General features: G+C 64.4%; 51 protein-coding genes and 3 pseudogenes (1 of these 54 cut by a window edge). 16 read left to right on the top strand and 38 right to left on the bottom strand.

Annotation, left to right across the window (positions count from 1 at the left end; all coding sequences use genetic code 11):
- Positions 1-233: 233 nt before the first annotated feature.
- The 7 genes from H8A92_RS09755 to H8A92_RS09785 all read right to left on the bottom strand — a co-directional run bounded on the left by H8A92_RS09755 (position 234) and on the right by H8A92_RS09785 (position 7129).
- Positions 234-1172, bottom strand: coding sequence for a YVTN family beta-propeller repeat protein (locus H8A92_RS09755; RefSeq protein WP_229195613.1), 939 nt, complete (start codon positions 1170-1172; stop codon positions 234-236).
- A 2-nt stretch (positions 1173-1174) separates the two neighbouring features.
- Positions 1175-1714, bottom strand: a complete 540-nt coding sequence (locus H8A92_RS09760; RefSeq protein WP_229195614.1) for an SRPBCC family protein — start codon at positions 1712-1714, stop codon at positions 1175-1177.
- Between the two features lie 154 nt (positions 1715-1868).
- Positions 1869-2633, bottom strand: a complete 765-nt coding sequence (locus tag H8A92_RS09765; protein WP_229195615.1) for an AAA family ATPase — start codon at positions 2631-2633, stop codon at positions 1869-1871.
- A 235-nt stretch (positions 2634-2868) separates the two neighbouring features.
- Positions 2869-3744, bottom strand: coding sequence for a PCC domain-containing protein (locus H8A92_RS09770; RefSeq protein ID WP_229195616.1), 876 nt, complete (start codon positions 3742-3744; stop codon positions 2869-2871).
- Between the two features lie 4 nt (positions 3745-3748).
- Entirely contained in the window at positions 3749-5389 is a 1641-nt protein-coding gene (locus tag H8A92_RS09775) for an acyl-CoA synthetase (RefSeq protein WP_229195617.1), read from the bottom strand.
- 210 nt (positions 5390-5599) lie between these two features.
- Entirely contained in the window at positions 5600-6001 is a 402-nt protein-coding gene (locus H8A92_RS09780; protein ID WP_229195618.1) for an SPW repeat protein, read from the bottom strand.
- A gap of 183 nt (positions 6002-6184) precedes the next feature.
- Entirely contained in the window at positions 6185-7129 is a 945-nt protein-coding gene (locus tag H8A92_RS09785; protein WP_229195619.1) for a tetratricopeptide repeat protein, read from the bottom strand.
- 100 nt (positions 7130-7229) lie between these two features.
- On the opposite strand from H8A92_RS09785, the gene H8A92_RS09790 reads away from it, so the two are divergent.
- Complete coding sequence (locus H8A92_RS09790; protein ID WP_229195620.1) at positions 7230-7502, top strand: GNAT family N-acetyltransferase; 273 nt, start codon at positions 7230-7232, stop codon at positions 7500-7502.
- An 11-nt stretch (positions 7503-7513) separates the two neighbouring features.
- Here the strand turns inward: H8A92_RS09790 and H8A92_RS09795 are convergent, their stop codons facing one another.
- Together H8A92_RS09795 and H8A92_RS09800 are read right to left on the bottom strand one after the other, a co-directional pair.
- Positions 7514-8305, bottom strand: coding sequence for a fumarylacetoacetate hydrolase family protein (locus tag H8A92_RS09795; protein ID WP_229195676.1), 792 nt, complete (start codon positions 8303-8305; stop codon positions 7514-7516).
- Between the two features lie 113 nt (positions 8306-8418).
- Positions 8419-8832, bottom strand: a complete 414-nt coding sequence (locus tag H8A92_RS09800; protein WP_229195621.1) for a DUF3597 domain-containing protein — start codon at positions 8830-8832, stop codon at positions 8419-8421.
- Positions 8833-9120: 288 nt separating this feature from the next.
- Between H8A92_RS09800 and H8A92_RS09805 the strand changes: the two genes are divergently transcribed.
- Together H8A92_RS09805 and H8A92_RS09810 are read left to right on the top strand one after the other, a co-directional pair.
- A complete protein-coding gene (locus tag H8A92_RS09805) occupies positions 9121-10032 on the top strand; it encodes a DUF2189 domain-containing protein (RefSeq protein ID WP_229195622.1) in 912 nt (303 codons plus the stop codon).
- 232 nt (positions 10033-10264) lie between these two features.
- Positions 10265-11080 carry a lytic murein transglycosylase gene (locus H8A92_RS09810; RefSeq protein ID WP_229195623.1) on the top strand — a complete coding sequence of 272 codons (816 nt, stop codon included), beginning with the start codon at positions 10265-10267 and terminating at the stop codon, positions 11078-11080.
- Between the two features lie 90 nt (positions 11081-11170).
- Here H8A92_RS09810 and H8A92_RS09815 read toward each other — a convergent pair whose 3' ends face one another.
- Positions 11171-11596, bottom strand: a complete 426-nt coding sequence (locus tag H8A92_RS09815) for a DUF3574 domain-containing protein (protein ID WP_229195624.1) — start codon at positions 11594-11596, stop codon at positions 11171-11173.
- A 517-nt stretch (positions 11597-12113) separates the two neighbouring features.
- Between H8A92_RS09815 and H8A92_RS09820 the strand changes: the two genes are divergently transcribed.
- Positions 12114-13175 (top strand): AraC family transcriptional regulator, encoded by a 1062-nt coding sequence (locus tag H8A92_RS09820; protein WP_229195625.1) that lies wholly within the window; start codon positions 12114-12116, stop codon positions 13173-13175.
- A 291-nt stretch (positions 13176-13466) separates the two neighbouring features.
- Here H8A92_RS09820 and H8A92_RS09825 read toward each other — a convergent pair whose 3' ends face one another.
- Entirely contained in the window at positions 13467-13751 is a 285-nt protein-coding gene (locus H8A92_RS09825) for a hypothetical protein (protein WP_229195626.1), read from the bottom strand.
- A 732-nt stretch (positions 13752-14483) separates the two neighbouring features.
- On the opposite strand from H8A92_RS09825, the gene H8A92_RS09830 reads away from it, so the two are divergent.
- The 4 genes from H8A92_RS09830 to H8A92_RS09845 all read left to right on the top strand — a co-directional run bounded on the left by H8A92_RS09830 (position 14484) and on the right by H8A92_RS09845 (position 17779).
- Positions 14484-14636: a DUF1127 domain-containing protein gene (locus H8A92_RS09830; RefSeq protein ID WP_016846063.1), complete on the top strand. Its 153-nt coding sequence runs from the start codon at positions 14484-14486 to the stop codon at positions 14634-14636.
- A gap of 109 nt (positions 14637-14745) precedes the next feature.
- A complete protein-coding gene (gene trmFO, locus H8A92_RS09835; RefSeq protein WP_229195627.1) occupies positions 14746-16179 on the top strand; it encodes a methylenetetrahydrofolate--tRNA-(uracil(54)-C(5))-methyltransferase (FADH(2)-oxidizing) TrmFO in 1434 nt (477 codons plus the stop codon).
- A 5-nt stretch (positions 16180-16184) separates the two neighbouring features.
- Positions 16185-17288: a serine/threonine protein kinase gene (locus H8A92_RS09840; RefSeq protein ID WP_229195628.1), complete on the top strand. Its 1104-nt coding sequence runs from the start codon at positions 16185-16187 to the stop codon at positions 17286-17288.
- 212 nt (positions 17289-17500) lie between these two features.
- Complete coding sequence (locus H8A92_RS09845; protein ID WP_274613317.1) at positions 17501-17779, top strand: DUF1488 family protein; 279 nt, start codon at positions 17501-17503, stop codon at positions 17777-17779.
- Positions 17780-17972: 193 nt separating this feature from the next.
- Here the strand turns inward: H8A92_RS09845 and H8A92_RS09850 are convergent, their stop codons facing one another.
- From H8A92_RS09850 to yajC, 5 genes and pseudogenes are all read right to left on the bottom strand, one after another.
- A complete protein-coding gene (locus H8A92_RS09850) occupies positions 17973-18836 on the bottom strand; it encodes a phytoene/squalene synthase family protein (protein WP_229195630.1) in 864 nt (287 codons plus the stop codon).
- Positions 18833-19216 carry an Mth938-like domain-containing protein gene (locus tag H8A92_RS09855; protein ID WP_229195631.1) on the bottom strand — a complete coding sequence of 128 codons (384 nt, stop codon included), beginning with the start codon at positions 19214-19216 and terminating at the stop codon, positions 18833-18835. Before H8A92_RS09855 ends, H8A92_RS09850 begins: the two co-directional genes overlap by 4 nt.
- A 5-nt stretch (positions 19217-19221) precedes the next feature.
- Positions 19222-20255, bottom strand: a pseudogene (gene secF, locus H8A92_RS09860) (protein translocase subunit SecF).
- 10 nt (positions 20256-20265) lie between these two features.
- Positions 20266-21861 (bottom strand): protein translocase subunit SecD, encoded by a 1596-nt coding sequence (secD, locus tag H8A92_RS09865; RefSeq protein ID WP_163158280.1) that lies wholly within the window; start codon positions 21859-21861, stop codon positions 20266-20268.
- A 40-nt stretch (positions 21862-21901) separates the two neighbouring features.
- A complete protein-coding gene (gene yajC, locus H8A92_RS09870) occupies positions 21902-22258 on the bottom strand; it encodes a preprotein translocase subunit YajC (protein ID WP_021081225.1) in 357 nt (118 codons plus the stop codon).
- 190 nt (positions 22259-22448) lie between these two features.
- On the opposite strand from yajC, the gene H8A92_RS09875 reads away from it, so the two are divergent.
- The 3 genes from H8A92_RS09875 to H8A92_RS09885 all read left to right on the top strand — a co-directional run bounded on the left by H8A92_RS09875 (position 22449) and on the right by H8A92_RS09885 (position 25959).
- Positions 22449-23432, top strand: coding sequence for an ATP-binding protein (locus H8A92_RS09875; RefSeq protein ID WP_229195632.1), 984 nt, complete (start codon positions 22449-22451; stop codon positions 23430-23432).
- Positions 23433-23498: 66 nt separating this feature from the next.
- Entirely contained in the window at positions 23499-23972 is a 474-nt protein-coding gene (locus H8A92_RS09880; protein ID WP_229195633.1) for a hypothetical protein, read from the top strand.
- A 457-nt stretch (positions 23973-24429) separates the two neighbouring features.
- On the top strand, positions 24430-25959 hold the full coding sequence (locus H8A92_RS09885) for a porin (RefSeq protein WP_229195634.1): 1530 nt from the start codon (positions 24430-24432) through the stop codon (positions 25957-25959).
- Positions 25960-26058: 99 nt separating this feature from the next.
- On the opposite strand, the pseudogene H8A92_RS09890 reads toward H8A92_RS09885, so the two are convergent.
- Both H8A92_RS09890 and H8A92_RS09895 read right to left on the bottom strand, forming a co-directional pair.
- Positions 26059-27439: pseudogene (locus H8A92_RS09890) on the bottom strand (peptidoglycan DD-metalloendopeptidase family protein).
- 110 nt (positions 27440-27549) lie between these two features.
- On the bottom strand, positions 27550-28200 hold the full coding sequence (locus H8A92_RS09895) for a protein-L-isoaspartate(D-aspartate) O-methyltransferase (RefSeq protein ID WP_229195635.1): 651 nt from the start codon (positions 28198-28200) through the stop codon (positions 27550-27552).
- 379 nt (positions 28201-28579) lie between these two features.
- On the opposite strand from H8A92_RS09895, the gene H8A92_RS09900 reads away from it, so the two are divergent.
- Positions 28580-28957 carry a response regulator gene (locus H8A92_RS09900; protein ID WP_163158269.1) on the top strand — a complete coding sequence of 126 codons (378 nt, stop codon included), beginning with the start codon at positions 28580-28582 and terminating at the stop codon, positions 28955-28957.
- Positions 28958-28974: 17 nt separating this feature from the next.
- Here the strand turns inward: H8A92_RS09900 and surE are convergent, their stop codons facing one another.
- The 12 genes and pseudogenes from surE to H8A92_RS09960 form a co-directional block, all read right to left on the bottom strand.
- Positions 28975-29742 (bottom strand): 5'/3'-nucleotidase SurE, encoded by a 768-nt coding sequence (surE, locus tag H8A92_RS09905; RefSeq protein WP_229195636.1) that lies wholly within the window; start codon positions 29740-29742, stop codon positions 28975-28977.
- A gap of 77 nt (positions 29743-29819) precedes the next feature.
- The gene (locus H8A92_RS09910; protein WP_229195637.1) at positions 29820-30812 is read right to left on the bottom strand and encodes a hypothetical protein; all 993 of its coding nucleotides are present in this window, start codon (positions 30810-30812) and stop codon (positions 29820-29822) included.
- Positions 30813-30828: 16 nt separating this feature from the next.
- The gene (serS, locus tag H8A92_RS09915; RefSeq protein WP_229195638.1) at positions 30829-32160 is read right to left on the bottom strand and encodes a serine--tRNA ligase; all 1332 of its coding nucleotides are present in this window, start codon (positions 32158-32160) and stop codon (positions 30829-30831) included.
- A 202-nt stretch (positions 32161-32362) separates the two neighbouring features.
- Positions 32363-33163: a twin-arginine translocase subunit TatC gene (tatC, locus tag H8A92_RS09920; protein ID WP_229195639.1), complete on the bottom strand. Its 801-nt coding sequence runs from the start codon at positions 33161-33163 to the stop codon at positions 32363-32365.
- A complete protein-coding gene (tatB, locus tag H8A92_RS09925; protein ID WP_229195640.1) occupies positions 33160-33660 on the bottom strand; it encodes a Sec-independent protein translocase protein TatB in 501 nt (166 codons plus the stop codon). The genes tatC and tatB overlap by 4 nt, the downstream gene beginning before the upstream one ends.
- Before the next feature lie 161 nt (positions 33661-33821).
- On the bottom strand, positions 33822-34055 hold the full coding sequence (locus tag H8A92_RS09930; protein ID WP_163161112.1) for a twin-arginine translocase TatA/TatE family subunit: 234 nt from the start codon (positions 34053-34055) through the stop codon (positions 33822-33824).
- 160 nt (positions 34056-34215) lie between these two features.
- Positions 34216-35118 (bottom strand): annotated as a pseudogene (gene scpB, locus H8A92_RS09935) (SMC-Scp complex subunit ScpB); the annotation flags it as partial.
- 22 nt (positions 35119-35140) lie between these two features.
- Positions 35141-35962, bottom strand: a complete 822-nt coding sequence (locus H8A92_RS09940; RefSeq protein WP_097672191.1) for a segregation and condensation protein A — start codon at positions 35960-35962, stop codon at positions 35141-35143.
- Complete coding sequence (gene nagZ / locus H8A92_RS09945; protein ID WP_229195642.1) at positions 35959-36981, bottom strand: beta-N-acetylhexosaminidase; 1023 nt, start codon at positions 36979-36981, stop codon at positions 35959-35961. Before nagZ ends, H8A92_RS09940 begins: the two co-directional genes overlap by 4 nt.
- A gap of 46 nt (positions 36982-37027) precedes the next feature.
- Positions 37028-38509: an SPOR domain-containing protein gene (locus H8A92_RS09950; RefSeq protein WP_229195643.1), complete on the bottom strand. Its 1482-nt coding sequence runs from the start codon at positions 38507-38509 to the stop codon at positions 37028-37030.
- Positions 38510-38627: 118 nt separating this feature from the next.
- The gene (gene argS, locus H8A92_RS09955; protein ID WP_229195644.1) at positions 38628-40424 is read right to left on the bottom strand and encodes an arginine--tRNA ligase; all 1797 of its coding nucleotides are present in this window, start codon (positions 40422-40424) and stop codon (positions 38628-38630) included.
- 9 nt (positions 40425-40433) lie between these two features.
- Complete coding sequence (locus tag H8A92_RS09960; protein ID WP_229195645.1) at positions 40434-41642, bottom strand: deoxyguanosinetriphosphate triphosphohydrolase; 1209 nt, start codon at positions 41640-41642, stop codon at positions 40434-40436.
- Positions 41643-41779: 137 nt separating this feature from the next.
- Between H8A92_RS09960 and erpA the strand changes: the two genes are divergently transcribed.
- Positions 41780-42109, top strand: coding sequence for an iron-sulfur cluster insertion protein ErpA (erpA, locus tag H8A92_RS09965; RefSeq protein ID WP_092113974.1), 330 nt, complete (start codon positions 41780-41782; stop codon positions 42107-42109).
- Between the two features lie 50 nt (positions 42110-42159).
- On the opposite strand, the gene H8A92_RS09970 is transcribed toward erpA, so the two are convergent.
- Together H8A92_RS09970 and H8A92_RS09975 are read right to left on the bottom strand one after the other, a co-directional pair.
- On the bottom strand, positions 42160-45282 hold the full coding sequence (locus H8A92_RS09970; RefSeq protein WP_229195646.1) for an efflux RND transporter permease subunit: 3123 nt from the start codon (positions 45280-45282) through the stop codon (positions 42160-42162).
- Between the two features lie 3 nt (positions 45283-45285).
- A complete protein-coding gene (locus H8A92_RS09975; protein ID WP_229195647.1) occupies positions 45286-46419 on the bottom strand; it encodes an efflux RND transporter periplasmic adaptor subunit in 1134 nt (377 codons plus the stop codon).
- 225 nt (positions 46420-46644) lie between these two features.
- Between H8A92_RS09975 and H8A92_RS09980 the strand changes: the two genes are divergently transcribed.
- Together H8A92_RS09980 and xth are read left to right on the top strand one after the other, a co-directional pair.
- Positions 46645-47103: a GNAT family N-acetyltransferase gene (locus H8A92_RS09980; protein ID WP_229195648.1), complete on the top strand. Its 459-nt coding sequence runs from the start codon at positions 46645-46647 to the stop codon at positions 47101-47103.
- 10 nt (positions 47104-47113) lie between these two features.
- Entirely contained in the window at positions 47114-47911 is a 798-nt protein-coding gene (gene xth, locus H8A92_RS09985; protein WP_229195649.1) for an exodeoxyribonuclease III, read from the top strand.
- A gap of 152 nt (positions 47912-48063) precedes the next feature.
- Here xth and H8A92_RS09990 read toward each other — a convergent pair whose 3' ends face one another.
- Together H8A92_RS09990 and ilvD are read right to left on the bottom strand one after the other, a co-directional pair.
- Positions 48064-48900, bottom strand: a complete 837-nt coding sequence (locus H8A92_RS09990) for a tetratricopeptide repeat protein (RefSeq protein WP_163162191.1) — start codon at positions 48898-48900, stop codon at positions 48064-48066.
- Positions 48887-50611 carry a dihydroxy-acid dehydratase gene (ilvD, locus tag H8A92_RS09995; protein WP_229195650.1) on the bottom strand — a complete coding sequence of 575 codons (1725 nt, stop codon included), beginning with the start codon at positions 50609-50611 and terminating at the stop codon, positions 48887-48889. Before ilvD ends, H8A92_RS09990 begins: the two co-directional genes overlap by 14 nt.
- 623 nt (positions 50612-51234) lie before the next feature.
- Between ilvD and H8A92_RS10000 the strand changes: the two genes are divergently transcribed.
- Positions 51235-51417 (top strand): hypothetical protein, encoded by a 183-nt coding sequence (locus H8A92_RS10000; RefSeq protein WP_229184160.1) that lies wholly within the window; start codon positions 51235-51237, stop codon positions 51415-51417.
- A gap of 284 nt (positions 51418-51701) precedes the next feature.
- Here H8A92_RS10000 and H8A92_RS10005 read toward each other — a convergent pair whose 3' ends face one another.
- From H8A92_RS10005 to H8A92_RS10020, 4 genes are all read right to left on the bottom strand, one after another.
- Positions 51702-52616 carry a hydroxymethylglutaryl-CoA lyase gene (locus tag H8A92_RS10005; RefSeq protein WP_229195651.1) on the bottom strand — a complete coding sequence of 305 codons (915 nt, stop codon included), beginning with the start codon at positions 52614-52616 and terminating at the stop codon, positions 51702-51704.
- Complete coding sequence (locus H8A92_RS10010) at positions 52613-54622, bottom strand: acetyl/propionyl/methylcrotonyl-CoA carboxylase subunit alpha (protein ID WP_229195652.1); 2010 nt, start codon at positions 54620-54622, stop codon at positions 52613-52615. The genes H8A92_RS10005 and H8A92_RS10010 overlap by 4 nt, the downstream gene beginning before the upstream one ends.
- Positions 54623-54636: 14 nt before the next feature.
- Positions 54637-56241 (bottom strand): carboxyl transferase domain-containing protein, encoded by a 1605-nt coding sequence (locus H8A92_RS10015; RefSeq protein ID WP_163159755.1) that lies wholly within the window; start codon positions 56239-56241, stop codon positions 54637-54639.
- A 128-nt stretch (positions 56242-56369) separates the two neighbouring features.
- Positions 56370-56599 carry the final stretch of an isovaleryl-CoA dehydrogenase gene (locus H8A92_RS10020; protein WP_229195653.1) on the bottom strand. The gene runs 943 nt beyond the window's last position, so only the last 230 of its 1173 coding nucleotides appear in the window; the start codon falls outside the window, past its right edge; its stop codon occupies positions 56370-56372.

Raw genomic sequence — 56599 nt, forward strand, 5'->3', positions numbered from 1 at the left:
AAATCCGACCTCTCCCCACCGGGGAGAGGTGAAACGAGGACCGGCACCCGATTCAACCAAAACCCATCCCGCTCTAGTCGATCGGACGGATCGATTTGATAGCGCACCATTTCGGAATAATAGAAACGTATCACTGATTTGCCCGACGCGTCAAGCCGGTTTTCCGACTGCCGGCGGCAACCTGCTCCTTTGCATGGGGTTGTTTTCGATATTTTGGGACGTGGACCTTCCGCCTACTCCGTCCGCCTGAGAAACGCCCCGAATGCGCGCGGTCCGTCGCCGACCTTGACCTCGCCGGTGACCTTCATCTCGGCGGCATCAATCATGGTCAGCGTGTTGCTCTCCCAGTTCGCGACCACGATGCGCCGGCCGTCTGCCGTCGCCTCGATGCCTTCGGGATAGTCGCCGACCGTGATCCGCTTCAGCGGCTGCAAGGTCTCGAGGTCGAACACGCTGACCTTGCCGTCATACTGGTCGGTGACGAAGCCGCGGCCCTGCGCCAGCGCCACCGCGTAGGGGCGCAGGCCGACGTGGACGCGGCCAAGCTCCCGGGCGGTGGCGATGTCGATCACGGAGACGTCGTTGGAGCCGACATTGGCGGTGTAGGCGCGCTTGCCGTCGACATCGATGGTGATGCCGAACGGACGGGTGCCGACCTTCACGTTCCCTCTCCGCTCATGCGTTGATGTGTCGATGATGGAGACGCTGTCGTCGTCGCGGTCGGCCGAGAGCAGCAGGCGCCCGTCCGGCGTCACGGCGAGCCCGGACGGCGAGGCGCCGACCGCGATGCTGGCGGCAACCCGCTGCTCCTTCGCGTCGATGACGCGCACCGCGGCGGCATACCAGTCGGCGACATAGATCGTCGCGCCGTCGGGTGCCACCGCGATGCCGAGCGGACCGCCGCCGACATCGACCCGGCCGACCACCTTCCGCGCGGCCGCGTCGACCACGGTGAGCGCCTTGGCATCCGGGCTGGTCACATAGGCGAAGCGGCCGTCATTGCTGACGGCGACGCCTGCGGGCTTGCCGCCGATTGCAATCGTCGCGACCGGCTTCGAGGTCGCGAGATCGACCACTGTGAGATCGTCGCTGAGCTGGTTGGTGACGAACGCCTCCTCGGCATGCGCGGCGCCGAAGCAAGCAAACAGCGCAGCCAGAACTACCGCCCGCACGCTCAGGTGCCGCTCTCGATCTTCTTCTTCAGCGCTTCGAGTCCGGCCTTGTACATCCCGCTCACCGCCTTGATCGCGGCCTCGTCGTTCAGCTCCGGCGGCGGATCGTTGTTGGGAAAGCCGCGGTAGAACGCGCCGGCCCATTCCAGCTTCGTCTTGCCCTCGGGCGCCGGCGACACCGTCAGCGTCGAGGAATAATTGGTGACCGGCAGCACCTTCACGTCGACCGCCGTGATCCGGTACGAATAGCTCATCATCTCGGGCTCGTATTTGTAGAGCTCCTCGTCGACGGTGGCGCCGGGCGCCAGCGTCAGCCGCCTTGTGGCGCCGATCTCGTTGCCCTTCTCGCCTTCGGTCTTGGTGACGCCGGCGAGCCAGCTCATGTCCTGGAAATTGCCGATCATCGCCCACACCTTGGCCTGCGGCGCGTCGATCTCGATGGACTCCCGCACCTTCTGGCGGGTCGGCCCATGGGCCCAGGCGGCCCCTAACACAGCCAATGCCGCCACCACGACGCCAGCACGCGCGATCGTACGCCTCATCCTTGTTCTCTCCCGGTTTTTCGGTCTGCGCCGTGACGGGCGCGCCGAAGCTTATGGTTCGAGATTCTAGACTAGATCGGGGATCGGCTTCTTGCACCAGAGCGAAGTTCGCGGCCGCCGGGTTCGCCGGGAGGCAAGCCGCGGATCAGCGGTCTCACTCCTCGATCGCGGCCTCGACGAACCCCTTCGGGTCGTCATAGAACTCGCGCATCAGCCGGTAGTGATCGGTCTCCCGCAGGCTTACCGGCTCGAGCCCGTATTTGGTCAGCCGCAGCAGCGTCGCGTTCGGATAGGCCATCAACACCGGCGCATGCGTCGCCATGATCACCTGGCAGTGGCCGGTGCCGTGCATCCGGTGCAGCAGCTTGAGGAATTCGATCTGGCGCGACGGCGACAGCGCGGATTCCGGCTCGTCGAAGATGAAGATGCCCTGCCGCTGGCAGCGCTCCTCGAAGAAGCGCAGAAAACCTTCGCCGTGGGAATAGGACAAGAAGTTCGGCGGTATGTCTCCGACGTCCAGCGCGGCCTCGTCGACATAGCGCGCCACCGAGAAGAAGCTCTCTGCGCGGAAGAACCAGCCGTTGGTGATCTTGGGCAGCCAGCTTGCACGCAGCGCCACCGCAAGCGAGCCGCCCATCTTCTCCACTGCACGACCATGGTCGACCGCGCGATAGCCCTTGCCGCCGCCGGCGTCGTCATAGCCGGCCATCACGGCGATACCTTCCAGCAACGTCGACTTGCCGGTGCCGTTCTCGCCGACGATGATGGTGATCGCCTTGTCGAAGCCGAGTTCAAATTCGTCGCGCAGCAGCGGCAGCACGAACGGGTAGGCCTGGCGGTTGGGAATGCGGGTCGGATCGAGCCAGATCCGCCGGAGATACGGCGCGGGCATATTGATCGGACGCTGTCGTCTTGCCACCGGCCGCCCTCGCCTCCACGCACCAGTCCGAACCATCCCAGATGCGCCGGACGGCGTCAAGAACATATCAGGAACGATACACGACGGACCGGCGCGCAACTCGACATCAATGTCCATGTGCGCAAGCGGCGGTGATCCCCCTGCCGCTGATTGCTGACTCTGCAACACACTCAGCGTCGTCCCGGCGAAGGGGGCGGCGCGAGACCTCCAGGGACGACCCGTGGAGAGGATGTGCCTACGGCTGCTCCGCCTCCTCCAGCACCTCGAGCACGAGCTCCATCGTCATCAGCACCGGATTGTCTCCGCGCACCAGACGTCCCTCGGCGATGCCGCCGAGATAGTCGACCAGCGCGACGTCGAGGCTGGCCCGCAGACGGCGATTGGCATCGGGCGCGATCTGCCCGGCGGTCACCGCAAGCTCGGTCGCGAACGGCACCACGGTGTGGCCATCGGCCAAGACCGCGCCGATGGTCGAGCCGACGCCGCCATGCAGCCGCGCGCGCAAAATGCCGTGCTGGCGGCAAAACCCTTCCAGCGTGCAGGCGAAATCCTGGTTCGGCCGCAGCCGCAGTGCGAAGGCATGGCTTGTGGCCTTCGCCCCGCGCGGTTCGGTTGCGACCGGCCCGAACAGCTTGAAATTGGTCTCGCTGTCGGGCTCGGCCAGGAACGTCGCGCCGTCGATCCCGAAAGCGCTGACCTCGAACGGCTCGGCGACGATGGTCTCATCCGGCAGCATGTGTCCGCCGTTGAAGCGGCCGTCGGCCTCGGTCCACAGGCCGTGGCAATGAAAGAACGGCGCGCCATCGCGCTCGCCAAAGGTCAGCGCCGCGAGCTTGAGCCGCGTCACGCCGTCGGGACGAAACGTGTCGCTGTAAAAGGCGGCGTTGTCGCCGTCCCTCGACAGCGCCGGCATGACATAGGCGAACGGGCCCAGCGCTCCGCCCTTGGTGCTCAACACGCCACCGGCAAAACCCTCCGCCTCAAAGCCGCGGCGCACGGCTTCGAGCAACGGAATGCCGGCCTCGAGCACGAATGAAAAGCCGCGGCCGCGCGCGGCGACCCACTGGATGCGCTCGGTTATGGGAGAGCCAGGCTGGGCGATGCTGCGCATCGCCTCACGCGCCCGTCGATTTGGCGATCACCTCGAGCAGCCCGCGCGCCTCGAGCTCGTCGCGGATCAGCCGCTTCGGCACCTTGCCGTAGCCGGACTTCGGCAGCGCTTCCCAGAAAAAGAAGCGCTTCGGCATCTTGTAGCGCGGCACCTTCGGCGCGAGATAGGCGGCAAGCTCCGCCTCCGCGACCGCGTCGGTGCCCTCCCGCGCGACACAGACGGCGACGCCGACCTCGCCCCAGAAGGGATCGGGCACGCCGAGCACCGCGACCTCGCCGACCGCGGGATGCGTCAACAGCTTCTCCTCGATCTCGCGCGGATAGATGTTGGAGCCGCCGGAGATGTACATGTCGGAGGCGCGGCCGGTGATGTAGACAAAGCCCTCCTCGTCGATGTGGCCGAGATCGCCGGTGCGGAACCAGCCGTCGCGAAACGCCTTCGCATTGGCCTCGGGATTGTCGTAATAGCCGGCGAACACGCCGGGACCGATCACGCAGATCTCGCCGGTCTCGTACGGCTTCAGCTCACGTCCGTCGTCGGCCTGGATCGAGACCTGCATGCCGGTGCGCTCGAACCCGCAGGTCCCGATCCGCGCATGCGGGCCGTCCTCGGGATCGTGCAGGCCGGGCGGCAGCACCGTGATGTTGCCGGTGACCTCGCCGAGGCCGAAATACTGCACCAGCACGCCGCCGAGCTTGTGCAGTGCCGCCTTCTGGTCCTCGCGATACATCGGCGCGCCGGCATAGATGATGTAGCGCAGCGAGGAATGGTCGTGCTGGTCGGCGGCGGGATGCTCGACCATCATCTTCAGGATGGTCGGCACCGTGAACATGTTGCTGACGCGATGCTTCGCGATCAGGCGGAACGCCTCCGCGATGTCGAACTTCTCCGACGGCAGCAGGATGGTCGGCACGCCGCGCGCGGTCTGCACCAGCTGATGCACGCCGGCGCCATGCGACAGCGGCGCCACCACCAGCGAGGCGTCCTGCTCGGTGGTGTCGGGCATCAGGTCGGCAAGATGATTGGTGATCACGAAGGCCATCTGGCCGTGGGTCAGGACCGCCGCCTTGGAGCGGCCGGTGGTGCCGGAGGTGAAGAAGAACCAGCAGGGATCGTCGTACTCGACCGCCGTGTTCTCGACCGCGGCGCCGGCGTGTTTGGCGATGACGTCACCGACGGTCGCTTCGCCGAAGGTGCCCTCCTCACCGATCCGCCAGACGAATTCGAGCGCGGGATTGGCGGCCGCCTTGGCATGCTCGGGGAAATCGGCGTGGCAGAGAAACGCCTTGGCACCGGAGGCTGCGGCGAGATAGGCGACCTCGTCCGGCATCAGGCGGAAATTGGTCGGCACCCAGACCGCGCCGAGCCGGAAGGCTGCGAACATCGACCAGAACATCTCGTCGCAGTTCTTGGAATGCACCAGGATGCGGTCGCCCTTGACGATCCCGCGCGCGGCCAGCGCCGCCGCAAGCGCCGAGACATTCTGGTCGATATGGCGCCACGACCACGCCTTCTCGTTCCAGATGAAGCCGGGGCGATCGCCATGGCGGCGGGCGTTCTGGGTCAGGATGTAGGCGAGGTTCATCACCCGGCGCGACACCCGCGCGATCCCGCCGCGCGGCGCGGCAGCAGCCGTCCCGCTCATTGCCGCCCCGCCGAAACGCACAACAGACAGGGCATTGTCAGGACAGTCATCGGGTGTTTCCTCGGTCAGAACCGGGCGTCTTCAAGCGCCGCAAAGGGTTGGTACCACCCGATTTATCGCCAAGCCGCCACCTTCGGCAAGGCCTGCCGGGCGCAGCGCCATGATACCGCGCGCGGGCGGCGGCGAGCCCATTGCTGCCGGTACGGACCGCTACTGCGGATGCTTGGCCAGTTCCTGCTCGCTCAGGTTCCAGTCCTGCCAAAGCTGCAACGCGCCGATCATGGCGACCAGCGCGCCGAGCAGGATGTGCCAGAGCTGCAGCGCCCGGTCGTCCGAATAGCCGAAGATGGCAGGCGACACGATCAGCCAGAGGCCGAGCAGAATGCTCGCCACCTCCTCCCAGCGATGCAGCGCGACATATTCGAGCTGGGCGAGACCCAGCACCAGCATGCCGACCACGAAGCTGTTGAGCACCAGATGGCTGCGTTCGACATCGACGACGTCGCTGACCTGCATCGGGAACCAGGGCGAGACCATGATCAGCACGCCAAGCGCCATGCCGAGCCAGTCCTCCCAGGTGTGGTGTGTACCAAAGAAACGATTGTCCGACATGACGAACCTCCTTGCGACAAGGGGCATACGTCAGCGGCCGGTCCCACGACTCCGTACCAAACGACCATCGGGCCGCATCAGGGGCGTATGTCTGCCATCAAGCCTAATCGAATTGCATCGCACCGCAAGGCCCGATCAGCGTGTGTGCGATGCGGCAGGAGCGACAGCTGCCGGCGTCGCGCGTCACCGCACCTCGCCGAGGCGCGCCAGCCCCGCCTTGGCGGTCTTCAGGTCGGGTTGCAGCTCGAGCGCCTTGCGGAAGTCGGCCGCCGCACCCTTCTTGTCGCCGAGCCGCAGCTTGGCCTGGCCGCGGTTGTTCCAGGAATTGACGTCGGCGGGATCGTATTGCAACGCCTTGTCGTAATCCGCGAGCCCGCCCTTGTTGTCGCCCTGGAACAGCCGGACCAGGCCGCGGTTGCGCCAGCCGCGCGCATCGGTCGGCGCAATCTTGGTCACCTCACCGTAGTCGGCGGCGGCGCGGTCGAGCTGCTCGGCGTCGCGATAGACATTGCCGCGGTTGATGTAGGCGAGCACGTTGGGCTCGAGCCTGATCTCGGTGGTGAAGTCGGCAATCGCATGTGCCGCGTCGTGCTTGCGGTAGTAGACGAAGCCGCGATTGCCGTAGGCCGTCGAGAGCTCTGGATTGTATTTGATGGCGAGGCTGAGGTCGGCCAATGCGCGGTCGAGATCGCCCTTGTTGAGCCAGGCATCGCCGCGATTGTTGTAGGCCAACGCAAAGCCCGGATCGATGCGGATCGCCTCGTCGTAGTCGGCGATTGCATGATCGAGATCCTGCCTGAAGGCGTAGACGCGGCCGCGATTGGTGTAGGCGCAGGCAAAGGCGGGATCGAGCTTGATGGCCTCGTTGAGGTCGGCGAGCGCGGCATCGAGCTCGCGCTTCTCGGTCAGACCATGGCCGCGGTTACAATAGGCTCCCGCAAGCCGCCTGCCGGTCTCGGTCTTGCCGTCGATGACCGTTGTGCAGGAGGCCACGCGGTCGCCTGGGGCCGTCGTGGCGCCGATGCAGGTCTGCCAGCTCGGATCGTCGGCGGCCGCCGCTTGCGGAGGTTTTGGCAGGGTCAGGGCGACGCCGAGCAATGCGGCGGCCAGGCAGGGTAAAATGCGCATATCGTCAATCCACAAATGCCAATTTGCGGGTTGGTCGCGGCTTTGCACCGACGGGTTCACGCGTTTAGATCAAGGCCTGTGAATCAACCAGGATTTTGCGATGGCTGCCGTCCGCGACAACAAGGCCGAGAGGCGCTTCGAGCTCGATACCGAGGGCGGCACAGCCTTTGCCAGTTACCGGCAGACGCCCTCGGCCGTCATCATCACCCATACCGAGACACCGCGCGCCCTGCGCGGCCGCGGCATCGCGTCGGAGCTGGTCAAGGGCGCGCTGGAGCTGATCCGTGCCGACGGCCACAAGGTGATCGCCGGCTGCGGCTTCGTGGTGGATTATCTCGACAAACATCCGGAATACGCGGATCTTGCCGGCTAGCGCCGGGCTCGTCAGACGATCTTGATCGACATGTCGGGCAGGCCCTCGAGCTTGCAGAGCAGCACGTCGCCCTTGACGACCGGGCCGACATTCTCCGGCGTGCCGGAATAGATGATGTCGCCGGCCTTCAGCTCGAAGGCTTCGGAGAGCTTGGCGATCTGCTCGGCGACGCTCCAGATCATGTTTTTCAAATCCGAGCTCTGCCGCACCGTGCCGTTGACCGCGAGCGAGATCGCCCCCTTCGTGAAGTGACCGGTCTTGTCAGCCGGGTGGATCGGTCCGAGCACCGCGGCGTGGTCAAAGCTCTTGCCGATCTCCCACGGCTTCTTCTCCGCCGCCATGCCGTTCTGCAAATCGCGCCGCGTCATGTCGAGCCCGAGCGCGTAGCCATAGACATGGTCGAGCGCCTTGTCGGCAGGAATGTTGGTGCCACCGGATTTCAGCGCCGCGACCAGCTCCACCTCATGGTGATAGTTCTTGGTCAGCGACGGATAGGGATGATCGGCGACCGCGCCGATCGCGACATTCTGGATCGCATCGGTCGGCTTCTGGAAGAAGAACGGCGGCTCGCGGGTCGGATCGGAGCCGCGCTCGAGCGCATGCGCCGCGTAGTTCCGACCGATGCAGTAGATGCGACGAACCTGGAAGACCTCGGTGGCGCCGACGATCGGGATCGTCACGGCCGGTACCGGAAACATCGCCTTCGGCGCGGTTTCGGCATGGACCGGCGCGGATTGTGCGGCGGCGCCGGCCAGAGCGAGGGCGCCGGTCGCGAGCATCGTCCGGCGATCGAGATCAGTCATCGGAGTTTTCATGGGAGTTCTCCTTCTTGTTCGCCGATCTATAGATGTTCGCTGTCCCATAAAAAGGGCCCGCGCTGGCGCGGGCCCTGGCCGTCTGCGGGAAGATGATCCCGTCAGTGCTTGATATCCGGGGGCAGCTTGCCGCCATTGGCCGCGAGCTTGGTCATCACCTGCTTGTGCAGCCAGATGTTCATGCTGGCGGAATCGTTGGTGTCGCCGGTGTAGCCGAGCTCCTTGGCAAGCTCCTTGCGCGCCGTCAGGCTGGAGTCGATGTCGAGCGCCTTCATCAGGTCGACGATCGAGGTCCGCCATTCGAGCTTCTCGCCCTTCGCTGCCACCGCCTTGTCGAGGATAGGGGCAACGTCAACGGACTGCGTGGGCGCAGCACCCGCAGGCACTGCAGCAGGAGACGACGATGCGCTGCCGGATCCACCGGCCGGAGCTGCGCTTGTGGCCGTTCCGCCGGCGGGCGCGGCACTGGCGCTGTGGCCGAAGATCGCGCCCATGATTTTTCCGAAAATGCTCATCGTTCGCTCCCAAGAGAGTTGAGATGTGAAGGTCACACGGCAATGCGCCGGCTGACCGCGGTCGCAGTTCAAGTCTACCGTCCCCTCCATAGCTTGCCAATGCGACATTCACTTAAGCGTGAGTGCTTTTGCCGCGGTTTGGGAGTACCCTTGCTGCACAGTTCGCGACACGGCCAGTTCCCTGCTTTGTCTTTCGCGTCTGGCTTGCTCGTGATCGCTTCGTGAGGCGGTACGTTTGTGCCCGCGTGCCGGGCGCGAAATGCGACCGTCCAGAGGGAGACAACGACCATGGCCACTCCATACCAAGGCAATGTCACATCGATGACGCAGAGCGGACAAGGTGCCGCATCTGCGCCTGTCATTCGCACCATCGGCCTGTCCGATTTGCATCATGCGCTCCGTCTCGGCTGGGAAGACTTCAAGGCTGTGCCAAGCCACGCCATCATCCTGTGTCTGATCTATCCGGTGCTCGGTCTTGTGCTTGCGCGCACCGTGCACGGCTATTCCGTGCTGCCCCTGCTGTTTCCAATGGCCGCGGGCTTCGCCCTGCTCGGCCCGTTTGCCGCCATCGGCCTCTACGAGATGAGCCGCCGCCGCGAGGATGGCGAGGAAGCATCCGCATGGGACGCCATTCAGGTATTCCGCTCGCCGTCGTTCGGCGCGATGCTCGGAGTCGGAACACTGCTGTTCGCGCTGTTCGTGACCTGGATCGCGACCGCGCAGGCGATCTACACGGCGGTGTTCGGCTATGCGATCGCGGCGGACATTCCCGATTTTGCCGAGCGCGTGCTGACCACCCGGCAAGGCTGGTGGCTGATTGTGGTCGGCTGCAGCGTCGGCTTCCTGTTCGCGCTGATCGCGCTTTGCATCAGCGTGGTCGCCTTCCCCATGATGCTGGACCGCCAGGCAAGCGCCGGCGAAGCCATGGTGACGTCGATGCGCGCCGTCGCACAGAACCCGGTGCCGATGGCGGCCTGGGGCCTGATCGTCGCGGCGCTGCTGGTGCTGGGTACGATCCCGTTCTTCCTCGGGCTTGCGGTGGTGATCCCGCTGCTCGGTCACGCCACCTGGCATCTCTACCGCGAGGTCATCGTCAAGGATCCGAATGCGCGGCCGATCATCCCCGAACCGCGCGAGCGCAAGCCCGCCGCGGACTTCCCGGCCAATCTGTTTCCATGGCGGCGCAGCGATCGCGGCTAAGCGCCGGCCGAAACTGAACGCGTAAACGTGAAAGCAACCGCCGGCCGATATATTCGGCCGGCGGTTTGTCGTTCCGGATCGTCAAATGGGTGTGAAATTGGCGTGGCATTTGCAGCGCTCGCTGAGACAAAAGGCTCAATTGCGAGCCTTGTTTTGGCCGCGGTTGCCGCGAACATACCCGCCGGGTTTGGCGACCAATCGATGACATCGCAGACTCCGGAGTAAATTGCCTATGACTTCTCGTATTCCCCTTCGCGCCCTCGCCGTTGGCGCGTGGCTATTGACCACGACCGCGTCGGCGCTGGCCGCCCAATGCGGCACGGGCACGTTCGAGTCCTGGCTCGACGATTTCAAGAAGGAGGCGGCGGCCAAAGGCATCTCGCAGAACGCGATCCAGGCCGGATTGAACGGCGTCACGCAAGACAAGGCGATCCTGGCGCGCGACCATTCGCAGCAGGTGTTCAGCCAGACGTTCGAGCAGTTCTCGGGCCGTATGGTGCCGCCCCGCCTCAACCGCGGCTCCGACATGATGAAGCGCTACGGCTCCGTGCTGTCGCGGATCGAGGAGGCCTATGGCGTGCCGGGTGAAATCCTGGTCGCGATCTGGGGGCTGGAGACCGATTTCGGCGTCAACACCGGCAAGTTTCCGACCCTGCGTTCGCTGGCGACGCTGGCCTATGATTGCCGCCGCTCCGACATGTTCAAGGCCGAACTGATGGATGGGTTGCGCATCGTCGAGCGCGGCGACCTTGCGCCGCAGGAGATGCGCGGCGCCTGGGCCGGCGAGCTCGGCCAGACTCAATTCATGCCGTCGTCCTACATCAAATTCGCGGTCGACTTCGACGGCAACGGCAAGCGCGACCTGCTGCACAATGTACCCGACGTGCTGGCATCGACGGCGAACTTCCTGAAGAGTTATGGCTGGAAGAACGGCAAAGGCTGGGAGCCCGGCAGCGAGAACTTTGCCGTGATCCAGCAGTGGAACAAGAGCGAGGTGTACGCCAAGACGATCGGCTACTTCGCAACCCAACTCGCCAAAGCGCCATAAGCTACGTCGCCACAAGGTACGTCAAAGGGCCGCTGCCCCGGGCAAGCGGCCTTGGTCGCCTTGACCAAGGAAACGTATCGCAGCGCGTGGTCAGAACGATGCGCAAGTGGTCGAGAGCGTGAGGCCAACCGACTGTTGATGAAAGCGCTGCCTGTATGCGGCGCCGATCTGCGTCAAGCGTGCCAAGGTCTCCGGCGCCTCGGCAGCGATGATGCGCACGACAAAGGACGGCTCGCGTGTGATCTGCCCCGTGTTCGGGTCGCGCCACTGGCCGAAGGCCCTGAGCACGGTCAATCCATCTGGAAAGCGCGGTGTCACCTCCCGCACAAGGAAGTCGGTCCACTGGGCGTCCGATACGCGGCCATGTCCGGCGATACGACGCCCAAAGAGCAGTTCGGCCTGCATCATCGCCTTGCCATTGATCAGCCGGCAGGAAGTTGCCGCGCCTTCGGCGAAAGTCGTGTTACTTCCCGCAACGAGGACCAGCCACACCGCGGCTTGGATCAGTGGGCGCATGAAGTTCGAGCTGTGAGCTTTGCCACTCCGGCCGGCGACATCTTGGGGGCTGCGGTCCGGTACACCATCCAGGCAAACAGTAACGTTCCGAGGAACACGGCCAGTACGCCGATGATGCCCACGGCAGGCGTGACGTCGCCGAGCGCGACTTGAGCATGCAAAAGTAGCGCTGGAATCATCTAATATCTTTCCGCGAGCAAGTCGGTTTTGCGCTAGAGGTTTAGCGGCTGGTCCGCCCGCCCGGCTTGGACAGGCGCGACAACGCCTTGGACGAAAGCGACCTGGCAGGTCGGCATTTCAATCTGTATGCGTTTCGGCCAATGGGACGTGCGGTTCCACCTCGGACTGCACCTGCCGGCAGGGGCGAACCGCGGATGGAGCATACGCTGGGTGCTTTGACACCGCAGGGTCGTTGGCTAGAAGCACTGCGTCGCGTGCGATTGTTACCGCCGGGTCGCCTTGGTGAACGAGATGCGGCAATTCGGCGACACCTGTTGAGACAACCTGAGTTTCCCCGATGACCTCGACAGCCAACGACGTTGCACTTTCCCGGTTTTCCTTGGAAGATTTTGCCGAGCAGGACCGTATGGCCGCATGGCGTGATCTGTACGGCCGGCTGGTGCTGAGGGCCGACCTCGCGCCACTGCAGGATCATTCTTTGCATGCGGACGTGACCGTGCGGATGCTGCCCGGGCTGTCCATCACGTCGGCCAGCATGTCGGCGTTTCGCTACGAGCGGGGTGCCGAACAGTTGGCGGATGGCAATGACGGGCTTGTCCTGGTGATGGGCTCGCACGACGCCATGATGGTGCAGCGTGGACGCGAGATCACGTGGAGCGCCGGCGACGCGCTGTTGGTCAGCTCGGCGGATCCGGTCGCGATGGTCTGCCCTGCCCCGGCGAAGATTCTGTGCCTTCACGTTCCGAGGCCGGCGCTGGCGCCGTTGGTGAGCAGCGTCGATTCCTCGGTGATGCAGCCCATTGCGCGCTCCACCGAAGCGCTGAAATTGCTGGTTAGCTATGTTGGGGCGCTGCAGGAGGATTATGCGCTTGCCACGCCTCAATTACGGCACCACGTGGCCTCGCACGTACACGATCTGATCGCTGTGGCGCTCGGCGCAACGAGAGATGCCGCGGCTCTTGCCCATGGGCGGGGCGTCCGCGCGGCGCGGCTGCGTGCCATCAAGGCCGATATCATCGACCATCTCAATCACGGTAATCTCACGGTTGCGGCGGTAGCGCGGCGGCACGCCGTCACCCCGCGCCAGGTGCAACGGATGTTTGAAGACGACGGGACCACGTTTTCACAATTCGTGCTCGGGCGCCGTCTCGCACGAGCGCATCGATTGCTCGTCAATCCGCGCTACGCCGATCGGCCTGTGAGCGCGGTCGCCTTTGAGGTCGGTTTCGGCGACGTGTCCTATTTCAACCGCAGCTTTCGCCGGCAATACGGCGCGCCCCCCTCGGACGTGCGTGAATCGGCGCGAAGCGGGCCGATCAACGGCACTCCATCCAGAGCACGAGAGGGACATTCGATCGCGGCGCCCGCGCGGCGCGACGGCGCCCGCCCGCCGGAATAGGTCGATTACATTGAGCGCTTGTCGCGGGCGAGACACTGCGTTTTTGGCAACCCGCAACATGGACCACCGGGGTCTTCATCTTGCGCAACTGGGCCGACCAATACGGCAGGCTCAGCTACCACACCCATCGAGGTCGGCTGCTTCGCCAAACCAGCAACCGGCCGCGTCGAGGAAGCGCTTCAAAGCTTGATCGCGAACAGTGGTTCCTGATTCATCCGGGCCGATCACGCTCCAGCCAAATCAAGGGGCCGATTGCCCCAGGCAATCGGCCCCCATCGTCATCATCAAAACTTACTTCGCCATGCTGGATTCTGCAGCCTTGCTGAGGTGTGCGCCGCATGCGCCCCACTTGTTGTTCAGCATCGCGTCCTGGGCCAGCGAGACTTCCTTCTCCGCCGCGAATTTGACCTCATTGTCGGCCATAGCTTCGACAGCGGCTTCGGTCTTGCCGAAGTTGGCGCCGCTGCAGCCGAGGCCCGTGTGATGACGATGCGCGGCCTGGGCGGGAGCAACAGCGCAAGCGACGGCAGCCACAGCGGCTGCTGCGATCAATGTCTTGATCATGAGATGTTCCATCTTCTGTTCTTGAACAGAAACCAGCGTGATTGCGGAATCTGCGGAACGATTATTCGCTGTTCACGGCACCGTTCAGAATGAACTTCGCGCGATACGAATGTGATAGGCGCTGCGTGCGGATCGCGCATGCGTTGCATAATGTTTTGATTACAAGTCGGTAAGGAAGCCGCGCCGCAATGGCTTCGCCGGGATGGTTCACACCAATCGAAGTTCACTTCCGCAAATCAGCAGCAGATTTCAAACGATATGCCGCGCGCGACGAAATCTGCGGACGGACGGGACCGAATTACCTTCAGCGTCAATGCGACTGATTGACGCCGCCCTCATCGGTCGTCAGCCCACCCCATTAAATGAATTTATATTCATAAAAACGTCAGTTGTTTGCATGCGAATCACGCATGGGACACATCGAGGTGACCCTTCCCATTCGCGGTCAATGGCGTTTGAAAAAAGGTCTTCAATTACCATATAGGCAATGTGAAAAGACACGCCGGGGATTTCATTAACCGGCTGATCTCAGGGGTGTTTTGCCGGAATACCGGGCTTTGGCGGAACATCTGTCTACGGACCCGCAGCCAAGGCGCCAAAGGGTTAATCGAAACTTACCGCCGCCATGCGTTTTGACCTTAGCTGCATCGCAACATTTGAACTACCGCACCGCACCACGTCATCTATATTCACTTCAACGATGAGGCTTTTGAAAAGCTGAATCTGAACTACTAGGAGACTACCATGTTGCTCTCGCTCATCCGCATGATCCAGGCTTTCCGGGATTATCAGCGCAATGTCAGCGAACTGTCCCAGCTCAGCGATCGCGAACTGGCCGATATCGGCCTCGACCGCTCGGACATTCCGCGCGTTGCCGCCGGTACCTACAACGGCTAATCGGCCGCAAGCCATCTGATGACGGATAACGCCCGCTTCCACAGCGGGCGTTGTCGTTTGTGGCGCGGTTTCAGATGCATATGGTCTCGAAACGCGCTAACGCTTCGCGATGACACCGCATCAATCCTCTTCCCAACCCGTGCACATCGTGGGCGCGGGGCTCGCCGGCTCGGAAGCCGCCTGGCAGGTCGCCAATTCCGGCGTCCGCGTCGTCCTGCACGAAATGCGCCCGCAGCGAATGACCGAGGCGCATCGGACCGAAGGCTGCGCCGAACTGGTCTGCTCGAACTCCTTCCGTTCCGACGATGCCGCCAACAACGCGGTCGGGCTGCTGCACGCCGAGATGCGGCGGCTGGACTCCCTCATCATGCGCTCGGCCGATGCCAACCAGGTGCCCGCCGGCGGCGCGCTGGCGGTCGACCGCGACGGCTTTTCCGCCGCCGTCACCAAGGCGCTCTACGAACACCCGCTGATCGAGATCAGCCGTGAGGAGGTCGCGGGCTTGCCACCGGCCGACTGGAGCAACGTCATCGTCGCGACCGGTCCCCTCACCTCGGCACCGCTCGCCGATGCCATCAGGCAGCTGACCGACGAGAACGCGCTGGCGTTCTTCGACGCGATCGCACCGATCGTGCACAAGGATTCCATCGACATGTCGGTGGCCTGGTTTCAGTCGCGCTACGACAAGGTCGGCCCCGGCGGCACCGGCGCCGACTACATCAACTGTCCGATGACCAAGGAGCAGTATGACGCCTTCGTCGCGGCGCTGCTCGATGGCGAGAAGGTCGACTTCAAGGATTGGGAAACCAACACGCCCTATTTCGACGGCTGCCTGCCGGTCGAGGTGATGGCCGAACGCGGTCAGGAAACGCTGCGCCACGGCCCGATGAAGCCGGTGGGATTAACCAATCCGCACAATCCAACGGTCAAGGCCTATGCGATCGTCCAGCTGCGGCAGGACAACAAGCTCGGCACGCTCTACAACATCGTCGGCTTCCAGACCAAGCTGAAGCACGGCGCGCAGCAGCGTGTGTTCCGCACCATCCCGGGCCTGGAGAACGCGGAGTTCGCCCGCCTCGGCGGCCTGCATCGCAACACCTTCCTGAATTCGCCGAAGCTGCTCGATAATCAGCTGCGCCTGCGTGCGCAGCCGCGGCTGCGCTTCGCCGGACAGATGACGGGCTGTGAGGGTTACGTCGAATCGGCCAGCGTCGGCCTGATTGCCGGCCTCTGCGCCGCCGCCGACATGCGCGGCGCCGCATTGACGCCGCCTCCAGCCACGACCGCGCTCGGCGCGCTGCTCGGCCACATCACCGGCGGCCATATCGAAACGATCGACGCCGGTTCGCGTTCGTTCCAACCGATGAACATCAATTTCGGTTTGTTCCCGCCGCTGGCCAGTCCACCGACCAAGAAGCCGGACGGTTCGCGGCTGCGCGGCAACGAGAAGACCGTCGCCAAGAAACAGGCGATCAGCGCGCGTGCGCTTGCCGATCTCGACCACTGGATCGCAGAGCACCTGCGCGTTGCGGCAGCGGCCTGACGATCATGAGCTTGCCGAAAGACGACGACGCCACCCTGTCGGCGCGATGGAGCCAGGGTGTCCTGCTCAAGCGCGACGTGTTCTCAACCGTCGAGCGCGGTCGCTTCCGCACTGAACACGGCGAAGTCGACGGCGTGCTGCGCCGGCTCGATCAGGTGCCGTTCTGGTCGTTCGCCGTGGCCCTGCATCTGTTCTCGCGCGAGCGCCGCGCGCTGACCCTGGCGCGCGACCTCGACGTCGGGCCGAAGCTGTTGTGGGCCGGCCGGCGCGCACTGGTGCGCGGCTTCATCGACGGGGCGGCGCTGCATCTGGCGAAGCCGCATGGCGACGTCGCTTATTTCCGCTCCGCCAAGCAAGCGTTGCGCAAGCTGCATCGCGCCGGCATCTGTCACAACGACCTTGCCAAGGAGCAGAACTGGCTGGTCGGCCGCGACGGCAGCGCCTATCTCACCGACTTCCAGCTCGCCGCCTGCTTCAAGACCCGAAGCCGCCTGTTCCGTATCGCGGCCTATGAGGATCTGCGGCATCTGTTGAAGCACAAGCGCAGCTACGCGCCGGAAGCGTTGACGCCGAAAGAGCGCAAGGTGCTCGCCAGGAAGTCCGCGGTCGCCAGCATCTGGCTCAAGACCGGCAAGAAGGTCTATCAGGCGATCACGCGCGGCATCTTCAATTTCACCGACCGCGAGGGCGGCGGCCGCCGGCTGGTCAACGACGCCCCGGTGCTGGTCGATCTGATCCGCAGGAATCCGGACGTGCGCGATACCGCGATCGTCGCCTTCGCCGACCGCCGCGTCGGCGTTGGTCTCTACGCCTTCGTCGAGGCCGACCAATCCGCGCTGGAAAAGACGCTGCGCAATGAGCTTGCCGCAGCCAAGGGCGTCAAACCGCCGGAGCACATCCAGATCGTGCACGCATTGCCGCGCGATGCCGCCGGCAAGCCGCGTACGGAAATCCTGCAGCTCGTCGCCATGAATCAAGTCGACCTGATCGAGCCGCTGATGCGCAGTGACGCCGATCGCGAGTTCCTCAGGGAGATCCTCGAACAACGCAAGAATCTGCGCGATCGCTTCAATTTCGAAGTCGCCGAGATGGATCGCCCAGCGCGCTAAGCCTCGATGGCGCTGAAACGCCAGCACGCTTCAGCTTCTTGTTTGAGCACGATCTCCGTGCAAACGCGTTCCGCGTTCGTCGCGAGGGAAAACCGCATCGCACTTTCCGGATCGTTCTTTAGGCGCACGCGGTTCGCGGCGCCCGGCCCTCGACAAACGCGGCGCGAAGCCCCACTCTTTGCGAGGGCTAGCGCGCTCAAGGGACAGACTTAATGCCACTCACCCGTGGCCGTATCGGGGGATATGATTCCGAACGGATGGCGTTCGGATTCACCATGATGAACGGCGAGCAAGAAATTGAATGCCAGATCAGCGACGCCGCAATGGACGAGCTGGCTGGCACGCGTGGAACCGCGAGCATGGCGCGACAGGCGCAATTCGTTGCGCTGCGCGACGCGGTCGAGCGGATCGCATCCGACATCTACGACAGCAGCCCGGTAGTCCGGGGCGCAACGATCCGGATATTCACCAAGCACATCGCGAAAGAATAGAAGCTGGCTACCATTAATCCGGCGACATAAGTTATCCCCTCACCCTGAGGTGCGAGCGGAGCGAGCCTCGAAGGGCGAACGGCCGGGCTCTATCCGGGCCGTGCATCCTTCGAGGCGCGCAAGAGCGCGCACCTCCAGCGACAGAGGCGAAACCTTTGCGCCGGGATGACGGATTGAACGGTGTACAATGGCTTTAGCTGCCGAATTCTTCCGTGCGCGCCGCCCGCCACAACGTCCAGAGCGTGCGCAGGCGTGAGACCGGCTTCGGCACGAACGGATCGTAGTCGGCCGCCTTCACCCGCTTCAGCTCGCGCCTGACACAGGCGAGCGGCAGGAAGATCGGACGCACGCCGGACGGCACATCCGCGAGCAGCCCGAAGGCGGTCTTGAGATGGCCCTGCGCCTCGTCCGCGAATTGATCGATCGCAGCGCGAATATTCGGCGTCAGCTTGCCGGCAAAGACCTCTTCCTTGCTGCTGCCGTGCTGCTGAAGCAGCTCTACCGGCAGAAACAGCTGCTGCCGCGAGGCGTCACGGCCGAGCGCCGCGATGACCTGCGCCATGCCCTGGGCGAGGCCTGCATGACGAGCCAGGTGATCGATCGCCTCCGATGGCCGTGCCACCACGCGCGTCGCCTGCGAGAACAGCGCCGAGGCCGTGGCGTCGAGATAGCCCTCGAGCGCGGCCAGCGACGGCATCGGATCGTTGTAGAGATCGAACTGGTGCTGCTCGACCAGCCGTGAGAATGGCGAGACCGGCAGGCGATGACTGCGGATCGTATGCAGCAGTTCGGCCGCGACCGGATTGCCCTCGACGCCGCCGTGCCCGGTCCCGGCCAGCATGTCGGTCCACCACTGCAGCCGCATCTCGCCGGGCAGCGGCTGGCTGACCTGCTCGTGCACGCGCGAAACCTCGATGTTGAAGGCGTAGAGCGCCAGCAACGCCCGGCGTTCCGGACCCGGCAGGAACAAGGTCGAGGCGTAGCGCACGAAGTCATGGGTCCGCACCAGATCGGCGCAGAAGGCCGCGCCGTCCTTCGGCGCCTCCGGCGCGTTCATGGCACCGCGATCAGCGCCGCCGCGACGCGGCGCCGCTCGCCCAGCATGATGTTGTAGGTGCGGATCGCGGGTCCCGTCTGCATCGGGTCGAGCACCACCCGCACCGCGCGCAAGGCCTCACGCAGACCCTTGGGCGGCACCCAGACCTCGGTGCCGCTGCCGACGATCAGCGTGTCGATCGCGTTGGCGGCCGCGAACACCTTTTGCAGCGAATATTCGTCGATCTCCTCCGGCCTGGTGACCGGCCAGGCCCAGATCGAGTCAGGCAGACACAGCAGCGAGCCGCGGTGCGACATATCGGCAAACGCGAAGCCGCCCTTGCCGTAGGCCTCGATCGGCGCCGACCTCGGAAGATGGGGAGCGTCCGAGGGGTTGCTCATGCCGGCTACTTCTTGGCTGCCGCCGCGTCCGGCTTCTTGGCCGGGGCGTCCTGCACCTCGCCCCGGGTGGTGTGAACGCCGAGATAGATCAGGATCGGCGCCGCGATGAAGATCGAGGTATAGGTGCCGACCAGCACGACGCCGAACATCATGACCGCGGTGAAGCTGTGGATCGCGTGGCCGCCGAACAGCAGCAGCGCGAGCAGCGCCAGGGTCACGGTGACGTGGGTGATGATCGAACGCGACAGCGTCGAGTTGATCGACTCGTTCAGCAGCTGCGGCATCGGCATCTTCTTGTAGCGCCGCAGCATCTCGCGGATACGGTCGTAGATGACGACGGTGTCGTTGAGCGAGTAGCCGAGAATCGTCAGCAATGCCGCGATGCTGGTGAGATCGAAATCGACCTGAGTGATCGACATGAAGCCGATCGTCAGCACGATGTCGTGGACGTTGGCGATCATGGCGCCGAGCGCAAACTGCCACTCAAACCGGAACCAGAGATAGATCAGGATGCCGACGATCGCGAGCATCAGGCCGAGCATGCCGAAGGCGAGCAGCTCGCCGGAGACGCGCGGCCCCACCACTTCGACGCGGCGGTAATCGACGGAGTCGCCGAGCGAGCGCGTATCTTGCCCACCGCATCCTGCTGGGCCTTGTCGCCGCCCGGCTGCTCGGCGACGCGGATCTGCACGTCGGCCTCGCCCGAACCGCCGAGTTGCTGCAACTGCACCTCGCCGAGGCCGAGACCATTCAACGTCGTGCGCATCGCGGCGATGTCGGCGGAGCCGGATTTAGCCCGTACTTCCAGCAGCGTGCCGCCCTTGAAGTCGATGCCGAAATTCAGGCCGTGGGTGAAGAACAACGTGATCGCGAGGATCGAGAGCAGCGCCGAGATCGGGAAGCTGATGCGGCGGAAGCGCGTGAAGTCGAAGTGCGTGTCGTCGGGCACGATACGCAGCGGCGGCAGCAGGCCGAGCGCCGCGACCACGGTCAGCACGGCAATCAGGATGCCAAGGCCAATGAGAACGGTATGAGTCACAACAGGCCTCTCAGATCGGCACGGTTTGCGGCCGCTTCCACCGCACCCACCCGGCGACGATCAGGCGCGTCATGGTGAAGGCGGTGAACACCGTGGTGATGATGCCGATGCCGAGCGTCACGGCAAAGCCGCGCACCGGTCCGGTGCCGATGTAGAACAGCACGGCGGCAGCGATGAAGGTGGTGATGTTGGAGTCGAGGATGGTCGCCAGCGCCCGCTTGAACCCGGCGTCGATCGCCGAGATCGCGTTGCGGCCGCCGCGCAATTCCTCGCGGATGCGCTCGTAGATCAGCACGTTGGAATCGACCGCGATGCCGACGGTCAGCACGATGCCGGCGATGCCGGGCAAGGTCAGCGTGGCGTTGAGCAGCGACAGCAGCCCGAAGATCATGGCGACGTTGATGGCCACGGCGATGTTGGCGAACACCCCGAACAGCCGGTAGGTGAGCAGCATGAACACGATGACCAGGATCGAGCCGACATAGGCCGCGAGCTCGCCCTTCTCGATCGAGTCCTGCCCGAGGCCGGGACCGACGGTGCGCTCCTCGACCACGGTCAAGGGCGCCGGCAGCGCGCCGGCACGCATCAGGATCGCCAGATCATTGGCGGACTGCACCGTGAAGCTGCCGGATATCTGCCCCTGTCCGCCGGTGATCGGCTCGCGGATCACGGGCGCCGAGATCACCTTGCCGTCAAGCACGATCGCAAACGGCTGGCCGACGTTATCGGCGGTCGCCTGAGCGAATTTGCGGGCACCCGACGTATTGAACTTGAAGCTGACGATCGCCTCGCCGGTGCGCTGGTCAAAACCGGGTTGAGCGTCGGAGAGTTCAGCGCCGGAAACCAGCACCTGCTTCTTCACGATGTACGGAACCGGTGGCGGCGACGCACTCACGAGCCGCTCCGAGTCCACCGGCACCGTGGCCTGATCGGGCGACGCCGTGGTGTCGACCATGCGGAATTCCATCTTCGCGGTCTTGCCGAGCAGCTCCTTCAGATGGGTCGGGTCCTGCAGGCCAGGCACCTGCACCAGGATGCGATCGGTGCCCTGACGCTGGATCAAGGGCTCGACGGTGCCGAGTTCGTTGACGCGCTTCTCGACGATCTGGATCGACTGCTCGATGGTCTTGCGCATGCGATCGAGCATGGCCGCTTGCGGTATCGTCATGCGGATCAGCCCGCCTCCGGCGTCCGCCACCTCAAGATCGCGCTGCCCGCTCGATCCGATCAGGCCGCCGATCGGCTGCGCGATCTCCCGAAGTTTGGCCAACGCCGCTGGAACATCGGCCTCCTTCGCGATCCGGGCCTCGACGCCGTCGTTGCGGATTACGATTCCCCCGGTGAAGCCGATCCGAGCATCGCGCAGCGCCTTCCGGGCATCGTCGCGGATCTGTTCGAGCTTCTCCTTCTTCACATAGTTGGAGTCGACCTCGAGCAACAGATACGAGCCGCCCTGCAAATCGAGACCGAGTACGAGGCGCCGCTGCGCCCAGGCCGGCCAGGTCTTGACCTGCGCTTCGGGGAAGAAATTGGGCACGGCGCACAGGCAGACCACCAGCGCTATCAGGATAATCCCCAGCGCTCGCCACCGCGTGAAATACAACATCGAATTGACCTGTCAGATTCGGCAAAAGGCTCCGCGGCAATCAGCTCGCGGACGCCTCGTCCTTGGCGTCGCCCTTCGCCGGCTCACCCTTGGTCCGCACGCCCGAAATCATCTGGCGCATCTGCCGCACGCGAACGCCGTCCGAAATCTCGAACTCGATCTGGTCGTCGTCGACCACCTTGGTCACCTTGCCGACGAGGCCGCCAGAGGTCACCACGGTGTCGCCACGGCGGATGTTCTTCACGAGGTCCGCATGATCGCGCACCTTCTTCTGCTGCGGGCGCAGAATCAGGAAGTACATGATGACGAAGATCAGCGCGAATGGCAGCAGCGACATCAACATGCTGTTGGTATCACCACTCGCTCCAGCCTGGGCAAACGCAGGAGTAATCAGCATTCGGACGATCCTCGGATTAAGACGGGAAAGGACCGGCAGCGCCCTCGGGTCGGGGCGGTATGGCGGTCCGGACAAATTCGCGCGGACTATAGCGGCCGCGGTCCCAATTGCAACGTTAACGGACCTTCATTTAGGGCGCTTGCGGGACCGCCGCCAGCCCGATAAGGCTGCGCCGTCAGGAACTGGACAAATGCCGAAAAAAGCCAAGAAAACCACCAGCAAAACAGCCAGCAAAACCGCCTCCAAAGCGGCAGCCAAAAGCGTTGCAAAAGCCGCGACAAAACGCCCGGCGACGGAGCTCAACGGCGTAACCGTCGAGCGGATCGCGAACGCCCTGGAGACCATCGCCAGCCGGCTTGCAGCCGCCTCCCCGACTCACGATCCGGCCAAGTCGCTCAGTGCCGCGGACGCCTTTGTCTGGCATCCGGACGGACGGCTGGCTCCAGTGCCGCGCGTCAGCCGCGTCGAGATCGGCCTGCTCAAGGGCGTCGACCGGATGCGCGATATCCTGATGGAGAATACCGAGCGCTTCACCAACGGACTGCCCGCCAACAATGCGCTGCTCTGGGGCGCCCGCGGCATGGGCAAGTCGTCGCTGGTCAAGGCTGCGCATGCCAGCATCAATGTCGACCGCAAGCCGGCCGACCGGCTGAAGCTGATCGAGATCCATCGCGAGGACATCGAAAGCCTGCCCGGCCTGATGGAGCTGCTGCGCAGCTCCTCGTTCCGCTTCATCGTGTTCTGCGACGACCTCTCCTTCGACGGCAACGACGCCTCGTACAAGTCGCTGAAGGCCGTGCTGGAAGGCGGTATCGAGGGACGCCCCGACAACGTCATCCTCTATGCGACCTCCAACCGGCGACATCTCCTGGCGCGCGAGATGATCGAGAACGAACGCTCGACCGCGATCAATCCGGGCGAAGCGGTCGAAGAAAAGGTGTCGCTGTCGGATCGCTTCGGCCTCTGGCTCGGCTTCCATCGCTGCAGCCAGGACGAGTACCTTGCGATGGTGAAGGGCTATTGCGATCATTACGGCATCAAGATCGCCGAGGACGAACTCGAGCGCGAGGCGCTCGAATGGTCGACCACCCGCGGATCGCGCTCCGGCCGCGTCGCCTGGCAGTACACACAGGAACTCGCGGGCCGGCTCGGAGTGCGGCTGAGCGGCGCGTAGCCCGGGTAGCGCGCCCGGCAACGCGCGGGGCTTCTGAATTCGGTGCGGCATGGGTACACTCGGTCCATGCCGGCCGACCCAAGCGCGATTGCGAGACGATGTGGCGAGTGCACCGCGTGCTGCGATGGCTGGCTGAAAATCCGGATTCGTGACCACGACGTCTATCCGGGGCAGCCATGCCCGTTCAGCAGCGCGGGCAAATGCACGATCTACCACGAGCGCCCGGTTGACCCCTGCCACAATTTCGTCTGCGGCTGGCTGGCGCCGACAAGCCCGCTGCCCGACTGGATGCGTCCGGACAAATCCGATCTCATCTTCCTTCCCGCAAGCTTCGCCTGGCGGACGATCCCGGTCGACGTCGCGGTCGCCATCGGGAAGCGTCCGAAGGCAAAGGCGCGCACTTGGCTCGAAGCCTTCAGCCGTGACACGCGGCGGCCCCTGCTGCTGCAGTCGGACGGGGAATGGCACGCGCATGGACCGCCGCAATTCCTGCGCGACATGGTCGAGCAGATATCCGGCGGCCTCGATCCGCTGCGGTAATATAAGACCTCAAACCAAGCATGCCTTTACTAAAGCAGGCTCTATTTTGGCATTCATTATCCCAAACCGGCCATTTTATGTTGCAGTGCACTCATAATTTGTCAGCAATACCGACATAATTCGAAAAGGGCATTTTTATCAGCTACTTCAGCGCCATCTAAGTAAGTCAAATTTTATTCCAAAAACCTCGGTGCGACAAATTGATGCACTGCGATAGTATCATCGTACCTATTTTGTCACATGCCGCGATTAATCGCCATCAGCTCACTCATCAGCCGTGTATCTGGCATTTGGTATACATTAGCATTTCCACCCGTTTGCAGCCTCAGCAGCCCGTTGAGGTGATCGGCAAATGGGGGATCGAATGAAAAAGAGACTTCTCGTAGGGACTGCATCCGCGGCGATTTGCCTGGCGCTCGCGCAACAGCCGATACATGCGGCAACGCTCGACGACGTCATGGCACGTCTGGATGCACTCGAACGAAACAATGCAAAACTCGCCAAGGAGAACGCTCAACTCAGGGATCGCGTGAATCACATCACGAGCGCTCCGGCTCCGGCCGCAGCGTCGACGCCCAAGGGCAATCCGGTCCAGCACGCGGCCGTTGCGCCCTCCCCAACGCCGCCGGCTCCCGAACATGCCGTCGTCAGCATCGGTGGCGCGCCGATCTACAGCAAGGCGCCCGGCGGCAACGCCTTCGTCGACAACACCACCGTTACCCTTTACGGCCACGTCGATCTATCGGGCGACTTCTTCAACGCCGGCGTGTTCGATCAGGGCAACAAGTTCGGCGTGGCGAGCAACCTCACCTATTTCGGCGTGCGTGCCCGCCACAACCTCGAGCCGTACGGCTTCGCCGGATGGGCCGCCGTGGCCCAGTTCGAATCCCTGGTCGAGGTCGCGGCTACGCCGACCGAACGCGCCGCGTTCGGCACGCGCGACAGCTTCATCGGAATGGAAACACCGTGGGGTGCGATCAAGGCCGGCAAGGCGGATACGCCGTACAAGAAATCGACCGCCAAGTTCGATCCGTTCTCGGCGACGCTCGGCGACTACAATTCGATCATGGGCAACACCGGCGGCGACCTGCGCGCAGAGTTCGATTGGCGCGCAGCGCACGCGGTCTGGTACGAGTCTCCGATCTGGAACGGTTTCCAGGCAACTCTGATGGCCTCGCCCGGACAGAACACGGCGAAGGACAACAGCGATTTCGCACTCGGCGACTTCAACTGCCCCGGCACTTCTGCGCGCGGCAGCGGCAGCGGCTTCCCGTTGACCTCGGCGCCGGAGGGCTGCACCGATGGCTCGTACGGTAATCTGTACAGCGCCTCGCTGACCTACAACCAGGGTCCGTTCACGGCGGTCGCCGCCTACGAGATGCATGAGGGCACCAACCGCACCGGTGACGAGGCCGTCACGCCGCTCAGCAATGGTGGCGTGTTGATCGTGCCCCCCGGAGCCGTCGGCATCGCCAACGAATGGGCCGCGAAGCTCGGCGCCGGCTATGGCTTCAATGACGGCATCGGCAAACTGCAGCTCTACGGCATCTATGAGATCATGCGGCGCGAGAACACCGTTGCCGACTTCAACGAGCGCTCGCGTGACGGCTACTTCATCAGCGCCACGCAGTCGGTTGGCGCCTGGGATGTCAGTGCGTCCTGGGCTCACGCCAACGCCTCGCCGGGCTCGCCCGGGACCGGCGTATTCAACAACTACACGGTCGCTCCGCCGGCCGGCTCGGCCGACTTTGCACTCAACAGCGTGGACAGCAGCGCCGATCAATATGCGGCAGGCGTCAAGTACCACTTCAGCCCGTTCGCAACCTGGTATCTCGTCGGCAGCTATCTGCGCAACGGCCCCGGCGCTCACTACTGCCTTGGCGTGAGCGGTCATGGCTACGGCGTGTGCGGACGCGACGCCAACAACAACGTGGTCGCCGGCAACAAGGCGAGCGCGGTCACGACCGGCATGACGTTCGACTTCTAGAGCCATCTCCGAGAGCGCTCTGGATCAAAAACAAAACGGGGGAGGCTTGCGCCTCCCCCGTTGTCTTTGTTGTGAGACTTGGAAGTCCCGGCGCGTAACTTACGCGCCGTTGAGGAACTGGAGCGGATCGACCGGGGACGATCCCTTGCGGATCTCGAAGTGCAGTTGCGGCGAGCCCGCCTCACCCGACTGACCGGACTTGGCAATCACCTGGCCGCGCTTGATGGTATCGCCGCGCTTCACAAGGATTTCGCTCGCATGGGCGTAAGCGGTGACGTAGCCGTTGGAATGGCGAACCAGCACGAGATTGCCGTAACCCTTCAGCTCACTGCCGGAGTATGCGACGACGCCGTCTTCGGCTGCCTTCACCGGCGTGCCTTCGGGCACCGCGACGTTGATGCCGTCATTGACCTTGCCGTTGGTCTTCGAGCCATAAGCGGTGATGACCTTGCCGCGCACCGGCCAACGGAAGGTCGGCAATGCGCCGGTGGCGTCGCTCGACTTGGTGGCGACCGGCGCTTCAGCAGCGGCCGCCGGTTGTTCGACAGCTGCAGTCGGCTGCACCAGCCGCGCACTCTGCTGAGGCAGCGCCGTGGCGACGACCTTCGGGGTGGCCATGGCCGGGGCCGGGGCCGCAGCGACCGGCGCAGTCAACCGGTTGCGCGACGGGGGCAGTAGCAGCCATCGCTGTCTTGGCGCCGGGCACGACGAGCTTCATGCCGAGGCTGAGCCTCGCCGACTGGTCGAGATTATTGGCGCGGGCGAGTTCGGCCACCGGGATGTGGTGCTGGCGCGCGATGCTGTGCAGCGTATCGCCACGATTGACGTAGTGCACGCCAGCAGGCGCGGCTGCCACAGCGACCGGCCGGGTGGCGGGGGCTGCCATCGCAGGAGCCGCGGCGACTGCTCCTGGACGCGGAATGACCAGCTGCTGGCCGGGCGACAGCGCGCGCGGTCCCTTGTAGCCGTTGGCGCGCAGGATATCTGCGGTCGAGACGTTGTAGCGGCGCGCGAGCACCTCCAGCGTGTCGCTGGTGCCGACGATGATGGTGGTGCCGCTATGGCCGGCATGCGCCGCGGCGACCGAATGCGGAACGGTGCCGGTGGCTTCGATCTGCGGGCGCGCGGGCGACGGCGTGTACGACGAAAGCCCGCGGCCGCCTCCGGAGACGCCAGCGTTGGCATTGGCGACCGGGTAAGACTGCGGCGCCGCAACCGGCGGCGGCAGCGGCTGTGACTGGTACTGTGAATACTGCGGTTGCGTTCGCGGCCGCGCGTATTGCGGCAACTCGCGCGGCGGCGGCCCCTGCACGGTGCCGGTCGGCTGCGGATCAAACGCGAACGGATTTTGCGAGTAGGAATTTTGCGAGAAGCGCGACGACATGTCGGCGCTGCAACCGGCAAAAGCCATGGACATCAGCGTCAGCACCGCAACCTGCGGTACGCGACGCGAGCGAAGCAACTCAACAACCCCAGACATGGTTACTCACTCGTACGCAACAAAAGACTGTTTTGAGTAAACACGTACCGAGTAAATAACCGCTTAACCCTGCGAATAAGGCGTTGGTGCCAAGCAGCAAATCGCCGAATTTACAATTCGCGCGCGATTCCCGGCAGCGCCGGCACAAAGCGGACATCGACCAGTTCCTTGCGGTCGAAGCCGTTCTCCGTCCGTACCATGCGGACCAGGGTCTGCGTGCCCTGATGCGGTCCGACCGGGGCGATCAGGATGCCGCCGGGATCGAGCCGCTCCAGGAGCTTCTCCGGAATCTGCTCCATCGCCGCGGTGACGATGATGCGATCAAAATCGCCCGCGCCAGCCGGGACGTCGAAGCCGTCTCCGAGCAGCACCTCGATATTGTAGTAGCCCAGCTTTTCGAGCCGCTTGCGGGCTCCGTCGGCCAACGTCCGGTAGCGCTCGATGGTCAGGACCTGCTTGCACAGCCTGGACAGCACGGCCGCCTGGTAGCCCGAGCCGGTGCCGATCTCGAGCACGCGGTGGTCCTTCTGCAAATGCAGCTGCTCGGTCATGTAGGCTACGACGAAAGGCTGGCTGATGGTCTGCCCGCAGGCGATCGCCAGCGCGCTGTCGCGATAAGCATAATTGCGATCGCGCGGATCGACGAACACCTCGCGCGGCACCTCTTCCATGGTACGCAGCACCGCCTGATCGCTCACCCCTCGCCGCCGCAGGGTCAGCTGAAACATCATCTTCTCGGTCGGATCGGGGTTCACGGCCATGTTCGTCAGCGTCTCTGGGCAGCAGCTCGGAATCTCGCTCCGCTTGATGCCATTGAAATCCGAAATACCGCGTTAAGGAAAAATTTCCCGTCCCCTTTTGTTCCCGGTCAGGAACCGTCACCCGATTTCATGTGGTGCCGACGTCGCAGCTTCCCATATAATCTGAGGCAATGCGCGGCTGACGCTAGATGGGCGCGGACGTGGGCTCATGGTTGAGGCGTCGTTCGTCTCGCGCCGGACGAATCTTGCGCAACGAGTCAGTTAACGTGCTGCGGCAAACAGCTGTAGCACGCTGGAAACCGGATAATTCTCAAACGTTTGCATTGCGCCTTGTAGCGTTATTTGCGAGCCTGTTTCAGGGACGGGCAAGGATTCCATCATGACAGCGATACGGCCGGCGGGCTGTTCAGTTTTCCTCGTGGAGGACGAGGTCATGATCCGGATGATGGTCGCCGATATGCTGGAGGAACTCGGCCACAGTGTCGCGGCCGAGGCCGGCGAAATCGGCGAAGCGGTCAAGCTCGCGCAATCGACCGAATTCGACCTCGCGATCCTCGACGTCAACGTCAACGGCAAGGTGATCACCCCGGTCGCCGAGCTGATCAACGCCCGCAACCGCCCCTTCATTTTCGCGACCGGCTACGGCTCGTCCGGCCTGCCCCCGGAATATCGCGACCGTCCGGCGCTGCAAAAGCCCTTCCAGCTGGAAACGCTGGCCCAGATGATCTCCAGCGCGATGAAGGGTGCGCCAGTCTAACGATCGATCACCCGGAATTACTTCAGCGTCGCGGTCAGCGCTTCCGAAAACGCTTCATCGGTGCGGTCGAGCCGCAGCGGCGTCACTGAGACGTAGCGCGCGGCCAGCGCGGCGAGATCGGTGCCGTCGGCCGGCGTATCCATCATCGCCGCACGCTCGAAGCCGATCCAGAAATACGGATTGCCGCGTCCGTCGTGACGGCGATCGATCTTCAGAAAACCCTGATTGCGCTTGCCCTGCCGCGTGATCCTGATGCCCTTGACGTCATCGGGCATGCACGACGGGAAGTTGACGTTGATGACGGTGTTTCTCGGTACACCCGCGTCGATCACCTTGCGGATGATGTCGGGTCCGAATTTCAGCGCCGTGTCCCACAGCGGCGCGTTACGCGTCTCGATTGAAAATTCCTGCGACAACGCAAACGACGGAAAGCCGAGAATGGTGCCCTCCAGCGCGCCGGCGATGGTGCCGGAATAGACCACGTCCTCGGCAACGTTGCGGCCCTTGTTGACGCCGCTCAGCACGAGATCCGGCAGCTTGTCTCCGAGAATGTGGCGCGCGCCCATGATGACGCAATCGGTCGGCGTGCCGCGCACCGCGAAATGACGCGGGCTGACCTCGCGCAGGCGCAGCGGATCGTTGAGCGACAGTGAATGCGAGACGCCGGACTGATCGAGCTCGGGGGCAACGATCCAGACGTCATCGGACAACGAGCGCGCGATTTGCTCGACGACCTGCAGGCCCGGAGCGTGGATGCCGTCATCATTGGTGCAGAGAATTCGCATCCGTCAAAGTGCCTTTTGTTCCGGTCGACGCAGTTTTCTTGGGTTGCAGTTTCTTGGGTTGTTGTCGTCTTAACCGGCTAGGGCCGCGGAGGCAAACCTGACGACGGCCCGTGCCATCGCGTCGACGTGACACGCCATGGACGCACAAACCTACCGCTGCCGGCGATCTTGCGGTCGAACACCGGCCAGGCCGGTTGGGCCGGCCGCCGGACGACCGTGATAACGGGTGTCAGCGGCGGCGGCTGGAGTTTTTTGGCCGGTGCGGCCTGGCGCATTTCGGGCTTGAGAGCCACGGACCTGAGCGCCACGGACCTGAGCGCCACGGGTTCGGGCTCCGAAGATTCAGGCTTCGAAGGTTCAAGCCTGGAAGCCTCGCGTTCGGCAGGCTCAGCTTTGACTGGCTCAGGCTTGGCTGGCTCGGGCTTGATGGTTTCAGGCTTGAGAAGTTCAGCCTTGATCGGTTCAGCCTTTAGCCGTTCAGCCTTGATAGGTTCAACCTTGGGCGGTTCAGACTTCCGGGCCTCAGGTTTGGACGGCTCGGGGGCGACCAACGCGGCTGGGCGCAGCTGGGGCTTTGGAGGATTCGCAAGCTCCGGGTTGAGGAGCTCGGCTCTGGTCGGTTCGACCTTACGAGGCTCAAGCCTCGGCGGTTCGGGTTTGGGCGGCGCCGGTGCGGGAGCCTCGGCCGGTCTTGCGACGGGCGCCGCCGCTGCCGATTTCGATTTCAGCCGCGCAAGCAACTCCTCGATGGAGGGCACCGATGTCGGCTCAAGCGGCGCAGCAGGTGGCGTGGCCCTGACTGGAGGCGGCGGCGACGCGACCGCCGCCGATGGTGGTGGCAGATCGGCCGGTGCAAGGTGTGCGAACTTGCCGCGTGCGATCTCCAGCGCGTTGTCGAAGTCCACTCGGTCGATCCAGGCCTTCGATTGCACCTCGATCACGCGGGCTTCCCACAGGCGCGCGGCCTCGATGTCGTAATAGCCCATCTGCTTCTGGTTGATCAGCTGCAGACCATGGCCGGTGACGGCCCATTGCTTGCCAAGCCAGTGGATGTCACGGTGGAGCGGCATCACACTCGCCCTCGCCTCACATGCCGTGCTCGATGACCTTGAGCCCGCCCATATAGGGCTGCAGCACATCGGGCACCGCGATCGAACCGTCCTGCTGCTGGTAGGTCTCCATCACAGCGATCAACGCGCGCCCGACTGCCGTGCCGGAGCCGTTCAACGTATGTACGAAGCGCGGCTTGCCGTCGGGGCCGCGATAGCGCGCGTCCATGCGGCGGGCCTGGAAATCGCCGCACACCGAGCAGCTCGAAATCTCGCGATAGGCGCCGCCGTCGCCCTGCCCCGGCATCCAAACCTCGATGTCGTAGGTCTTCTGCGCGGAGAAGCCCATGTCGCCGGCGCACAGCGTCATCACGCGATAATGCAGATCGAGTTTCTGCAGCACCTGCTCGGCGCAGGACAGCATCCGCTCGAGTTCGTCCTTGCTGGCTTCGGGCGTCGTGATCGACACCAGCTCCACCTTGGTGAACTGGTGCTGCCGGATCATGCCGCGCGTATCGCGTCCCGCCGCGCCCGCCTCGGCGCGGAAGCACGGCGTCAGCGCAGTGAGCCGCATCGGCAGCTCTCTTTCGTCGAGGATGGATTCGCGCGCGAGGTTGGTCAGCGACACTTCGGCGGTCGGAATCAGCCCGAGCCGCTCGCTGCGCAGATCGGCATTCGGTGTCGAGAGCAATTCACCCTTGATCGCCCAGAACTGGTCGTCCTCGAATTTTGGCAATTGGCCGGTGCCGAACATCACGGCGTCGCGCACCAGCAGCGGCGGATTGATCTCGGCATAGCCGTGCTCGCCGGTGTGCAGGTCGAGCATGAACTGCCCGATCGCACGCTCGAGTCGCGCCAGCCCCTTCTTCAGCACGACGAAGCGCGCGCCGGACAATTTCGCCGCCGCCTCGAAATCCATGTATCCGAGCGCGGTGCCGAGATCATCGTGCAGCTTCGGTGCAAAGCCGTAGTCGCGCTTCTTGCCGAACACATGGTGCTGGACATTGCCATGCTCGTCGGTGCCGTCGGGCACCTCGTCGAGCGGCAAATTGGGAATCGACGATAGCTCCTTGGTCAGCTCATCATCGAACGTTTTCGCCGCCAGCTCGAGTTGCGGCATCGTGGTCTTCAGCTCGGCGACTTCCGCCATCAGCTTGGCCGCGCGCGCCTCGTCCTTCGCCTTCTTGGCGTCGCCGATCTCCTTGGAGGCCGCATTGCGCCGCGCCTGGGCCTGCTCGGACGCCAGGATCGCAGCCCGCCGCTTCTCGTCGATCGCCAGCAGCGACGGCGACAGGGGCCCGAGTCCGCGGCGTTTCAGGCCGGCGTCGAATTCTGTCGGGTTGTCGCGGATCGCTTTGATGTCGTGCATGGCAGTCGAGGTCCTAACGTCGCTCTTGCAGATAACGTTGTATGTCAACGTTTTGCAGCGTGCCTCAACTAGCACAACTGTCATCGCCCGCGAAGGCGGGCGATCCAGTATTCCAGAGACGTCGGCGTGCCACCGAGAAGCCGCGGCGTACTGGATACCCCGCTTTCGCGGGGTATGACACCGAGTGCGTGGAAAAACCGCCCTATTCCGCCGGATTGGTCGCCGACGGCGCCGCGGCTGAGGTGGTCGCGGCCTTCTTCTCCACCATGCGGACGGCGATGATGGCGCCCTCATAGAGCGCCAGCAGCGGGATCGCGAGCGAGGCCTGGCTCAGCACGTCGGGCGGCGTCAGCACTGCGGCGATGATGAAGGCGACGACGATGAAGTAGCGCCGCTTCTCCTTCAGCATCTTCGAGTTGACGATGCCGATCCGGCCAAGCAGCGTCAGGATCACCGGCAGCTGGAACGCGATGCCAAAGGCAAAGATCAGCGACATCATCAGCGAGAGATATTCGCCGACCTTGGGCAGCAGCTGAATCTGGGCGGTCTCCGCGCCGGCGGTCTGCTGCATGCCGAGCGAGAAACGGGTCAACATCGGGAAAACCACGAAGTAGACCAGCATCGCGCCCATCACGAAGAAAATCGGTGTCGCGACCAGATACGGCAGGAAAGCATTGCGCTCATGCTTGTAGAGCCCGGGCGCCACGAACATGTAGACCTGTCCCGCGACGATCGGGAACGAGATGAAGGCGGCCCCGAACATTGCGAGCTTGAGCTGGGTGAGAAAATACTCCAGCAGCGCCGTGTAGATGAATTTCGAATTCTCCGGTCCTGCCACCCAGATGAACGGCCAGACCAGGACGTTGAATATCTGCTTGGCGAAGAAGAAGCAGATGATGAACGCCACGGCGAAGCCGAGCAGCGCCTTGATCAGACGCGAGCGCAGCTCGATCAGATGATCCATCAAGGGGGCCTTGGAGGCCTCGATGTCTTCGGCGCTCATGACGCCCTCGCGTCCTTCAGCACGTCGGGCTCTGCCGGCGTCACGTCCTGCGGCGCAGGTTCGGGCTTCACCTCATTGGCGATCGCGAGCGGCTCGCCAGTGGCAGCGTGCGTCTCAGCCTCGACGAAGGTTTCCGGTGTCGGCTCGGCAGGTGTCGTGGGCGTCACCGGCGCGTCGATCGCGGAGGCGACCTGGGCATCGACCGGCTTGTCGATCTGCAGGGCGTCGCTGACGTCCTTCTGCAGCGAGGTCATGATGTTGCCACTGGTGATGCCCGTTGCGGCTTCCCTGACCTCGTCGAAGCTCTTCTTGAGGTCGGCCATCTCGGCCTCGCGCATGGCTTCCTGGAACTGGCCCTGGAATTCGGAGGCCATCCTCCGCGCCTTGCCCATCCATTGCCCGACCATGCGCAGCACGCCCGGCAGTTCTTTCGGGCCGATGGCGATCAGCGCGACGACCGCGATGACGACCAGTTCACTCCACCCGATATCGAACATGAATTCTTCCGCCTAAGCGCGCCGCCATCGGCCCCATCGGTCCCTGACAGGATCTGGGGCTGCCGGCGCCTTTTCTCAATCGGCGTCCATAGCGCGTCTCTGCGACGGCGTCACCGTTTCGCGCAAGGAAAAACGTCGAAATATGCGACAGTGCAAGCGCGTTAGACGGCCTTGCTGCCGACGTCCTGGCGCGCGGCGGACGGCGTCGAATTGTGATCGATCGACTTGGTGGGCTCGGTCTTCTCCACGACCTTGTCGTCGTCCTGCATGCCCTTCTTGAAGGCCTTGATGCCCTGGGCGACGTCACCCATCAGGTCCGAAATCTTGCCGCGTCCGAACAGCAGCAGGACCACTGCGATCACGACGATCCAGTGCCAAATGCTCAGCGAACCCATCCTGCAACCCTCCAGAAATGGCCGGCGGACCGGCCTGAAACATGGCCGGAAGTTAGGCCCGCGGGGTGTCAAAAACAAGGACCTCGGCCGCGGCAAATCGCTGTCGCGGCTACGTAATATTGCTAGGCTTAACCGGGAATATTTGGGGCTATTCGCCCCTGTCCTCGGCGTCGTCCTCATCGCCCGCGTGGTCGGCGCGCTCGTCCGGCTCACCAGCGTCGGGCTCGGCCGCGTCCACCTCGGCGGCAGCTTCCGCTTCCGCTTCGGCTTCGATTTCGGCTTCGGCCGTCACGTCCACCTCGGCGGACTCAACCTCGGCAGCCGCTTCGGCCTCAGGCTTCGGTTCCTCCGCTTCCGGCTCGACAGCCGGCGCCAGCAGAAGTTCCAGCGTATCGCCGGGCTCGAGCGGCTCCTCGTCCTCCCGCAGCGTCGCGTCATCCGACGGCGACGGAACGGAAAAGCCGGTCGGCAGGCGCGAGTCGAGCAGACCGGTGCCCTTCAGTTCCTCGAGTCCCGGCAGATCGCCGAGCGCTTCCAGGCTGAACTGCGACAGGAACCCGTCGGTGGTTCCGAACGTCAACGGACGGCCTGGCGTCTTGCGGCGGCCGCGCGGGCGGATCCAGCCGGTCTCGAGCAGCACGTCGATCGTGCCCTTCGACGTGACCACACCGCGAATCTCTTCGATCTCGGCACGGGTCACCGGCTGGTGATAGGCGATGATCGCCAGCACCTCGATCGCTGCACGCGACAGTTTCCGGGTCTCGGTGCTCTCGCGCGTCATCAGCCACGACAGATCGCCCGCGGTGCGGAACGTCCATTTGTTGGCGACGCGCACGAGATTCACGCCGCGCGGGGCATATTCCGCCTGCAACTGCGCGAGCGCCTGCTTGATATCGACGCCGTCGGGCATCCGCTTTGCGAGCGTTGCCTGATCGATCGGCTCCGCCGACGCGAACAACAGGGCTTCCAGGAGCCGCAATTCCTCAGGACGCGCTACCGGATGATCCATAGGAGAAATCTCCTCCTCGGGCTCGTCTCTGCGCACTTCCGCCAAGCTTGCCATGGGCTTGCTCTCCTTCTTCCACTTACTCAACCGACAGGTCCGGCGCTGCCATTGCGGCCTGCGCTTGACGCTTTCGGAAATAGATCGGCGCGAACGCCTGCTTCTGGTTGATTTCCATCTCGCCTTCGCGAACCAGTTCGAGGGCCGCAGCAAAGCTCGATGCGAACACCGTCGCCTTCTGCTTGGGATCGGCGACGTAGTTCATCAGGTACTCGTCGAGGCAGCTCCAGTCCTCGGCGAGGCCGACCAGCCGCTCCAGCGAGGCGCGCGCTTCCGCCAGCGACCACACGGTCCGCTTGGCCAGATGCACCGAGGTCAGCACGCGTGACGCGCGCTGCGTGGCATAGGCCGACAGCAGGTCGTACAGGGTTGCGGTGAACTTCGGGTGCTTGATCTCGGCGATCGATTCCGGATTGCCGCGCGGAAAAATATCGCGCTGGAACTGCGGCCGGTTCATCAGCCGGTTCGCCGCCTCGCGGATCGCCTCCAGACGGCGCAGCTGGTTGGCGAGCGCGGTTGCCATTTCCTCGGCGCTCGGGCCCTCCGCGGTCGGTGGTTCGGGCAGCAACAGCCGTGACTTCAGGAACGCGAGCCAGGCCGCCATCACCAGATAGTCGGCGGCGAGTTCGAGGCGAATCTTGCGCGCCGCCTCGATGAACGAAAGATACTGGTCGGCGAGCGCAAGGATCGAGATCTTCGACAGGTCGACCTTCTGCTGGCGCGCCAGCGTCAACAACAGGTCAAGCGGGCCTTCATACCCCTCGACGTCGACCACCAGCGCCGGTTCGCCATCGGCGAGGTCGGCCGGCCGCCCGGTCTCAAACGATAGAATTTCAGCGGTCATGCCGTCCCTACCCGATCCAACAACGCATCCAGTTCAGCCCGCGCCGCCTGCCGGTCGAGCGGCTGGGGCGGCCTGCGCGCGGCGAGCGTCGCCTTGGCTCGCTCAAGCGCCTTGCCGGTCAGTTCCGGCGTCTCCCGCGCGACGTCGCGCATCTCGTCGATATTGCCGTTGCAGTGCAGAACCATGTCGCAGCCGGCGCTGACGATGGCGCGGGTCCGTTCGGCAATTGATCCGGCCAGCGCATTCATCGACACGTCATCACTCATCAACAAACCCTGAAACCCGATCAGGCCGCGAATCACCTGTTCGATGATTGTCGCAGAAGTCGTCGCCGGATGGACGGGGTCCAGCGCGCTAAACACAACATGTGCAGTCATGGCCATCGGCAGGTCAGCCAGCGGCTGAAACGCGGCAAAATCGCTCCGTTCCAGCTCGGATTCGGCGGTATCGACCGTCGGAAGCCGGAAATGGCTGTCCGCGGTGGCCCGGCCATGGCCGGGCATATGCTTGAGAACCGGCAGCACGCCGCCCTGTTCCAGCCCCTCGGTGACAGCACGCGCGATCGCCGCGACCTTGCCCGGTTCGGTTCCATAGGCCCGATTGCCGATCACCGCATCCGCCCCCGCCACCGGAACGTCGGCCAAAGGCAGGCAATCGACCGTGATTCCGAGGTCGATCAGGTCGGCTGCAATCAGCCGCGAGCTGAGCCGGGCCGCGCTCAGGCCAAGCTTCGGGTCGAGGTCGTAAAGCGCGCTGAAGCTCGCGCCGGGCGGATAAACCGGCCAGTGCGGCGGGCCGAGCCGCTGCACCCGACCGCCCTCCTGGTCGATCAGGATCGGCGCATCGGCCATGCCCGCGGTGGACCTGAGTTCCCCAACAAGAGCGGCCACTTGGGCAGGATTCTCGATGTTGCGCTTGAACAGGATGAAGCCCCATGGTCGCTCGGCGCGAATGAATTCGCGTTCTGCGTCGTTGAGGATCAGCCCGGATACGCCCGTGATGAATGCGCGGTTCGTCATTCGGCCGATTAGGCCGTATGCAGCTCACGGGTCAAGGAAACGGCCTTTAATTTCTTTGGATGAGGCACTGCGGCCCACCGGCCGACATCAGGCTTCGGCACACTTGGTTTGCCTCGTCCGAGGACGCGAACGGGCCGGCGAAGGCGCGGTAGTAGACGCCCTTCTCGCCGAGGTCGACGCGTTTCACCACCAAAGGCTGCGAACCGAGCACGTTGCGATATTTACCCTGCAGCGTCCGATAGGACGATTGCGCGTCCGCCTCGTTCTTCTGCGACGATACCTGGACCAGATATCCACCACCGCCGACCGAGGCGGTCGAGGTCGACGCCACCCGGGTCGGAGGCGCAGCCGGAGCGGCGTCAGCCTGGCCGGGGGCCAGCGACATCGGTGCATTCACGCTGGCATTGGCCGCTGCCGGATTGCCGCGCGAGATCGGCGGTTTTGCAGCTGCCGGCGGCTTGGCCGGTGCAGCGACCGCGGCCTGCGTGCCGTCGGGGGTTTCGCCCTTGACCGAAAGGGTGCGGATCTTGCGTGGCTCGTTGTTCGGCAAGGTCCCGTTCGCGGTGAGCGGCGCCGGCGCAGGCTGCGCCGTCTGCACGCTGGCGACCGGCGGCGGATTTGCATTCGCGTTCAACGGCGGAAACACCACGCGCGGTCCGGCGGTCTTCGAGTTGACGTCGACCGGGGCTTCTTCACGCGACACGATCTTCTCGGTGCCGTCTCCCGTCGCCATGCGGTCCGGCGTCTTGGCCGGCGCATCGGCCTGGGCCGGGATCACCTTGGTGGGCGTGTTGTCGGCCTTGATGATCGGCGGTTCACCGGTGCGGGGCGAGCCGACGTAGTTGCGATAGGCGAGCGCAGCGCCGGTACCGACCACCGCAAGCGCCACCACCGCGGCGACCGTGATCAGGCCGCTACTCCGCTTGCGCGGTTCGGGTTCCTCCTCATACGCCTCATAGGCATAGGGATCCTCCGGATAAGCCGGATCGCGCTGCAGATCCTGTTCGCCGGCTTCGAGCTGGCCGTACAGCGCGTCATCATAGCGCGACGGATCCTGCTCATGACCGGCGCTCTGATAATGTGGCTCGTCGTCAAATGCCTCAGGCTGCCGCAGGGCTTCGACCGGCCGATAGGGTGCCACCGGCTCGGGCGCGCGCTGCGGCGGCTGCTGCGCCGCATAGCGGTGCAACGGATGCACCGGGCTCGGCTGGTAGTCCTGCTCCGGCTCTTCGTACTCGGTGTGCTGCACGGGCGGTGGCTGAACCGGCGGCGGAACGACAGTCTCCTGCCGCGCGCGCTGCATCCAGGGCGGCGGGCCGGCCGGCGGCGCGTTGTCCTCTTCAGCCTCGGGCTCGTACTGTTGCGGCCGTGCATTGGCGCGCGACTGCAGCGGGCGCGGCGGCGGCTTGTTGGCGGCGCCGAACGGATCCGTCTGGCCGATCAGCCGGGCCAGTTCGGCGAGTGGATCGCTCTCGGCCCTGGAGGCCGTGTCGGCGGAAAAATTTCGGTCCTGATATCGATCAGCCATCGTGATGATGCATCCCCTTCGGGACAGCGCCAAGATCGCCGGCACAGCCGGTCCGAACGAGTTGGCCCCTGCCAGATGCCCTCACAAATCCCCACTCGTGAGGGCCTAATGCCCCTGCCTACCGCATCTCGGTCGGAGCGTGGACGCCTAGAACAGCTAAGCCCGATGCCAGAACCGAGACGACGCCCTGAACCATTGCCAGTCGCGCCCTCGTGATCTCTGCATCATTATTGATAATGAAGCGTAAATAGGGCAAATCGCGCCCCTTGGTCCAAAGCGCATGAAATTCACTGGCCAAATCATATAGATAAAAAGCGATTCGGTGCGGCTCGTGTGCCACCGCCGCAGCTTCAATCATCCGGGGATAGAGCGCAAGGCGCTTGAGCAGATCGAGCTCGGCCGGGTCGGTCAGGCGCTCGACCGCAGCGTTGCGCAGATAGGCCAGCCGGGCTTCGTCGGTCTCTGGCAGATCCGGAACCGCCTCTTCCCGCGCGTTGCGGAAGATCGAATGGCCGCGGGCGTGACCGTACTGGACGTAGAAGACGGCATTGTCCTTTGACTGCTCGATCACCTTGGCGAGGTCGAAATCGAGCACCGCGTCGTTCTTGCGGAACAGCATCATGAACCGCACCGCGTCCGAGCCGACCTCGTCGACGACTTCGCGCAGCGTGACGAAATCGCCTGACCGTTTCGACATCTTCACCGGCTCGCCGTCGCGCAGCAATTTCACGAGCTGCACGATCTTGACGTCGAGCGCAGCCCTGCCGGCGGTCACCGCCTTCACGGCCGCCTGCATGCGCTTGATGTAGCCGCCGTGATCGGCGCCGAACACATCGATCAGGTTGATGAAGCCGCGCTCGAACTTGTTGCGGTGGTTGGCGATGTCGGATGCGAAGTAGGTGTACGAGCCGTCCGACTTGATCAGCGGACGATCGACGTCATCGCCATAGGCGGTGGCGCGGAACAGCGACTGCTCGCGGTCTTCGTAATCCTCGACCGGCTTGCCCTTCGGCGGCGGCAGGCGGCCCTCGTAGATGTCACCCTTGGCGCGCAGGAAATCGATGGTCTCGGCAACCTTGTTGTTGCCTGACGTGATCAGCGAGCGCTCGGAGAAGAACACGTCGTGATGGATGTTGAGCGCGGCGAGATCGCCCTTGATCATCTCCATCATCATGGCGATCGCCTTGTCGCGCACGATCGGCAGCCACGCAGCTTCCTTCATGTCGAGCAGCCTGGCGCCATATTCCTTGGCCAGCGCCTCGCCGACCGGCACGAGGTAATCGCCGGGATAGAGCCCTTCCGGGATCGCGCCGATGTCCTCACCGAGCGCCTCGCGGTAGCGCAGGAACGCCGAGCGCGCGAGCACGTCGACCTGGGCGCCGGCGTCGTTGATGTAGTATTCGCGGCAGACGTCGAAGCCCGCGAATTGCAGCAGGCTGCACAGCGCGTCGCCGAACACGGCGCCACGGCAGTGGCCGACATGCATCGGCCCGGTCGGGTTGGCCGAGACGTATTCGACGTTGACCTTCTCGGCCTTGCCGATGTCGCTGCGTCCAAACGCGGAGCCGGCAGCAAGCACGGCGCGCAGCGCGTCCGCCCAGACCTGCGGCTTCAGGGTCAGGTTGATGAAGCCGGGACCGGCGACATCGACGGAGGCCACCAGCGCGTCGGCACGCAGCCGCTCGGCGATCTTGTCGGCGAGCTCGCGCGGCTTGGCCTTGGCATCCTTGGCAAGCACCATCGCCGCATTGGTCGCCATGTCGCCGTGGCTGGCATCGCGCGGCGGCTCCACCACGACACGGGACAGATCGATGCCCGCGGGCCAGTTGTCCTCGGTTGCGACAGCGGCACAGATCGCGTGCACGCGCGTCAGCATGTCGGCAAAAAGGTGTGGTGAAGCAGTGGTGTCGGCCATGGCAGGGCGCTAACGCAAATCCGGGGTCGAGTCAAAAAGCCTTTGGTGCTCGATCAGGGCGAAACGGTCGGTCATCCCGGCAATGAAATTGCCGATCCGCCTGTTCCGTGCGCCGGCGGTCTCCTGCACGCTCCCCTCGATCCATTCCGCCGGCAGGTCGCCGGGCGACTGGCGGTAGCGCTCGAAGAGATTGCGGACCACCTGCTCTGCTTCCCGCATGACCAGCATCACCCGCGGATGGCGATACATCCGCCGGAACAGGAACGCCTTGATCGCCGCCTCCTGTTCGGCCACCTCGGGCGGAAACGCGATCAGCGGCGCGTCGTGGTGGCGCACGTCCTGGGCCGATTGCGGCTGGGCGGCCGCCAGGCGCCGGGTCGCCTCGTCGAACACAGCGGTGATGAAATGTGAGATCAGCTCACGCACCAGCTCGGCACCGCGCCGGACCTCGTCGAGATCAGGATAGTGCCGGTCAATCTCGGCGATGATCTCCGCGGTCAGCGGCATCTCCTTGAGGTCGTCGACCGCGAACAGGCCGGCGCGCAGGCCGTCGTCGATGTCGTGGGCGTCATAGGCGATATCGTCGGCGAAGGCCGCGATCTGCGCTTCGAGCGAGGCATAGCTCCAGAGTTCGAGATCGTAGGTGTTGTTGTAATCGGCGATCCCGACCGGAATGCCGCTTTCCAGATAGCGGCCGGCCGGCGCGCCATTGCGCCCGGTGAGCGGGCCGTTGTGCTTGACGATCCCCTCGAGCGATTCCCAAGTCAGGTTCAGCCCACCGAATTCGGGGTAGCGATGCTCCAGCGAGGTGACGACGCGCAGCGTCTGCGCATTGTGGTCGAAGCCGCCGTCATCTTTCAGGCATTCGTCGAGCGCGCGCTCCCCGGCATGTCCGAATGGCGGATGGCCGAGGTCGTGGGCGAGCGCCAATGTTTCGGTCAGGTCCTCGTCGACGCCGAGCTGGCGGGCCAGCGCGCGGGCGATCTGAGCGACCTCCAGCGAATGGGTCAGCCTGGTGCGGTAGTGATCGCCCTCGTGGAAGACGAAGACCTGGGTCTTGTGCTTGAGGCGGCGGAATGCGGTCGAGTGGATCACCCGGTCGCAATCGCGCCGGAACGGGCTGCGGGTCCGGCTCGGCGGCTCCGTGACCAGCCGGCCACGGCTGCGGTCGGGATCGCAGGCATAAGGCGCGCGGGGGGCAGCCATTCCGACCGACACGGTATTTTAGTCCTTATCCATTTGATTCCATGGTCCGACGCACTTAACTATGACTGAAGCGGCGTACCAAATGAATTGGCAATGACGCCGGGTATGATCCGATCAGATCATGCCGAGATAAGGTTTCGGAGACCGATATGACTGCTGCCATCACCGTCAGCGAACGGGCCGCCCGCCGCATCGGGCAAATCCTCAGCAAGGAAGGCGGCGGCGCCAAGCTGCGCATTTCCGTCGAGGGCGGCGGCTGCTCCGGTTTCCAGTACAAGTTCGACGTCGAGCGCACCCAGGCCGATGACGACCTCGTGATCGAACGCGACAGCGCGGTGGTGCTGATCGATCCCGCCTCGGTCCCGTTCTTGGCGGGCTCGGAAGTCGACTTCGTCGATGATTTGATCGGCGCCTCGTTCCGCGTCGTCAACCCGAACGCCACCGCCTCCTGCGGCTGCGGCACCAGCTTCTCGATCTAACTGACGCAGCTTTCCGAGGCGAACCGGAATCCGGTCCGCCGACAGACCGGCTATTCCGCCGCGATCACCTGCGGCCGCTCGACGTCGCCCTCGGCCTGCGGATCGAGCTTGCGCCGCAGCCTGCGGTCGATGCGGTCGAGATAGATGTAGATCACCGGCGTGATGAACAGCGTCAGCAGTTGCGACACGCAGAGGCCGCCGACCACGGCGACGCCGAGCGGCTGACGCAGTTCGGCGCCGGCGCCCGCGCCGAGCGCGATCGGCAGCGTGCCGAAGATCGCCGCGAACGTCGTCATCATGATCGGACGGAAGCGCAGCAGCGCCGCCTCGCGGATCGCGTGCTCGGCGCTGAGGCCGACGCGGCGGCGCTCCAGCGCGAAGTCGACCATCATGATGGCGTTCTTCTTGACGATGCCGACCAGCATCACGATGCCGATCATCGCGATCACAGACAGCTCCATCCCGAACAGCATCAGCGTCAGGATCGCGCCGATGCCGGCCGACGGCAGGCCGGAGATGATCGTGATCGGGTGGATGAAGCTCTCATAGAGAATGCCGAGGATCACGAAGGCCGCGAACACCGCGGCGAGGATCAGCACGCCCTGCCCGCGCAGCGAATCCTGGAACACCTGCGCGGTGCCGGAGAATCCGGTCGCGATCGTCGGCGGCAGATTTGCGGTCTGCTCGAGCTCGGTGATCTTGTCGACGGCGTAGCCGAGCGAATTGCCGGGCGCGAGGTTGAACGAGATCGTCACCGCCGGCTGCTGGCCCTGGTGGTTGATCTGCAGCGGCCCGACCGACGGCACGAGCCGCGCCACCGCATCGAGCGGAATGGTCTGGCCGTTCGCGGTCTTCATGTAGAGCTTCGACAGATCGGACGGATCGACGCGGAACTGCGGCTGCACCTCCAGGATGATCTGGTAGTCGTTCGACGGCATGTAGATGGTGCCGACCTGCCGCGCGCCGTAGGCATTGTAGAGCTGATTACGGACCTGATCGACGGTGACGCCGTAGACCGCCGCTTTCTCGCGGTCGATGTCGACCGTCATCTGCGGGTTCTTGATGTAGAGGTCGGTGGTGACGTCGAGCAGGCCCGGGATCTTCTCGATCTTGTCGCGCATCTCCGGCGCCAGCCGATACAGCGCCTCGGTGTCGCCGCTCTGCATCACATACTGATACTGGCTCTTCGAGATGCGGCCGCCGATGTTGAGGTTCTGCACGCTCTGGAAGAACGCCTGCATGCCCGGGATCTCGCGCGCCTTCTGGCGCAGCCGCCCGATCACCACGGTGGCGTTGTCGCGGGTCTTCTGCGGCTTCAGCGCGATGAATAGCCGGCCGTAATTGGTGGTCGGATTGGGACCGCCGGAACCAACGGTGGAATTGATGTAGTCGATTGCCGGATCGGTGCGCATCACATCGACCAGCGCCTGCTGGCGCACCTTCATCGCCTCGAACGAGGTGTCGGTCGCGGCCTCCGTCACGCCGATCAGGAAGCCGGTGTCCTCCTGCGGGAAGAAGCCCTTCGGCACGATCATGTAGAGATAGACGGTGCCGCCGAGCGTCGCCAGCGTGACCACCAGCATCAGCGCCTTCTTGGCCAGCACCCAGTCCAGCGCCCATTCATAGGCGCGCAGCCAGGCTTCGAACATCGCCTCGAACGCGCGCAGCACGATGTTCGGTCGCTTGGTCGCATCATGCGCGCGCAGCACGCGGGCGCACAGCATCGGCGTCAAGGTCAGCGACACGAAGCCGGAGACGATGATCGCGACCGAGATCGTGACTGCGAATTCGCGGAACACGCGGCCGACGATGCCGCCCATCAGCAGCACCGGGATGAACACGGCGATCAGCGAGAAGGTGATCGAGATGATGGTAAAGCCGATTTCGCGGGCGCCCTTCAGCGCCGCCTCGAACGGCTTCATGCCGTGCTCGATGTGGCGAACGATGTTCTCCAGCATGACGATGGCGTCGTCGACCACGAAGCCGACCGAGAGCGTCAGCGCCAGCAGCGTCATGTTGTTGATGGAGTAGTCCAGCGCGTACATCACCGCGCAGGTGCCGAACAGCGAGATCGGCACCGCCAGGGCCGGAATGAAGGTTGCGGACGCCGAGCGCAGGAACAGGAAGATCACCAGGATCACGAGAGCGACTGCGATCAGCAGGGTCTCCTCGACGTCGCTGACCGCCTGCCGAATCGAGACCGAGCGGTCCATCATGACCTGCATGGTCACCGAGGGCGGGATCGCGGCGCGCAGCGACGGCAGCTTGGCCAGCACGGCGTCGACCACCGCCACCGTATTTGCGTCGGGCTGCTTCTGGATCGCGAGCACGATCGCCCGCTCGTCGTTCATCCAGGTCGCGATCTTGTCGTTCTCGACGCTGTCATAGACCTTGGCGATCTCGTCGAGCCGGACCGGCGAGCCGTTGCGCCAGGCGACATAGATCTGGCGGTAGTCGGCCGCCTTGTCCATCTGGCCGGAAGCCTGCAGCGCGACGTCCTGCTTGGGGCCGTTCAGCGTGCCGACCGGCGTCGAGGAGTTGGCGCGCGACACCGCGGCGCGGATATCCTCCATCGAGACGCCGCGGGCAGCCGCGGCCTCCGGATCGGCCTGGACACGGATCGCAAATTTCTGCGCGCCGTAGATCAGCACTTGCGCAACGCCCGGCAGCTGCGACAGCGCCTGCCCGATCGTGATGTCACCATATTCATTGACCGCCGAGAGCGGCAGCGTCGCCGATCCCAGCGAGACGAACAGCACCGGGAAGTCCGCCGGGTTCACTTTCCGGAAGCTCGGCGGGATCGTCATCTCGATCGGCAGCCGGCGCTGCGCGATCGTCAATGCCGTCTGCACGTCGAGTGCGGCTGCGTCGATGTTGCGGTTGAGGTCGAACTGAATCGTGATGACGCTCGTGCCCTGTGACGAGTTCGAGTTCATTGACGAGATGCCGGCAATGGTCGAGAGCTGACGCTCGATGATGCCGGCGACCGAAGCCGCCATGGTGTCGGCGCTGGCGCCGGGCAGCGTGGCCGTGACCGCAATGGTCGGGAAGTCCACCTTGGGCAGCGCCGAGACCGGCAGCAGGCGGAACCCGAACACGCCGAATGCGATGATCGACGCCGTGATCAGCGTCGTCATGACCGGGCGGCGGATGCAGAGCTCGGATAGCGTCATCGGTCAGGCTCCGGCCCTGCGCGCCCGCAGCTCGACCCGCGATCCCTCCGACAGCAGCAACTGGCCGTCGACGACGACGCTTTCTTCGCCCGCCAAACCTTCCGATATCACCGATGAACCCTGAAAGGTGCGATCGACCTTGACCGGCTGGACCTTGGCGACGCCATCCTTGACGATGAAGACGAAATTGCCGTTCTGGCTGCGCTGGACTGCAACCGTCGGCACCACGACCGCGTCCTCGCTGCGGATGATCAGCTTGGTCTGCACGATGGTGCCGGGCCACAGCGTCTCGCTCGCATTGTTCATGATGCCGCGCACGGTCACCATGCCGGTGGTCGCATCGACGGCGTTCTCGACCATCGCGACCTTGCCGCTCTCGGAACGCTGATGGCCGGGAATCGTCGCGATCACCTTGGGATCCCCCTTCCCCATGGCATCGCGCAGATCGACCAGCGCACGCTGCGGGATCGCGAAGGTGACATAGACCGGCGCCATCTGGTTGATGACCGCGAGCGGCTGGGTGTCGGCGGGGCGAACGAAGTTCCCGACCTTGACGTTGGCGGCGCTGATCCGGCCTGCGAACGGTGCGCGGATCACGGTGTAGCTCTTCTGGACGCGGAGATTTTCCAGCGCGAACTGGTCGGCCTTGATGGTGCCGATCAGGACATCGGATTGGGTCTTGGCATTGTCGAGATTGACCTGGGTGGTCGCGCCCTTGCCGACGAGCTCCGTGTAGCGGCGGAGATCGCGCTGCGCGCCCTCGAGCTGGGCGTGGTCGCGCGCGAGGACGCCCTCGGCCTGCTCGATCTGGGCGTCGATCTGCCGCGCGTCGAGCATGAACAGCAGGTCGCCTTCGTTGACCCTGGCGCCGTCCTCGAAATGCACCGAGACGATGGTGGTCTCGAGCCGCGACTTCAGCGCCACGCTGGAGACCGGCGTCACCTGTCCGATCGCATCGACATCGACCGGCACCGATTTGCGTTCCGCCCTGGCGAGATCGACCGAGACCACACGGGGCCGCGGGATCCCTTGCGTGGTGGCGGCACCGCCGCCCATCCATGAAGCGCGGGTCATGTAAGCCGCCCCGGCCGCAATGCCGAGAACAGCAACAGTCAGAACCAAATTGCGTTTTTTCATAAGTTTTGCACGTGCGCTGCCGGCTTCCCTTGCGGGCCGGAACGCTTCGCAACTCCCCGTCGGCAATTGTTACGCCTTGTTTCCGGAGAGGGTTAGCACAGGCCGATCGCCCATGGTATGCCACCAAAGTGAAATAGTGCGGCCTTGGTCCGGTCCCCGGCGTGCGCAGCGCAGGAAATTCGGGCATACCGTGTCGCTTCGTCGAGCTTTCCGAATCACGACCTGATGTCCGCCTCGGTCCTCATCTGCACCTGGGAAGAAGCCCGCGAGCGCTCCCGTGCGATTCGCACCAGCGTCTTTGTCGAGGAACAGGGCGTGCCGATGGAACTGGAATGGGACGACATGGACACCTCGAGCTGGCACGCGCTGGCGTTTGCCGACGACGGCGCGCCAGTGGCCACCGGTCGGCTTTTGCCCGACGGTCATATCGGCCGGATGGCGGTGCTCAAGGCGGCCCGCGGCACGGGTATAGGCGCGCGGGTGCTGGATGCGCTGATGGCCAAGGCCGCCGAACTCGGCTATCCCGAACTGATCCTGAACGCGCAGACGCAGGCGGAGCCGTTCTACGCGCGCGTCGGCTTCGCGCGGGTCGGCCTCGAATTCGAGGAGGCCGGCATCCCACACATCGAGATGCGGAAACGCTTGGTCCAAGCGGGGCGCCCGGTTGCGCGCCCCATTCAATGAAGGATGCCCGATGGCAGTTCGCATCGCTACGTGGAACGTCAACTCGGTCCGGCAACGGATCGAACTTCTGGTCGCCTGGCTGAAGGAGTGTTCCCCCGACATCGTCTGCCTGCAGGAGATCAAATGCGTCGACGACGCATTCCCGCGGCTCGAGGTCGAGGCCCTGGGGTATAATGTCGTCACCCACGGTCAGAAGACCTTCAACGGCGTCGCGCTGCTCTCCAAGCTGCCGTTCGACGAGACCAAGTCGGGTCTCGCCGGCGACGACGAGGACGCCCATGCCCGCTTCCTCGAAGGCGTCGTCACGCTGAAACAGGGCGTGGTGCGGGTCGCGTGTCTTTACCTGCCCAATGGCAACCCTGCGAACACCGACAAATATCCCTACAAGCTCAAATGGATGTCGCGGCTTCTTGAGTACACGCGGGAACGGCTCAAGGCCGAGGAGCCGCTGATCCTGGCCGGCGACTTCAACGTCATTCCGGCCGCCCTCGACGTCTACAATCCGGCCGCCTGGGCCGACGATGCGCTGTTTCGCCCCGCGACCCGCGAGGCCTTCCAGTCGCTGCTCGGCCTCGGCCTCACCGATGCGCTGCGCGCGGTCAATGACGAGCCCGGCCAGTACACCTTCTGGGATTATCAGGCCGGTGCCTGGCAGAAGAACTGGGGCCTGCGCATCGACCATCTCTTGATGTCGCCGCAGGCCAGCGACCGGCTGATCGATGTCGGCATCGACAGCTATGTCCGCGCCTGGGAGAAGCCGTCCGACCACGTTCCGGTCTGGGCCGATCTCGATCTCGAGACCGCCTGAGCCTTGCCGGCCAAGCGACCCGCAGGCCCCGGGTATCAGTCCCGGCGACCTCTAAAGCGCGATGAGATGAGGTCGAATCGTCATCGCGCTTTAGCTCTTTGTTTGAGCATGATCTTTTCGGAAAACCGCTTCGCACTTTTCCGGATCATGCTTTAATCGCGGCGGCCCTGCACCCAGTGCTCGAGCATCTGCAACGCCATGGCGCGATCGTCTTCGGACGCCTTGGCGATCGCCCGGTTGTAGCTTTCCTTGATCCAGGCCTCTTCCGGCGTCGCGCTGTCGCGCGCGAGCGTCAGCCACATCAGGCCGCGTGCCCGCTGCGGCGGCAGCCGGTCGCCGTTGAACAGCATCTGGCCAAGCAGCGCCTGCGCCTGATGCTGGCCCTTCTGGGCGGCAAGGCCCAGCCAGCGCGCGCCATAGCGGAAATCGTCCCGCGAGGCGTCCGGTGTCTTCAGGTACAGCCGGGCAAGGTCGTACTGGGCGTCGGCATTGCCGAAATAGGACGCGGCGTAGGAGAACATCTCCCGCGCCCGCTCGGTGTCCGCCTTCACCTTGGAATTGGGAATGCCGCTCAGATAGTAGCGGCCGAGCGCCACGAAGGCGTTGGCCACGATCGAGGCCTGCGGCGCCGACGGCGAGTCCTCGGCATGCGCATTGGCGATCCGGCTGAAATACTCGAAGGCGCGCATGTCATCCTGGATGACGCCGTCGCCCTCGGCGTACATCTTGCCGAGCTTCCACTGCGCCACCGGGTGGCCGCCCTCGGCCTGGTACTGCAGTGTGCTGAAGGAGGAGGTCGGCGCGGTCGCCGTCGGAGCAACCGGCGTCGCGGCCCGCTTCAGTGCCGCGGCTGTGCCGGGCTGCGGAGCGACCACCGGAAGAACGGTATCCTGGGGGCTGACCGGGGCACCGTCGAATCCGAATCCGGGGCCCGCCACCGGAATGGCCCCTAACGCAAACGCAAATATCGCACGCTTAAACGTCCGCATAACACTGTTTCTCGTACGCGCCACCCGGATGGGTGACTGCGCCATCCACCGCCGGCCCCACTTGTTCGGCGTACTTCCACAGCGCACCAGATGTGTGGTTAGTCGCCCGAGGGGCCCATTTGGTCTTACGATTTGCGAGCTCGGCGTCGCTCAATTTTACGTTAAGAATGCCGGCGACCGCATCGATCTCGATGATGTCGCCGTCCTGCAATAACCCGATCGGCCCGCCGACGGCCGCTTCAGGTCCAATATGTCCGATGCAGAAGCCACGGGTGGCGCCGGAGAACCGGCCATCGGTGATCAGGGCGATCTTGCCGCCCATCCCCTGCCCGGTCAGCGCCGCCGTGGTCGCCAGCATCTCCCGCATGCCGGGACCGCCCTTCGGCCCCTCGTAGCGGATCACAATCACTTCGCCTTCCTTGTAGGTGCGCTTCTGCACCGCCTCGAAGGCGTCTTCCTCGCGGTCGAAGCACCGGGCCGGACCGGTGAACTTCAGGTTGGACATTCCCGCGACCTTCACGATCGCACCCTCCGGAGCGAGATTACCCTTCAGCCCGACAACGCCACCTGTCACGGTGATCGGATTGTCGGCGGGCCGCACCACATCCTGGTGCGGATTCCATTTCACGCTTTTGAGGTTTTCGGCGATCGTTCGGCCAGTGACGGTCAGGCAATTCCCGTGCAGGTGGCCATTGTCGAGCAGCGTCTTCATCAGCAGCGGAATGCCACCTACTTCAAACATGTCTTTGGCAACATAACGGCCGCCCGGCTTCAAATCCGCGACGTAAGGAGTCTTTTTGAAGATTTCGGCAACGTCGAACAAATTGAATTTAATGCCGCATTCATGGGCGATCGCCGGCAGGTGCAGCGCAGCATTGGTCGAACCACCTGAGGCTGCAACCACGGCCGCAGCATTTTCAAGGGCTTCCCGGGTGACGATGTCGCGGGGCCGGATGTTTTTCTCGATCAGCTCCATCACCTTCTCGCCGGCGGCGGCGCAGAAGGAGTCGCGGATCTCGTAAGGCGCCGGGGCCCCAGCCGAGTACGGCAGCGCCAGGCCGATCGCCTCGGAGACGGTCGCCATGGTGTTGGCGGTGAACTGGGCGCCGCAGGCACCGGCCGACGGGCACGCCACCCGCTCGATCTCGTCGAGGTCCTCGTCCGACATGGCGCCGACCGAGTGCTTGCCCACCGCCTCGAACATGTCCTGCACGGTCACCGGCTGGCCGCGGAAATTGCCCGGCAGGATCGAGCCGCCATAGATGAAGATCGAGGGAACGTTGAGGCGGACCATCGCCATCATCATGCCCGGCAGCGACTTGTCGCAGCCGGCGAGCCCGACCAAGGCGTCATAGGAGTGGCCGCGGACGGTCAGTTCGACCGAATCGGCGATGCATTCGCGCGACGGCAGCGATGAACGCATGCCGTCATGGCCCATAGCGATGCCGTCGGTCACGGTAATGGTGCAGAACTCGCGCGGCGTGCCGCCGGCCGACGCGACGCCCTTCTTCACCGCCTGCGCCTGGCGCATCAGCGAAATGTTGCACGGGGCCGCTTCATTCCAACATGAAGCAACGCCGACAAAGGGTTGATGAATCTGGGCTGTCGTCAGTCCCATCGCGTAGAGGTAGGAACGATGCGGTGCGCGCTCGGGGCCCTCCGTCACATGACGGCTCGGCAGCCTGCCCTTGATGTTCGTCTTGGCGTCCATCCTGGCGTCCAATCGCGACCCTGTTTCCCGCGCTCTTTTCCTCTGTCAACGCCGGAACCCGAAAAAATGTCCGTCGTCGGAGCGCTGGCTATTCAGCTAGGTGAATATCCTTTCATGTCGGGGTGTGGCCAAAAAGCGGCGCAACCACCAACCGGCTGTGTTTAGGGTCAAATGTTCAAACACAGTTGCGAAAACGCAACAATCGTGGCCGCTGGGCAACCATGTATTACGGGTCCTTATGGAAACCTTACAGTCGCTTGACCAAATAGCCTTTGAGTTGCTGTTATGCGATGGAACTCGTCCAAGTTGTGTATGGGGTTGTCGCCCTCTCTCACGCCGCGCTCTTGACGAGCACAAAGCGCCCCGCGACCGGGCGAGACGGCAAAATCATACACGTGAGTTGCATTTCTGATAAAGCGAAATACCTTGTCGAGAGGATCGCGCTGTCGGGGAAGTCGGTGGCTTGGGCCGCGGAACTCTCTGCCAGCCATGCCGGAGCGCACTTCAATCGGTCAACGTCGCTGTCGGGAAGAATTTGGTTCTAACCTATAATTATTCTGCACTAGACGCTGCCGAAGTAGTAGCGTCGCAACTCCCTCAGTAACAGTCAGGGACACGCCCCCATGTCTGCTCTTCAAGCAAAGCTGGAACGATTTGAGGTCCTCGCCGACGAATGCGAGCTGATCGCTAGCAGGACGCTGGATGGGAGCAACCGCGAACTATACCAGCGGCTGGGCGGGCACTATCGCGAGCTGGCGACCGACATGCGGGCCGTCATCGCGACGATCGACGCTACGGCAGCGTAAGAAAAAGGGCCGCTCCAAACAACAAGCGGCCCAAGTCTAGGGAGGAAACGCCCTCAAGGAGGGCGGCGACAGCGCAAGGCGCTGCCGCACGATCCTGATATGGGTTGAGAGGCGAGCTTCGGGAGCCCAGATTGCGCAAGCCAGGGGCGCGCCGTGTGCGCCTTGAATCTGCGCTTCGCGGCGCATAAATCCCAGCGTGACCCTCGCAATGCGAGCCCGACGACACAGGCCCCGCCTTCGCTCTTTGAGCCGCGACGGACAAATCGCCCCATCCATCCTGCAATTTACGATTTTGCGAGGCGCTTCCGCTTCGCGTTCAGCGCGGATGCAACACGGCTGACCGGCGGGCGGCCGAGCAACCCCGCGACCTCGTTCGTGGTGGCCAGCAACCTGTCCATGTCGATCCCGGTTTTCACGCCCATGCCCTCCAGCATGTAGACGACGTCCTCGGTCGCGACGTTGCCGGTGGCACCGGGCGCATAGGGGCAGCCGCCGAGACCGCCGGCAGCGGAATCGATGACGCGGACGCCCTCCTCCATGCCGGCATAGAGATTGGCGAGCGCCTGGCCGTAGGTGTCGTGGAAGTGCATCGCGAGGTTATCAACCGGAAGCTCGGCGCCGACCGCACGAAGCATCTCCCTGGCCTTGAGCGGCGTGCCGACGCCGATGGTGTCGCCAAGCGAGATTTCGTAGCAGCCGAGATCCCACAGGGTCACGGCGAGGTCGGCGACCGCCTTCGGCTTGATCTCACCGTCGAACGGACACCCCAGGACGCAGGAGATATAGCCGCGCACCTTGACGCCATCGGCCTTGGCACGCGCCAGCACCGGCTTGAAGCGCTCGATCGATTCCGCGACCGAGCAATTGATGTTGGCCCGCGAAAAACCCTCGGAGGCCGCAGCGAACACCGAGACCACCTTGGCGCCGGCCGCGCGGGCGGCGTCATAGCCCTTCTCGTTCGGCACCAGCACATGGAATTCGGCATCCTTGACGTGACTGACACCGCGCAGCACCTGGTCGGAGCTTGCCATCTGCGGGATCGCCTTCGGCGACACGAAGGCGCCGACCTCGACCGTGTTGAGCCCCGCCGCCACCAGCGCCTCGACGAAGGCGATACGCGCCTCGACGCTGACCAGCATCTTCTCGTTCTGGAGGCCGTCGCGCGGCCCCATCTCGACGATGTGGATCTGATCGCTCATGACGCGGCCGCAGGTTCGACTTCGGCTAGCTCGACGCCTTCACCGACGATGTCGCCGACCTTGCATTTGAGCTTCTTCAGCACGCCTGCGTAGGGCGCGCGCAGGGTCTGCTCCATCTTCATCACTTCCAGCGTCAGGATCGGTGCGCCCTTCTCCAGGGTCGCGCCCTCCTCGGCCAGCAGCGCGACCACGGTGCCCGGCAAGGGTGCCACGATCTTGTCCTCGCCGACCTGCTCCTCGCTCTCGCCGCCGAACGGATCGACCCAATGCAGGTCGAAGCGGCCGTTGCGGGTGCGCAAATAGAGTTCGTGGCCCTCGATGACCGAGGCGACGCGCGACTTGAGGCCGTTGAGCGTCAAGTCAAAGCCGTCATCGCCGGACGACGAGATATCAAATCCGAGCTCACGGCCGCCGATCGAGAGCGTGGACGGTCCGTTGCCGTAGTGGAGCGTGATGGTGTGGGCAGTCTCGTGGCCCTGCCGGAACGAAAACACCCGCTGACGGCGGCCGACCGGCATCCAGCCGAACGCCTGCCAGGGCGAGTTCGCCTCGCTCTGCGCAGCCTTCCGCTCATCATTGACGATCGCAGCCACCGCCGCGCACAGCTCGAACTCGCCGGCGGCGCCCGTGCCTGCCGTGAGGTTCTTCAGCTCGCGCTCGATGAAGCCGGTATCTATTGCATTGGCCCGCGTCTGCGGATGCGTCACCAGTGCCGACAGGAACGGGATGTTGGTGACGATGCCGCGGACATCGGTCTGTTCCAGCCCGCGATTGAGCTTCTCGATCGCCCCCTCGCGCGTCGGCGCCCAGGCGATCACCTTGGCGAGCATCGCGTCGTAATACGGAGAGACGTTATCTCCGCTGCGATAGCCGGCGTCGATGCGCAGGCCGTCGCCCTCCTGCGGCGTCCGCCAGGTCTTGATGCGGCCGACCGAGGGCATGAAGTTCTTCTGCGGATTTTCCGCGTAGACGCGCGCCTCGATGGCGTGTCCGTTCAGCTTGATCTCGTCCTGCTTCAGCGGCAGCGCCTCGCCGAACGCGACGCGGAGCTGCCATTCGACGAGATCGACGCCGGTGATGAGCTCGGTGACGGGATGTTCGACCTGCAGGCGGGTATTCATCTCGATGAAGAACACGTCCTTGCCGTCGGAGACGAACTCGATGGTGCCGGCGCCCACATAATTGACCGCCCCGGCGGCTTTTCGCGCGGCTTCGCAGACCGTGTCACGCTGCGCGGCGTTCAGGGTCGGCGACGGCGCCTCCTCGATCACCTTCTGGTGCCGGCGCTGCAGCGTGCATTCGCGCTCCCAGAGCGAGAGCAGATTGCCATGGCTGTCGCCGATGATCTGCACCTCGATGTGGCGCGGGTTCTGTACGTATTTCTCGATCAGCATGCGGTCGTCGCCGAATGCCGCCTTGGCCTCGCGCTTGGCGCTGGTGATCGCGGCCGCAAGGTCTGCCGCTGCATTGACAACGCGCATGCCGCGGCCGCCACCGCCGGCAGATGCCTTGACCAGCACCGGGAAGCCGATTCGGGTCGCAGCCTCCGCCAAGGTCGCCTCGTCCTGGGCCTCGCCGTGATAGCCCGGCACCAGCGGCACGCCGGCCTTCTCCATCAGCGCCTTCGAACCGGATTTCGAGCCCATCGCGGTCATCATCGCCGCGGTCGGGCCGACGAACACCAGACCGGCATCGAGGCAGGCCTGCGCGAACTCGGCATTTTCGGACAGGAAGCCGTAGCCGGGATGCACGGCTTCCGCCCCGGTCTGCTTTGCGGCCGCGATCACGCGCTCGATGTTGAGATAGCTGTCGCGCGCCCGTGCGGGCCCGAGCAATACGGCCTCGTCGGCCAGCGCGACATGCATGGCGTCGCGGTCGGCCTCGGAATAAACCGCGACGGTGCGCAGGCCCATGGCGCGCGCCGAGCGGATGACGCGACAGGCGATCTCGCCGCGGTTGGCGATCAGAAGCGTACGGAAGCGCCGGTAGAGTCTTGAGCGGTCCATGGTCAGATCCTGGGTCACATCCTGAACAGGCCGAATTTCGTCGGCTCGATCGGCGCGTTGGCGGCGGCCGAGAGGCCGAGCCCGAGCACCAGGCGGGTGTCGGCGGGATCGATCACGCCGTCGTCCCAGAGCCGCGCGGTGGCGTAATAAGGATTGCCCTGCTTCTCGTATTGCGCCCGGATCGGCTCGCGGAATTTGTCTTCTTCCTCCGCCGACCAGCTCTCGCCCTTGGCCTCGATGCCGTCGCGCTTGACCTGGCTCAGGACCATCGAGGCTTGCTCGCCGCCCATCACCGAGATGCGCGCGTTCGGCCACAGCCAGAGGAAGCGCGGACTGTAGGCGCGGCCGCACATGCCGTAATTGCCGGCGCCGTAGGAGCCGCCGATCACAACGGTGAATTTCGGCACCCCGGCGGTCGCAACCGCCGTCACCAGCTTGGCGCCGTCGCGGGCGATGCCGCCGGCCTCGTACTTCTTGCCGACCATGAAGCCGGTGATGTTCTGCAGGAACACCAGGGGAATGCCGCGCTGGCAGCACAGCTCGATGAAATGCGCGCCCTTCAGCGAGCTTTCGCTGAACAGGATGCCGTTATTGGCGATGATGCCGACCGGATATCCCCAGATATGGGCGAAGCCGCAGATCAGCGTGGTACCGTAGAGCTTCTTGAACTCGTCGAATTCGGAGCCGTCGACGATCCGCGCGATGATGTCGTGGACGTCGAATGGCTTGCGGCCGTCGGCGGAGACCACGCCGTAGATTTCCTCGGCGGGAAACAGCGGCTCCTGCGGGGGGCGCATGTTGAGCGGTGCCTTCGCCGGCGGCTTCAGCGTGCCGACGATGCGGCGCGCGATCCCGATCGCGTGGGCGTCGTTCTGCGCATAGTGATCGGTCACGCCCGACTGGCGCGAATGGACATCGGCGCCGCCGAGCTCTTCGGCGGTGACGACCTCGCCGGTCGCGGCCTTCACCAGCGGCGGACCGCCGAGGAAGATCGTGCCCTGATTGCGCACGATGATGCTCTCGTCCGACATCGCCGGCACATAGGCGCCGCCCGCCGTGCACGACCCCATCACGATCGCGATCTGCGGGATGCCCTGCGACGACATCTGCGCCTGATTGTAGAAGATGCGGCCGAAATGTCGCTCGTCCGGAAAGATCTCGTCCTGCAACGGCAGGAAGGCGCCGCCGGAATCCACCATGTAGACGCAGGGCAGATTGTTCTGCCGCGCGATGTCCTGGGCGCGCAGATGCTTCTTCACCGTCAGCGGGTAATAGGTGCCGCCCTTGATGGTGGCGTCATTGGCAACGATGATGCATTCGCGGCCCGAGATGCGCCCGACGCCGGTGATGACGCTGGCCGAATGTACGTCACCGCCGTACAGCCCATTGGCGGCCAGCGGCGACAGCTCGAGGAACGCGGTGCCGGGGTCAATCAAGAGATCGACCCGATCACGCGCCAGCATCTTTCCGCGCGAGGTATGCCGCTTGCGCGATGTCTCGCCGCCGCCGCCGGCAACCTGCTTGAGCTTGTCGCGGAGCTCCGCGACCAGGCTGCGCATCACGTCGGCGTTGCGGGCGAATTCTTGGGATGTGGGATCGATCGTCGAATGAAGCGGCATCGGTGTTGCACGTTTCGTTGGAGGACACGGTTGGACGATGAGCGGAGGATTGATCTGTCACCGCCGACGCGGTGACGGCCCCTCACCCCGCCCCGCTCCCTGCGAAGAGCGGGGCTAGGGAGAAGAAACTACGCCGTCTTGGCGAACAGCTCGCGGCCGATCAGCATGCGGCGGATCTCGCTGGTGCCGGCGCCGATCTCGTAGAGTTTTGCATCGCGCAGCAGGCGGCCGGTCGGATAATCGTTGATGTAGCCGTTGCCGCCCAGGAGCTGGATCGCATCCAGCGCGCATTGGGTGGCCTTCTCCGCGGCATAGAGAATGGCGCCGGCGGCGTCCTCACGCGTGGTCTCGCCGCGAT

Origin of the sequence: Bradyrhizobium acaciae (genome assembly GCF_020889785.1) — a bacterium.
Lineage (GTDB): Bacteria > Pseudomonadota > Alphaproteobacteria > Rhizobiales > Xanthobacteraceae > Bradyrhizobium > Bradyrhizobium acaciae.

Bases quoted from the DNA above. Each gene is read 5' to 3' on its own strand.
- H8A92_RS09780 (WP_229195618.1), bottom strand. From the start codon at position 6,001: ATGTCGGACAATCGTTTCTTTGGTACACACCACACCTGGGAGGACTGG.
- serS (WP_229195638.1), bottom strand. From the start codon at position 32,160: ATGCACGACATCAAAGCGATCCGCGACAACCCGACAGAATTCGACGCC.
- H8A92_RS09815 (WP_229195624.1), bottom strand. From the start codon at position 11,596: ATGCGCCCACTGATCCAAGCCGCGGTGTGGCTGGTCCTCGTTGCGGGA.
- H8A92_RS09990 (WP_163162191.1), bottom strand. From the start codon at position 48,900: ATGCGGACGTTTAAGCGTGCGATATTTGCGTTTGCGTTAGGGGCCATT.
- H8A92_RS09830 (WP_016846063.1), top strand. From the start codon at position 14,484: ATGTTGCTCTCGCTCATCCGCATGATCCAGGCTTTCCGGGATTATCAG.
- H8A92_RS09840 (WP_229195628.1), top strand. From the start codon at position 16,185: ATGAGCTTGCCGAAAGACGACGACGCCACCCTGTCGGCGCGATGGAGC.
- H8A92_RS09805 (WP_229195622.1), top strand. From the start codon at position 9,121: ATGGCCACTCCATACCAAGGCAATGTCACATCGATGACGCAGAGCGGA.
- argS (WP_229195644.1), bottom strand. From the start codon at position 40,424: ATGGCCGACACCACTGCTTCACCACACCTTTTTGCCGACATGCTGACG.
- H8A92_RS09950 (WP_229195643.1), bottom strand. From the start codon at position 38,509: ATGGCTGATCGATATCAGGACCGAAATTTTTCCGCCGACACGGCCTCC.
- H8A92_RS10005 (WP_229195651.1), bottom strand. From the start codon at position 52,616: ATGAGCGATCAGATCCACATCGTCGAGATGGGGCCGCGCGACGGCCTC.
- nagZ (WP_229195642.1), bottom strand. From the start codon at position 36,981: ATGACGAACCGCGCATTCATCACGGGCGTATCCGGGCTGATCCTCAAC.
- H8A92_RS09875 (WP_229195632.1), top strand. From the start codon at position 22,449: ATGCCGAAAAAAGCCAAGAAAACCACCAGCAAAACAGCCAGCAAAACC.
- H8A92_RS09795 (WP_229195676.1), bottom strand. From the start codon at position 8,305: ATGACTGATCTCGATCGCCGGACGATGCTCGCGACCGGCGCCCTCGCT.
- H8A92_RS09885 (WP_229195634.1), top strand. From the start codon at position 24,430: ATGGCACGTCTGGATGCACTCGAACGAAACAATGCAAAACTCGCCAAG.
- H8A92_RS09980 (WP_229195648.1), top strand. From the start codon at position 46,645: ATGTCCGCCTCGGTCCTCATCTGCACCTGGGAAGAAGCCCGCGAGCGC.
- H8A92_RS09775 (WP_229195617.1), bottom strand. From the start codon at position 5,389: ATGAGCGGGACGGCTGCTGCCGCGCCGCGCGGCGGGATCGCGCGGGTG.
- H8A92_RS09770 (WP_229195616.1), bottom strand. From the start codon at position 3,744: ATGCGCAGCATCGCCCAGCCTGGCTCTCCCATAACCGAGCGCATCCAG.
- secD (WP_163158280.1), bottom strand. From the start codon at position 21,861: ATGTTGTATTTCACGCGGTGGCGAGCGCTGGGGATTATCCTGATAGCG.
- ilvD (WP_229195650.1), bottom strand. From the start codon at position 50,611: ATGGACGCCAAGACGAACATCAAGGGCAGGCTGCCGAGCCGTCATGTG.
- yajC (WP_021081225.1), bottom strand. From the start codon at position 22,258: ATGCTGATTACTCCTGCGTTTGCCCAGGCTGGAGCGAGTGGTGATACC.
- tatC (WP_229195639.1), bottom strand. From the start codon at position 33,163: ATGAGCGCCGAAGACATCGAGGCCTCCAAGGCCCCCTTGATGGATCAT.
- H8A92_RS10010 (WP_229195652.1), bottom strand. From the start codon at position 54,622: ATGGACCGCTCAAGACTCTACCGGCGCTTCCGTACGCTTCTGATCGCC.
- erpA (WP_092113974.1), top strand. From the start codon at position 41,780: ATGACTGCTGCCATCACCGTCAGCGAACGGGCCGCCCGCCGCATCGGG.
- trmFO (WP_229195627.1), top strand. From the start codon at position 14,746: ATGACACCGCATCAATCCTCTTCCCAACCCGTGCACATCGTGGGCGCG.
- H8A92_RS09895 (WP_229195635.1), bottom strand. From the start codon at position 28,200: ATGGCCGTGAACCCCGATCCGACCGAGAAGATGATGTTTCAGCTGACC.
- H8A92_RS09975 (WP_229195647.1), bottom strand. From the start codon at position 46,419: ATGAAAAAACGCAATTTGGTTCTGACTGTTGCTGTTCTCGGCATTGCG.
- H8A92_RS09825 (WP_229195626.1), bottom strand. From the start codon at position 13,751: ATGGAACATCTCATGATCAAGACATTGATCGCAGCAGCCGCTGTGGCT.
- H8A92_RS09900 (WP_163158269.1), top strand. From the start codon at position 28,580: ATGACAGCGATACGGCCGGCGGGCTGTTCAGTTTTCCTCGTGGAGGAC.
- H8A92_RS09820 (WP_229195625.1), top strand. From the start codon at position 12,114: ATGACCTCGACAGCCAACGACGTTGCACTTTCCCGGTTTTCCTTGGAA.
- H8A92_RS10015 (WP_163159755.1), bottom strand. From the start codon at position 56,241: ATGCCGCTTCATTCGACGATCGATCCCACATCCCAAGAATTCGCCCGC.
- H8A92_RS09940 (WP_097672191.1), bottom strand. From the start codon at position 35,962: ATGACCGCTGAAATTCTATCGTTTGAGACCGGGCGGCCGGCCGACCTC.
- H8A92_RS09810 (WP_229195623.1), top strand. From the start codon at position 10,265: ATGACTTCTCGTATTCCCCTTCGCGCCCTCGCCGTTGGCGCGTGGCTA.
- H8A92_RS09760 (WP_229195614.1), bottom strand. From the start codon at position 1,714: ATGAGGCGTACGATCGCGCGTGCTGGCGTCGTGGTGGCGGCATTGGCT.
- tatB (WP_229195640.1), bottom strand. From the start codon at position 33,660: ATGTTCGATATCGGGTGGAGTGAACTGGTCGTCATCGCGGTCGTCGCG.
- H8A92_RS09845 (WP_274613317.1), top strand. From the start codon at position 17,501: ATGCCACTCACCCGTGGCCGTATCGGGGGATATGATTCCGAACGGATG.
- H8A92_RS09970 (WP_229195646.1), bottom strand. From the start codon at position 45,282: ATGACGCTATCCGAGCTCTGCATCCGCCGCCCGGTCATGACGACGCTG.
- H8A92_RS09855 (WP_229195631.1), bottom strand. From the start codon at position 19,216: ATGAGCAACCCCTCGGACGCTCCCCATCTTCCGAGGTCGGCGCCGATC.
- H8A92_RS09790 (WP_229195620.1), top strand. From the start codon at position 7,230: ATGGCTGCCGTCCGCGACAACAAGGCCGAGAGGCGCTTCGAGCTCGAT.
- H8A92_RS09880 (WP_229195633.1), top strand. From the start codon at position 23,499: ATGCCGGCCGACCCAAGCGCGATTGCGAGACGATGTGGCGAGTGCACC.
- H8A92_RS10000 (WP_229184160.1), top strand. From the start codon at position 51,235: ATGTCTGCTCTTCAAGCAAAGCTGGAACGATTTGAGGTCCTCGCCGAC.
- H8A92_RS09785 (WP_229195619.1), bottom strand. From the start codon at position 7,129: ATGCGCATTTTACCCTGCCTGGCCGCCGCATTGCTCGGCGTCGCCCTG.
- surE (WP_229195636.1), bottom strand. From the start codon at position 29,742: ATGCGAATTCTCTGCACCAATGATGACGGCATCCACGCTCCGGGCCTG.
- H8A92_RS09850 (WP_229195630.1), bottom strand. From the start codon at position 18,836: ATGAACGCGCCGGAGGCGCCGAAGGACGGCGCGGCCTTCTGCGCCGAT.
- H8A92_RS09910 (WP_229195637.1), bottom strand. From the start codon at position 30,812: ATGCCGCTCCACCGTGACATCCACTGGCTTGGCAAGCAATGGGCCGTC.
- H8A92_RS09800 (WP_229195621.1), bottom strand. From the start codon at position 8,832: ATGAGCATTTTCGGAAAAATCATGGGCGCGATCTTCGGCCACAGCGCC.
- xth (WP_229195649.1), top strand. From the start codon at position 47,114: ATGGCAGTTCGCATCGCTACGTGGAACGTCAACTCGGTCCGGCAACGG.
- H8A92_RS09930 (WP_163161112.1), bottom strand. From the start codon at position 34,055: ATGGGTTCGCTGAGCATTTGGCACTGGATCGTCGTGATCGCAGTGGTC.